Raw genomic sequence first — 55,633 nt, forward strand, 5'->3', positions numbered from 1 at the left:
CGACTCACCGTACGTACGCGGCGCGGCGGGGCGCTCTTGCCGAGATTCGTGACCGCGGGGTGCGTCCCCCCAACGTCGGGGCGAATCCTCGCTGCGACGCGGCGCCGGAGTGCGCGGACCGGAGGGTTTGCCGCCACGCGACCCCTCGAAGCCCCCACGCCCTGCGCCGGCCGGACGGCGCGGTGCGCGCGGTTCCAACCCCTCGATCACGTGCTCGGCCAGACGCCGACCGGTGAAGCGCTCGATCGCACCGATGGTGCGCATCTCGTTGGGGTGCGTGAGCGTGATCGCCACGCCGCTGCGCCCGGCACGGCCGGTACGGCCGATGCGGTGTACATAATCTTCGGCCTGACGGGGCGGATCGAAGTTGATCACATGCGAGATGCCTGCCACGTCGATGCCGCGCGCGGCCACGTCGGTGGCCACCAGCACTTGCACCTCGCCACGGCGCAGCCGGTCGAGCGTGCGCGTGCGTGCGCGCTGGGTCATGTCGCCGTGCAAGGCCGCGGCGCGCATCCCCCAGCCGACCATACGCTCGGTGAGCTCCTCGGCGCTGCGTTTCGTCGCCGTGAAGACCACCGCCTGCTGCACGCCCTCATCGGAGATCAGTTTTTCCAGCAGGCGATGCTTGTGCTCGAAACCGTCGATGAGCATGAGCCGCTCTTCGATCTTGGCCTCCTGCACCGGAGTACTCGTGATCTCGATGCGCTGCGGCTCATGGGTGAGTGACAGCGCCAAGCGCCCCACCACGCCGTCGAGCGTGGCGGAAAAAAGCAGCGTCTGACGCGCAGCGGGCAAGGATTCGGCAATGGCACGGATGTCGTCGATGAAGCCCATGTCGAGCATGCGGTCGGCCTCGTCGAGCACCAAGGATTCGATCCCGTCGAGCGACACGGTTCTCTGCTGCATGTGATCCATCAGGCGGCCGGGCGTGGCCACGATCACGTCCACCGGGCCGGAGAGGTCACGGCGCTGCGGGCCGAAAGGCATGCCCCCCACCAGCACCACGGTCTTGAGGCGGCGAAGGCCGCGGCCATAAGTGCGGAAGGATTTTTCCACCTGCTGCGCGAGCTCGCGCGTGGGAGTGAGCACCAGCACGCGGGCCGAGCGGCCGGCGTGGCGCCGCGGCAGGGCAAGGCGCGCCAGAAGGGGCAGCGCGAAGGCCGCGGTCTTGCCGCTACCGGTGTGCGAGGAGACGAGCAGATCGGCCCCGGCGAGCACGGCCGGGATGGCACGCGCCTGTACCTCGGTGGGCGTCGTGTAGCCGCTTTGCGCCACGGCGGCGACGAGCGCCTCCGGCAGGCCCAGGTCGGCGAAGGAAAGGGAAGGAGTCGTTGCGGTATTTTCGGTCATCATGAGTCCAGTTTCGGAGTCGGAAAAGCCGCCTCCGCCGCCGGATGGCAGCGGCACGGCGAGTTACCGTCGAATGCGCGGGCGCTCGCCCGAAACCCGGAAACGAAGACCGAGGCTGCCGTGGAATACGGCGTCAGGAGCAGCGCGACGAAGATTCACGCAAGCGCGACGGGGCTGTGGCGACAGTCCCCAGGAGAAGTGGATCGTACGATCCAGAGAGATTCCATCGACTGTGTGGCACAACTTTCGCAATCATAGCACGGGCTACTTCCGTGATGCAAGAAAAATTTCGTCCTTCGCTGATCCAACGCCGAGGCGACGATCCAGGGAATGATGCGGGCAGTGCGCGGATCGAGCGTGGCCGTCAAGGCAACCCCCCAAAAAGAACGGCCCGCGGTGGTGCGCACCGCAGGCCTTCGCGCGCGGGTGAACCGCGCAGCGGGCATCACTTACCGGCGATGCGTTTCTTCAGCGCTGCGCCGGGCGAAAACTTCGGCACCTTGGTAGCCGGGATTTGGATGGTGGCACCGGTTTGCGGGTTGCGGCCGGTGCGAGCTCCGCGCTCGGCCACCTCGAAGGAGCCAAAACCGGTAAACACCACCTTCTCCCCCTGCTCCAAGCGCTCGGCGATCAACTCTAGCACCGCGCCGAGCGCCCGCTCGGCTTCGGCACGGCTCGATCCCAGCGCATCGGCCAACGCTTCGACGAATTCACCTTTGTTCATCGCATACCTCGCTATTTTGGTTGGAATGAAAAAATGGATGAGCCGCTGCTCAGCCAACTCTACCGTGTCGTGCCCCCACCTTTCGCACGTACGCGCTATTCTGCCGCAAAATCGAGCCTCTGCGTCAAATGATGCTGGATCCCACGAAACATTTCATGACGAATCGGGGGCGATCTCAGCGAAACACGATGGTTTTGTTGCCATGGACCAACACCCGGTCCTCGATGTGGTAGCGCAATCCGCGCGAGAGCACCGTCTTCTCGATGTCCTTGCCGTAGCGCACCATGTCGTCCACCGTGTCCGAATGATCGACGCGAATGACGTCCTGCTCGATAATCGGTCCCTGGTCGAGCTCCTCGGTGACGTAATGACAGGTGGCGCCGATGAGTTTCACCCCCCGCTCCCAGGCCTGGTGGTAGGGCCGCGCGCCGACGAAGCTGGGCAGAAAGCTGTGGTGGATGTTGATGATGCGTGCCGGGTAGGCACGGCACAGTTCCGGTGGCAAGATCTGCATGTAGCGCGCGAGCACCATCACGTCGCCGCCCACTTCCTCGAAGATGCGCCGAACCTCTGCGAAAGCCGCCGGCTTGTTGTCCGGCGTCACCGGCACGTGCAGGAAGGGAATACCGTGCCACTCGACGAAACCGCGCAAATCCTCGTGATTCGAGATCACGCAGGGAATTTCCACATCGAGCTCGCGGCTGTGCCAGCGAGACAGCAGATCGTAGAGACAATGCTCCTGGCGTGAGACGAGGATGACGACGCGTTTCTTCACCGCCGAGTCGCTGATGTGCCAGTCCATCTCCAGCGATTCGGCCAGAGGGGTGAATCGCTCGCGCAATTCGGCCAACAAGAGCGGCATGCTGTCGGCACGGATCTCGAAACGCATGAAGAAACGGCCGCTCGGTGCCAATGGCCCCGGTGGCTCCGCGTGCAGGTTGGTCTCGAGGATCCAGCCGCCGTGCTCGGCGATGAAACCGGCCACCTTGGCCACCAATCCGACCCGGTCGGGGCAGGAGGCGGTGAGCGTATAGCGCCGCTCCTTGCTCATCGCGCCGACTCCCGCAGCCGGGCGAAGGATTCGTCGATCAGGGTGCGCAGCGCGGCATAATCGGTGACGTGGGGAAATTGGGGAAATTCGCGCACGACGTTTTCCGGGGCGCGAAAGAGGATGCCGGCGTGCGCTTCGCCGAGCATGGTCGTGTCGTTGTAGGAATCCCCGGCGGCCACGACGCGGAAATTGAGCGCCTTGAGGTGGTGGACCGCCTCCTGTTTTTGATTGGGCAGGCGCAGGCGGTAATTCACCACGCGGCCGGCTTCGTCCACTTCCAGCGAATGGCAGAACAAGGTGGGCCAGCCGAGCTGGCGCATCAAGGGGCGCGCGAATTCCTGGAAGGTATCGGAGAGCAGGATCACCTGGTAGCGCTCGCGCAGCGCGTCCAGGAAGGCTTTGGCGCCGGGTAGGGGCGTCATCGAAGCGATCACCGCCTCGATGTCCGGCAGACGCAGGCCGTGGCGCTCCAGGAGCGCCAGACGATAGTGCATGAGTTTGTCATAATCTGGCTCGTCGCGCGTGGTGCGCCGGAATTCGGCGATCCCCGTGCGCTCGGCGAACGCGATCCAGATTTCGGGGATCAGCACCCCTTCGACATCGAGGCAGACGAGTTCCATGTGACGACTCCCGGATACCAAAAACGTACGAGACAACGGGGCATTCTACCCGATTCACCCTCCCCCCGAGCGCAGCAGGGTCAAACCGAGGGCGCAGGCCGCCACGCCGGCGAGAATGGGCGCGACGAAGCCGCCGAAGCGGCGCTGCACCGCCAGCGCCGCGCCCAAACCGAGCAGTTCGGGTAGCCAGCCGCCCGCTCCGTAACCGCGCACGTCGCCGATCACCGACACCCCCAGCAAGGCGGCGATCAACATCGGCCCGAGGCGTTGTAGGGCGCGAAACACCTTGCCCGCCGGGTCGAGCCGGCGCGCCCCGATGAGGGGCAAGGCGCGCAGGGCATAGGTCCCCAGGCCGACCGCCAAGAGCATCAAGAAGATTTCCGTGCGCATCGCACCTCCCCGATTCCTGCCAGGAGCGCCCCGAGCACCGCCGCGAGCAGTAGCCCCAGCGCCGCGTGCTGCGCCCAGGCGAAGGCAGCGGCCAAAGTCACCGTCACCAGGATCGCCCCGCGCCGCGGCGCCTGGGCATGGGGCAGCAGCAGGACGAGGAAGAGCGCCGACAGGGCGATCGGCAAAGATTCGGCGAGCAGCGGCAAATGAGCGCGGATCCAGTCGCCCGCGAGCGCCCCGGCCGCGCTCGCGCCCACCCACGACCCATAGGCCATGACCTCTACCCCGGCGAGCCAGAGGGGACGCTGGGCGGCCGGCTGTTGCGGCAATCGTCCCAGGGCCACGGCGAACACCTCGTCGGTGAGCCCGAAAGCCAGACCGGCCAAACGCGACGGAGCCGCCGGCAGATAGGCGGCGATCGCCGGACCGTAGAGTGCATGGCGGGCATTGAGCAGCAGGCAGAGACCGACGGTCAGCACCATCGGCGTGCCTGCCGCGAGCAGCCCCACCAGCATGAATTGCGCTGCTCCCGAATAGACGATGAGCGAGGTGAGCGTGGCCTCCGCCGCGCTCATCCCCTGCTGCGTCGCCACCACCCCGAAGGTCACGCCCACCGGCAGATAACCCAGGGCGATGGGAATTCCATCTCGCAGACCTCGTCGCCAAGGTGCTTGCATACCATTCCCCTTTTCCTCCGAAGGAGTAAAATATTTCACTTCTCCATCGTTCATCTCTTCCATGAGCCGCTCTCTCGCGTTCATCGGCCTGTTCATCCTCGGCTTGTCCGCCGTCGCCGCCACCGTCGCCACGACCGACGACGAGGTCAAGCGCATGCGCGAAGAAGCGCGGCAGCTACGTCGGGAAGCCGACGAGGTCGTCAACCGCGCCCGCATCGAATGCCAGAAGCGCTTCCTCGTCAACGCCTGCATCGACGAAGCCCACGACAAGCGCCTCGAGATGCTGCAAAAGGCCCGCCAGCTCGAAATCCAGGCGCGTCAGCTCGAGATCGAGCGCAAGAAAGAAGCCAAAGAGGCGCGCGAACGCGAACAGGCGGAAAAACAGGGAACCTCTACTGAACCGGCGCCGAACGCCCCGACGCCGGAATCCGCCCCTCCGGCAGATCCAGGGGTTCCGGCCTCACTACAGTGATCACCCACCGCGCTTGAGCGCGCGCAGCTTCGCCCGATCCACCGCGTCCCCGCGCACGCGCGGCTCGCGCCGCTCCCGCTTGCGCGCCACCGCCTCCTGCCGCCGCGCGAGGCTTGCCGGATCCTCCTCGTAGAGGAGCCGCGCCTCGCTCGCTGGACCGCGCCGCGCCGACAGCGCGCTCACCGTGATCTCCCAGACGTATTCGCCGATGGTGATCGTGAGCCGCTCGCCCGGCTTCACCTCGTGCGAGGGCTTGGTCCGCGCCCCCTGCACCTTGACGTGACCGCCCTCGATCGCCTCCTGCGCGAGCGTACGCGTCTTGAAGAAGCGCGCGGCCCACAGCCACTTGTCCAAGCGCACCCGCTCCCCAGTGTCCTCGGTCTCTTCCCGCCTGCTCATCGGCTCACCCCAGCCACGGCAACAGCACCGCCGTCACTACCCCGTTCAGCCCCATGCCCAGGGCGGCGAACGCGCCGGCCACGGGATCGATCTGCATGGCCCGGGCCGTGCCGATACCGTGCGTGACCACCCCCAGCGCCAGACCCTTGGCCGCCGAAGAGCGCACCCGCATCACCGCGAAGAGCAGCGGGCCGAGCAGCGCGCCGAGGATGCCGGTGAGGATGACGAACACCGCCGCGAGCGCCGGGATGCCGCCCATCTGCTCGCTCACCGCCATGGCGATCGGGCTCGTCACCGATTTGGGCGCGAGCGTGCGCAGCATCGTCGCGTCCAGCCCTAGCGCCGCCCCGAGGAGCACGGCGCTGCCGGCAGCCGTCACCGAACCGGCCAGAAGCGCCACCGCCACCGCCTTGGCGTGCGCCGCCACGCGGCGGCGCTGGTAAAAGAGGGGAATCGCCAGAGCCACCGTGGCCGGCCCCAGCAGGAAGTGGATGAACTGCGCCCCGGCGAAATAGGCCGGATAGGGCAAGCCGGACCACAAGAGCAGCGCCCCGAGGGTGGCGATGCTCCAGGCAACGGGGTTGAGCAGCGGATGCAGGCGGCTGCGGCGATGCACCCATTCCCAGACGAGATACACCGCCAGGGTAACCGTCAGGCTGAAGAGCGGCGTGGCCGACAGATACACCCACAGCTCGCGCCAAGGTGCGATCGCCTCAACGGGCATCTTCCCCTCCCGCCAGGCGCTCGAACACCCAGGCCGACACCGCCAGCCCCAGGAGCGTGCTCACGAGCAGCACCACGCCGAGCACCAGCCAGGACTGCTGCAGGCGCTCCCAGTGCGCCACCACCCCCACCCCCGCCGGCACGAAGAGCAGCGAGAGGTGGCGCAGCAGCGTCCCGCCTGCCTCTTCTACCAGTTTGGGTACCCGCCCCAACGGCAAGAGGAGCGCGAGCGCGAACACCAGCCCCATCACCGGCCCCGGTACCGGCCAATGGAAGAAGCGCACCACCACTTCCCCGGCCAGCTGCAGCGCCAGTAAGGCCGTCAGACCCCAGAGCATGATCGATCCCATGAACGCGGCACCTCGAGCCGCAACCTTTTCATTTTAGCGAAAAGGCACCTCTGCGAAACGCAAACATTTATAATTAACCATCGTCCCACGCGGAAACCCTGTGCCCATGGAAGCCCTGCTCGACCCCGGCTTGTGGATTGCCTTCCTCACCCTCACGGCGCTCGAGATCGTGCTCGGCGTCGACAACATCATCATGATCGCCATCCTCGTCGACCGCCTGCCGCCGGAACGACGAGCCTCGGCGCGTTTCATCGGGCTGGCGCTGGCCATGGGCACCCGCATTGCGCTGCTGCTCACGCTCTCCTGGATGATGCGGCTCACCGAGCCGCTCTTCACCGTGCTGGGCAACGGCTTCTCCGGACGCGACCTGATCCTTCTGGGCGGCGGCCTCTTCCTGCTGTGGAAGAGCACGATGGAGATCCACGCTGCGCTGGAAGGCAGCGACGAGCACGGCGTGGCGCGGGTACATGCCAATTTCGCCGCCATCGTCACCCAGATCGCCCTCATCGACATCGTCTTCTCGCTCGACTCGGTCATCACCGCCGTGGGGCTCGTCAACCAGATCCCGGTGATGATCGCCGCGATCATCGTGGCCGTGGGGGTGATGATGTTCACCGCCGGCGCGATCAGCGCCTTCATCGAGCGTCACCCCACCATCAAGATGCTGGCGCTGAGCTTTCTCGTGGTGATCGGCGTATTGCTGATTGCCGAGGGCTTCGGCCTGCACGTGCCCAAGGGCTACGTCTACTTCGCCATGGCCTTCTCGGCCGGCGTCGAAATGCTCAACATCCGCCTGCGGCAGAAGATGACCCAGCGGCCGGTGAAGCTACACCCGCCGCTCGAAGCCGCCCTCGCCCAAGAGCAAGGAGAAGACGAAACGGCGACAGCAGAACAAGCAGCCAGGAACCGTTCCGGTACCCCTGGCTGACGGAATCAGCGCGCGAGCGTCGGGCTGCGCGGCAGAGCGCAGGCGGTCTCGTATTCGCGCGCGGCTCGAAGACGTCTTCGAGGCGTAGAAGGCTTGCGGCATCGAGACAACGCTGACGCTCGCTTCACGCTGGGTCCCGAAGGCAGGAAAAATAAATTGGTTATCCTTTCATGATTAAAATCATTAAGCTGCGTTACTCATAGCAACTTTGTACCCAAAGGAACGGGACGGTCCGGCACGCACAAGACAACCTCTCCTTTGTCATTGTGAAAGCCTGTTACCAAGCATTCGGACATCAAGGGGCCAATCTGCTTCTTCGGGAAATTGACCACTGCGACGACGAGCTTTCCCACCAACTCTTCTGGCGTGTAGAGATGCGTTATCTGGGCGCTAGACTTCTTGATACCGAACTCTTCACCGAAGTCTACATGCAGTACGTAAGCGGGCTTTCTAGCCTCGGCAAATGGTGCGGCATTTATGATGCGGCCAACGCGGAGTTCCACTTTCGTAAAGTCATCCCACGAGATTGTCTGCATTGCAGTCTCCTAACAGCTGAATTAAGTCTCGATCAAGGGCAGAGGCAATCTTTCCGCCTTGAATGACCGCTGAGCCAATACCCAAAGAGCAAAACCCGTTTGCTCCGCGCTTCCCAGGATTCAGAACGGCCAGACCCACAACAACATCGGCAGGCTGACCGCCATCACCAGCAGTTCGAGCGGTAGCCCCAGCCGCCAGTAGTCGCCGAAACGAAATCCGCCCGGCCCAAGAATGAGGGTGTTGTTCTGATGGCCGATGGGGGTAAGAAAGGCGCAGGAGGCGCCGATCGCCACCGCCATCAGGAAGCCATCGGGATTCACCCCGAGCTGTGCGGCCGTGCCAAGCGCGATCGGGCACATCACGGCAGCCGTTGCGGCATTGTTCATCAGATCGGAAAGCGTCATCGTGACGACCAGAATCAGGCTCAGCGCGATCACCGCGTTGCCCTGGGCAATACCATCGAGCAGGAAGCGGGCGATCAGGTCGGCAGCGCCGGTGTCCTCCATGGCGCCGGCCACCGGGATGAGGGCCGCCAACAGCACGATCACCGGCCAGTCTACGGCCTCGAACACCTGGCGCGCCGGCACCGTACGCAGCACCATCGACGCGAGTACGCCCCCGGCAAAGCTGACCGCAGCGGGCAGCAGACCGAATGCCGCAACTGCGATCGCCAGCGCCATGATGGTGCTCGCAATGATGGCCTTGCGCCGACTCGGAATGCGCAGCGCGCGCTCGGCCAGCGGCACGCAGCCCGCCCAGCTCGCAAACTGCGCCAGCGACTCGGCCGGGCCCTGCATCAGCAAGACATCGCCTGCGCGCAGCGGCATCGTGCGCAGCCGCGCCGTGGAACGGCGCCCCTGACGCGACACCGCAAGCAGATTGATGCCGTGACGCGTACGCAACTCGATATCACTCGCCGAGCGCCCGGCCAGTGCGGAGCCCGGCAAGACCGCCAGTTCCACCAATTCGATCTCTTCGCGCTGGGCCGGCTGCGCAGCGTCATTTCCGTCTGCGGCGCTGTTCGGGCCGGCTTCGCCCTGGGCGTCGGCCTTTCCGCTGCCCGCCCCCTTACCGTTGGCCGTGCCGTCCTGGTTGGCATCCTCCTTCCCGGTCTCCGAGGGCGTCCGCCCCGCGGTGCCCGACCGAACATCTCCAGCCGCCGCATCGGATGCTTCCGATTCGCTTGCATCCTCCTTCTTCGGCCGCTTCGACTCCTCCAGCCTGAGTCCAAGCCCGGTCAGCGCTTCGGCGAGTGCCTCGACATCGGCCTCGATGATGAGGATGTCGCCCGCATGCACCCGCTGGTTTGCCCTGGGCGCGGTGAGACGCACCTCGTTGCGCACCAGACCCACCACCTGCGCGCCCGCCTGCTCGAGTGCCGCTTCGATCTCGTACAGCGTCTTCCCGTCGGCCTTGCTGTTCTCGGGCACTCTCGCTTCGGTGAGGTAGGCGGCGGTCTCGAAACTGTCGGCGCCGGCACGCTCGCGTGCCGGCACGATGCGCCAGCCAATGGCCGCTACGAACAACACACCTACCGCCGCCGCTGCGAGGCCGACAGGCGTGAAGTCGAACATGCCGAAGGCTTCGCGGCTAGCGCGCTCGCGAAAACCGGCAACGATCAGGTTGGACGGCGTACCCACCAGCGTGGTCATGCCTCCGAGTATCGATCCGAAGGCAAGCGGCATCAGCACCTTGCCGGGCGGCAGCGACTGGCGCGCGGCAACCTGCATGGCCACCGGCATCAGCAAGGCGAGCGCACCGACGTTGTTCATGATGCTCGACAGCAGCGCTGCGAGCCCGGTGAGCACTCCGATCGTGAGCGTTGGCCCAGCTTTGGTCGGCATGACCGAGCGGGTAAGGACATCGACCGCGCCCGAGGTGTAGAGGCCCTGACTGAGTACGAGCACACATGCCACCGTGACCACTGCCGGATGGCCAAAACCCGCGAACGCGGATTCGGCCGGAACCAGGCCCGCGATCACGCACGCCAGCAAGGCCGCCATGGCAACCATGTCGTGCCGCCAGCGCCCCCAAAGGAACATGGCAACCGTCGCCATGAGGACGGCCAGAATCAGCCACTGATCGAGCGTCAAGTGCATCTCCGAAATTCTGCCAAATCAGCCCGCAAGCGCCGGGCTGCGCGGCAGAGCGCAGGCGGCCTCGTATTCTCGCGCGAGCTGCTCGACGAGCGTGGCAGCGGGCAGCACTTCGTGGATGAGCGACACGCCGTGCCCCGCGCTCCAGACGTCGCGCCAGGCGCGCACCTCCGAGCCAATGTCGTGCAGTTTCCCCTTGCCCGAGAGCTGCTGCAACTTCTCCGGCGTGAGCCCCGCCGCTTCCAGGCTGGGCCAGAGGAAGTTGGCATTGACTCCCGAGATCGCGTCGGTGTAGACCACGTCGTCGGCGCGCGAGCGCAGCAGCATCTCCTTGTACGCATGGGGGGCCATCGACTCCTCGGTGGCGATGAAGCGCGTGCCGAGATAGGCGAAATCGGCCCCGAGCACCTCGGCCGCGCGCACGCCGTAGCCATCGGAAATCGCCCCGGCCAGGATCAAGGTCCCTTCCCAGAACTCCCGAATCTCGCGCACCAGGCTGAAAGGGCTCTGCGTGCCGGCGTGCCCTCCCGCACCTGCGCACACGGCGATGATGCCATCGACGCCGGCCTCGATCGCCTTGCGCGCGTGCCGCGCCCGGATCACGTCGTGGAAGACGAGCCCGCCGTAGCCGTGCACCGCCTCCACGATGGCCTGCGGATTGCCCAGGCTGGTGATGACGAAGGGCACGCGATGGGCCACGATGCAGGCCAGATCCTCCTGCAGGCGGGAATTGGTGTGGTGCACGATGAGATTGACGCCGTAGGGCGCGCAGGGCCGGTCGGGATGCTCGCGCCGAAAGGCCGCCAGCGCCTCCTCGATGCGCGAAAGCCAGACTTCGAGCTCGCTCGCCGGTCGGGCGTTGAGCGAAGGAAAAGTACCGGCCACTCCGGCCTGACAGCAGGCGATCACCAGCTCGGGGCCGGAGACGAGGAACATGGGCGCGGCGATCACCGGCACACGGAAACGCCCTGTGAAGGCGGCGGGAACGGGCATGGTCTTCTCCTGAGGGATGAGGCGAATCGCCCGATTCTAACATTCGTTCGAAACAGGTTTCGAACGATCGTTCACCTCAAATACCCCCACTGCCGCAGACGCTGCCGGGCATAGGCCGCCGCCTGACCGCGTCCGCCGGTGCGCTGCAGCACGTCGGCGTAGAGGCGCGCCGCCTCCTGCCGCCGCCCCAGCCCCTCGAGCGAGACGCCGCGCAGGAAGGTGATGCCGGTATCTCCCGGCAGCAGTCGGTCGTAGGTTTCCAATGCGACCAGCGCCTCGTCGAAGCGGCGCTGCTGCAGGGCCGTCGCGGCCAACACCTTGTGCGCCTGGGCTTCCTGGGGATAGACGGAGCGGGCGTGCTCGGCATAGGCGCGCGCCTCGTCGAGCCGCCCACGCGCGAGCAGGGTCTGCGCCAGGCGCACATTGGCGGCGTAATCATCGGGCGTGAGCTTGACCGCCTCACGGAAATGCTGCTCGGCCTCGGTGAGTTTTTTCTCGCCCATCGCCTCTTCGCCGCGACCGCAACGCTCGATGGTCGGACGCAAGGTGCGCAGCGGCGCCGTCCGGTCCATGAAGCGTTCGCGCTGCACGGGAAAACGCTCGCCGTCGGCGAACTCGGTCTCGGCCAGCCATTGCGCCCGCTGTATCCGCTCCTGGGTCAGCGGATGCGTCGAAAACATCGTCTCGATCAGCCCCGGTCTGGTTTTTTCCTCCTCGAGCAAAACCTGGTGCAGCCGCACCATGGCACTGGCGGGATAGCCGGCGAGCACCATGTAGCGCTGGCCCAGGTAATCCGCCTCCCGCTCCTGCTCCCGCGAATAGGATGCGAGCAGGGCACTTGCGCCCACCGCCCCACCCTGCACCAGCCATTGCCCCCAATCGCTCCGGCTCGTGGCCGCATCGAGCGCGGTGAGCGCCACCTGCGCCAGCATCGCCTTGGCCTGCTGTTGCGCCGAATGGCGCGCATTGACGTGGCCGATCTCGTGGCCGAGCACTGCCGCGAGCTGTGCCTCGTCGTCGAGCCGCACCAGCAGGGCCCGCGTCACTCCGACCGATCCGGCGGGAAAGGTGTAGGCGTTGAGATAATTCGCGTTGAGTCCACGATACGAATATGGCAGAGACGGACGATGACTCACCGCATGCACCCGAGCACCCACCTCGCTCACATAGGCATTGACCGAAGCCTGCGGGATCGGCCCCAAGTCTTGAGAGAACTGTTGCGGGGCGAGCTGGCGATCGAGGCTGATTTCCTGCGCCTCGCTCATGCCGACGAAGATGGTCTCACCGGTGACCGGCGAAGTGGCGCACCCGGAAAAGAGCGGTGCAGTCAGACTTGCCCCCAACAGTGCGAGCGCCTGCCGTCGTGTCATCGGCCGGCGGCCGAGCACATCAAGCGTCATCCAAGCGGTCTCGTGCATCTTGTCCTCCTGCGGCAGCAGCACGGAATCGGCTATCATCCCGCTCCATGATAGAAGAAATTCCGCCGGACGCGCTGGGGCAGGTGTTCACGCCCGAGCCCGTGGTACGCGCCATGCTGCGCCTGCGCCGCCGCCACGGCCGCATCCTCGAGCCCGCCTGCGGTGACGGGGCCTTCCTGCGCCACCTCGAAGCCGACGCCCTCGCCTGCGAGCTCGACCCCCGCGTCTGTCCGCCGCGGGCGCGCTGCCTCGACTTCTTCGCCCTGCCCGAGCACGAAACCTTCGCCACGATCATCGGCAACCCCCCCTACGTGCGCCGTCGCGACGTACTGCCAGAGACCGCCGCGCGGCTCGAAAGCCGCCTGCTCGACGGCCACGCCAATCTCTACCTGCATTTCATCGAGAAGGCCGTGCGCCACCTCGAACCCGGCGGCGAGCTCATCTTCATTACCCCGCGCGATTTCCTCAAGGCGACCGCCGCCCGGCGGCTCAACCGCTGGCTGCTCGCGGAAGGCCGTTTCACCGAAGTGATCGACACGGGCGATGCGCGCCTCTTTGCCGGCGCCGTGCCCAATTGCCTCATCTGGCGCTTCGAGCGCGGCCGGCGCGCACGCACGCTGCGCTACGCCGAGCTGGGACGTGAACCCGGCTGGCAGGAACGGCTCGCCGCGCTCACCGCCGTTCTGCCTGTTACTGACGACGAGATCCCGCCACCGTGGGAAGCGCGCACCGTGCTCGAACACGACGGGCACCTCGCCTTCGTGCGCGACACGTATCCCCTGCGCCTGTCGCAGATCGCCCGAGTGTGCGTCGGTGCCGTCTCCGGGGCGGACGAGATCTACGCCGACCCCCGCTGGGCGAACCGCGAATTCGTCTGTTCCTCCACTGTGCGCGATGGCCGCACTCGACCCATGCGCTTCGTGCGTCCCGGCGAGCCGCCACCTCCGGAACTGATTCCCTTTCGCGAACGGCTGCTCGCGCGGCGCGTTCGGGATTTTGATGAGAATAACTGGTGGGAATGGGGACGCTACCATCGCGAGAGCGACGCGCCGCGGGTGTACGTAAACGGCCGCACCCGCGCTCCGCGCCCCTTCTTCGTCCACCCTTGCCGGGATTGGGACGGCAGCGTGCTGGCGATCTTTCCCCACGACCCGAACCTCGATCCTGCCGAGCTCGCCGCCGCGCTCAACGACGAAGTCCCCTGGGCCGAACTCGGCTTCGTGTGCGACGGGCGCTTCATCTTCTCGCAGCGCAGCCTGGAGCGCGCGCCGTTGCCCGCCTCCTTTGCCCGCTTCCTGCCCGGGCGGTGTGACGAGGCGGCGTAACCGGTACAATCGCGGACGAACCACCCGCAAGGATGCCCCTCATGATGGTCCCCCACCTCACGACCGCCCTCAGTGGGCCACTACTGGCCATCGAGCGCCAGTTCCTCGCAGAGCTGCCGGCGATCGAACAATGGTTCCGCGGCGGTTTCAGCGAGCATACGCCTCCTTTCTATGCCTCCACCGACCTGCGCAACGCCGGATTCAAACTCGCGCCGGTCGATCTCAATCTCTTTCCCGGCGGCTTCAACAACCTCTCCGACGACTTTCTGCCCTTGGCGGTACAGGCGACGCAAGTGGCGATCGAGCGTGTCTGTCCCGAAGCCAAGCGCCTGCTCCTCATACCCGAGAACCACACGCGCAACCGCTACTACCTGCTCAACGTCGCCCGCCTGCAGCGCATCCTGAGGCTGGCCGGCCTGGAAGTACGCATCGGCTCGCTGCTGCCCGAGATCACCGCCCCGACCGAGCTCGAAGCGGCCGAAGGCGAGCACGTGCTCGTCGAACCCTTGGTGCGCCGCGGCAACCGGCTGGGGCTCGCCGACTTCGACCCCTGCGCCATCCTGCTCAACAACGACCTCTCGGCCGGCGTGCCGCCGATTCTACGCGGCCTCAGCGAACAGAACGTGATTCCGCCCCTGGTGGCCGGCTGGCATACTCGACGCAAATCACACCACGCCGAGATCTACGCCCGCGTCGCCACCGACTTCGCCGAGGCGATCGGCCTCGATCCCTGGTACCTCGTCCCGGCGCACCGGGTCGTATCCGGTCTGGATTTCCAGAGCAAAGAGGGTGAAGACCGGCTCGCCGACACCGCCTCCGAGCTCTTCGCCGAGATCCGCACAGCCTACGCCGCCCGCGGCATCGACCAAGAGCCTTTCCTCGTGGTCAAGGCCGACGCCGGCACCTACGGCATGGGCGTGATGACGGTCAAGGATCCGGCCGAGCTGCGCGAACTCTCGCGGCGGCAGCGCAACAAGATGGCCAAAGTGAAAGAAGGGCTGGAAGTGCATCAGGTGATCGTGCAGGAAGGCGTGCCCACCTTCGAGCGGCTCGGGGACGCGGTGTGCGAACCGGTCGTCTATATGATCGATCACTACGTCGTGGGCGGTTTCTACCGTATGCACACCGAACGCGGCCCCGATGAAAATCTCAATGCGCCGGGCATGCACTTCGAGCCGCTGCGCTTCGCTTCGAGCTGCTCGCTGCCCGATTCGGGCCTCGCTCCCGACGCCGAACCCAACCGTTTCTACGCCTACGGCGTGGTGGCGCGCCTGGGCCTGCTCGCCGCCGCCATCGAGATCGAAGAGCTCGTCGCCCGTTTCGAGGAACAAGGAGAAGCGGCATGAAACTCGCGTTTCTCGTCGATCCCCTGGCCAAGCTCAAGGTGACGAAAGACTCCTCCATCGCCATGATGCGCGCCGCCAAGGCACGTGGCCACGAGATCTGGACCTGCCAGCGCGAGGGGCTCGAGTGGGCAGAAGGCGCCGTGTGGCTCACGGCCCAGCTCGTCGCGCTCACCGATGGTGGAGCCGGCGCCTGGTACGAGGTCGTCTCCGAAGCGCGCGTGCGCGCCGACCAATTCGACGCCCTCCTCATGCGCCAGGATCCGCCCTTCGACTTCGAATACCTCACCGCCACCTGGCTGCTGGAGCGCGCCGAGGCGCAAGGGGCCCGCGTCTGGAACCGGCCGCGGGCGATCCGAGACCATTCGGAGAAACTCTCCATCCTGGAATTCCCACAGTTTACGCCCGCCACGATGGTGGCGCGCGACCCCGAGCGCATCCACGCCTTCATCGACGCTCTGGGCGACGTGATCCTCAAGCCGCTCGACGGCATGGGCGGAAGCCAGATTTTCCGCGTGCATCGCGAGGACCACAACCGCTACGTGATCGTCGAGACGCTGACGCACCACGGGCACCGTACCATCATGGCCCAGGAATACCTGCCGCAGATCCGCGACGGCGACAAACGGGTGCTCGTGATCGCCGGGCAAGTGATGCCCTATGCGCTCGCCCGCATCCCCAAGCCCGGCGAGACGCGCGGCAACCTCGCCGCGGGCGGACGCGGCGTGGCCGTGCCGCTCACCGAGGCCGAGCGGGAAGTGGCCGAGGCGCTCGCGCCCATCCTGTGGCAGCGGGGGCTTTTGATCGTGGGGCTCGACCTCATCGGCGGACGGCTCACCGAGATCAACGTCACCAGCCCTACCTGCATGGTGGAAATCGCGGCCCAGACCGGCTTCAGCGTGGCCGATGAAGTGATCGCAGCGCTCGAACACCTTGCCGCCGCCTGAGCACGGCAACACGCCTCACAGCGTGACCCGCCCCGTGCGGCGCAGCATGGCCTTCTCGGCCTCGACTACGGTAAAAGCGACCAACGCCCCGACGAGCGCGTAGATCCAAGCAAAGGCATCGAGCGCTTCGGTGCGAAAGAGCATCTGGAACGGAGGGGCATAGACGAAGGCCAACTGCAGCAGCGCCAGCACCCCGATCACCGGCCACAGCGCCGGATTGCCCCGAAAAACGTCCACGCTCCAGCCGCTCGCGACGAAGCGTCGGCAGTTGAACAGATACATCACCTCGGCGCACACCAAGGTATGCGTGGCCGCCGTGCGGGCGAAGTCCTCGCCGAGCTCACGGACGAGGGAAAGGCCGTAAGCGCCATAGCTCAAGAAACAGATCAACGCGCCGATGAAGGCGATGCGCCAGGCCATCGGCCCAGTGACCAAGGGCTCGATCGGCGGGCGCGGCGGACGCTGCATCACGGCCGGCTCCGGCGATTCGAAGGCAACGGCGATCGCCAACGTCACCGCCGTCACCAGGTTCACCCACAGAATCTGCGTGGCCGAGATCGGCAGCGACCAGCCCGCCGCCAGCGCGATCGCCACGACCAACGCCTGCGCCATATTCGTCGGCAGCACGAAGAGCAGCGCCTTCTTGATGTTGTCGTAGGCCACGCGCCCCCAGCGCACGGCCTGGGCGATGGTGGCGAAGTTGTCGTCGGCGAGCACCATGGCCGAGGCCTGGCGGGCGGCGTCGGTACCGCGGCGGCCCATGGCCACGCCGATGTCGGCCGCCTGCAGCGCCGGCGCGTCGTTGGCTCCGTCTCCGGTCATGGCCACGATGTGTCCCTGCCCCTGGAGTACACGCACGAGGCGCAGCTTGTTCTCCGGCGCGGCCCTGGCGACGACGTCGGTCTCGACGATGCGCCTTCCCAGGACTGCGTCGTCGAGTTGCTCGATCTCCGTGCCAGTCAGGGCCGTGTCGGCACGCAGCCCCAGCATGCCGCCGATGGCCCGCGCCGTCACCGGATGATCGCCCGTGATCATCACGACGCGGATACCAGCCTCGTGGCACTCGCGGATCGCATCCTTCGCCTCCGGCCGCGGTGGATCCTCGAGCCCTACCACCCCCAGTAAGGCGAACCCTTCGTCGATGTCCTCGTAGCGCAGCGTTTCCTTGGGCTCAGGCAAGCGTTTCCAGGCCAGCGCGATCATCCGCCGCCCCTTGGCCGCTTCCTCCATCAAACGCTCTTCCCAACTCGCCACGTCGAGCGGCTGCCCGTCGGCATCGTGGAGACAGTGCGCCAGCACCACTTCGGGCGCGCCTTTGAGCAGGATCACGTGGTTGCCGTGATGGTCGTGATTGAGGGTGGCCATCCAACGCCGCTCGGATTCGAATGGGATCAGATCGACCCGCGGCCAGCAGCCGTGCTCACGCTCCGGATCCAAGCCGGCCTTCAGCGCCATGCTCAAGAGGGCGATCTCGAGCGGATCCCCCTCGCCATGCCAGTTCCCCTCGGCATCCGTATGCAATGTAGCGTCGTTGCACAGCAGCGCCGCCCGTGCGAGCCGCACCAACCCGCGCACGCTCTCCGGCGGACGAGGCCGTCCGCCGCGCACGAATTCCCCCACCGGCTCGTAGCCCGAACCCGTCACCTCCACGGCATCGTGTGGCAACAACACCGAGGTCACGGTGAGCTCGTTGCGCGTGAGCGTGCCGGTCTTGTCGGTACAGATCACCGTCACCGAACCGAGCGTCTCCACCGCCGGCAAGCGGCGCACGATCGCCCGGTGCTGCGCCAGCCGCTGCCCGCCGATCGCCAGGATGATGGTGACGATCGCCGGCAACCCTTCCGGAATCGCCGCCACCGCGATACCGACCACCGCGAGGAAGATCTCGTCGACCGCCTGCCCCAGCCCCCAATAAGCCCAAGCGAAAAGCAGGGCCGACAGCGCCACGATCACCACCGCCGTTGCCTGGGCAAATCGCGTCAAGCGGCGGGTGAGGGGCGTCTCCAGTCGCGTGACGGTGGCCACCAGTTCGCCGATGCGCCCGAGCTCGCTGTCCCCGCCGGTGGCCACCACCACGCCCAGACCCTGACCCCGCACCACCGTGGTGCCGCTGTAGGCCATGCATCGCCGCTCGGCGAGCGGCGTCGCCTCATCGACGAGCTCCGGGTTTTTCTCCACCGGCAAGGATTCTCCCGTGAGCGCGGCCTCGTCCACGGCCAACTGGCGCGCGGAGACGAGGCGCAGATCTGCCGGCACCACCATCCCCGATTCGAGAAAAACGAGATCGCCCGGCACCAGTTCCTCGGCAGCGATCTGATGCCGTCGCCCGTCGCGGACCACCACCGCGGTTCTGGCCAGCATCGACTTCACCGCCGCCAACGCTCGCTGCGCCTTGCCCTCCTGGATCGCGCCCAGCACCGCCGAGACGACCACCACCGCAAAAATCACCGCCGCATCGATCCAATGCTCGAGGTACGCCGTGATCACTCCAGCCACGAGCAGCACATAGATCAAAGGATTGTGAAACTGGCGCAGCAAGCGCAACCACGCCGGATCGGGTGGAGCCTCCGGCAAACGGTTCGGACCATGAACGGCCAGACGACGTTCGGCCTCGGCCCGGGCCAGGCCGCGCTGCAGATTCGTCGCCAACTGCTCGGCCACCTCCGCCGGCGACTGGGCATGAAAAGGTTTGTTCCTTCGGTTCATGGACGTCATCGCGGAACTCGACACAAAGGGACGGTGCGATGCAGCATACCATGAATGAAGGGTCGCCCAAAAACCCGCGAATCGACTGCGCAGGCGGCCTCGTTGCTAGGGCGGCGAGAAAAACCCGCGCGAGCGATTGCAGGGCGGGGCACCCGGAGCACGGGCTGCGAGACCGATCACACTTGGATGGACGAGCCTCCGAGCGCCGGAGAACGCCGCCATGAGACCACATGGTAGGTTAGCCGGGGCCCGCTACGTGCACGTACCGTGCGACCAAGCACGTGCATCATGGACGCCCGAACGGAGGACGGCTCAACCGCGTCGTCCGCCCTGCCAGGCAGCGAGCAAGAAATCGCGATAAGGGGCGAGCAGGTGGATGGGGACTTCCACCACCGGGCCACCCAAGGTGGTACCGAGATAGCGCCCCTGCACGGCGGCATCGACCCCTGGCAAGAGCACTTCCACCGGAGCGTTGGCTTTGAGCCGCAAATTGCGCTGCGACTCGTCGAAAAAAACCGAGCCATGGGTGAAATTGAGCTGTGCCTCGGTCTCGAGCGGCTCATCGTTGGGCCGCACGCCGCGCACCACGACAGGGGCCAGGCGCACGTCGTTGCATACCTTGAGCGCCTGGGTGCGGATGCGCTTCTCCAGCTCGTCTTCGGAGAGAAAAGGCGCATTGCCCACGCGCGCCTCCACTTCGGCAAGCTCCTCGTCGGTGAGGTGCGGCGCGGCGCGCACGAGGAGTTCCTTGGGCAGCATTTTGCCCGGCTCGCGCCGAGGACGCTCGACATCCACCCGATGCTGCAGCTTGTGGACCATGATGCCACCGCCCTGCAAACGCTTGCTGGCCACCGCCTTCAATCCCTGATGCACGACGTCTCCCAGCAACCCATCGACGACGCGTGCGAGGTCGGCACGAGGCATCTTTTGCAAGGGCTCGGGCAAAGACACTTCCAACGTATACGTGAGGATGAGGCGACTCGTATCTTTCATGGGCAAGGTAGGCGATCCAATGATCGCATGCTAGCACGACTGCGGCCCACCGACCAAGAAAAAGCCCCCGGCTCACCACCGGGGGCAACGACGTAATGCCGTCGGAGAGGAGATTTTTACAGGCGATACGCCGTCTCACCGTGTGCGGTCACGTCCAGACCCTCGCGCTCCTCTTCCTCGCTCACGCGCAAGCCTCCGGTGAGCGCTCCGGCCACTTTGAAGGCGAGGAAGGCCACCACGGCGCTCAGGACGAGCGTGACGACCACGCCATAAAACTGAACCCACACTTGATGGACGATGGAAAAATCCGCATCGCCCGTTCCGCCGAGCAGGGGTGAGGTAAAAACCCCGGTGAGCAGCGCCCCGACGATACCGCACACTGCATGGACGCCGAAGACGTCGAGCGAATCGTCGATGCCATGCCAGCGCTTGAGGGCGCTCACGCCCCACAGACCGGCCACGCCGCCAACGAGCCCCATGACGATGGCACCAATCGGACCCACCGTACCACAGGCCGGCGTGATCACCACGAGCCCGGCCACCGCGCCCGAAGCCGCTCCGAGCATGGACGGCTTGCCTTTGACGAGCGCCTCGGTTGCACTCCAGGAGAGCACCGCCGCCGCCGTGGCAAACAGCGTGTTGAGAAAGGCGATCGCCGCACCCGAGGTCGCCTCGAGGTTGGAGCCGGCGTTGAAGCCGAACCAGCCCACCCACAGGAGCGAAGCGCCCACCATGGTCAATGGCAGGGAGTGCGGTGCGAGCGCTTCACGGCCATAGCCGAGGCGCTTGCCCACGAGCATCGCCCCCACGAGCCCCGCCACGCCGGCGTTGATGTGCACCACCGTGCCGCCGGCGAAGTCGATCGCTCCCTCCTCGAGCAGCCAGCCGCCCGGCCCCCAGACCATGTGGGCGATCGGCAGGTAGGAGAAGGTGAACCACAGCACCGTGAAGACCATCACCGAGGCGAACTTGATGCGCTCGGCAAATGCTCCGACGATGAGCGAACACGTGATGGCAGCGAACGTCCCCTGAAACGCGATGAAGACGTACTCCGGCAGTTTCACTTCGTCGGTGAAGGTGTCGGCGAGGCTCTCGGGCGTCACGCCACTGAGGAACACCTTGGCAAACGACCCCAGCCAGGGCATCGCCTCGGTGAAAGCAAGGCTGTAACCATAAAAGGCCCACAGCACCAGCACGAGCGAAGTCACCATCAACACCTGCATGAGCACCGAGAGCACATTCTTCGCCCGTACCATGCCGCCGTAGAAGAGCGCCAAGCCCGGCACGATCATCATCAGCACCAAGAGCGTGGCCGTCATCATCCAGGCGACGTCACCGCGGTGCACCACCGGTGCCGTCGCGCTCGCCGCTTCCTGCGCCCACGAAGGAAGAGAGGCCGTCGCCAGGAGCGCCACTGCGCCGAGTCGTTCGATTCCGTATTTCATGATCCGTCTCCTCGTCCTAACCGTCACAACGCCGCCGCGCCGGCCTCGCCGGTGCGGATGCGAATCGCGTTTTCGAGATCGAAGACGAAGATCTTCCCGTCGCCCACCTTACCGGTGAAAGCGGACTTCTCGATCGCCTCGAGCACCGGTTCGAGCAGCTCGTCGGCAATGGCCACTTCGAGCTTCACCTTGGGCAGGAAATCGACCACGTACTCCGCTCCGCGGTAGAGTTCCGTGTGCCCCTTCTGCCGCCCGAACCCCTTGACCTCGGTCACCGTGAGCCCTTGCACGCCGTTCTCCGAGAGTGCTTCGCGCACCTCGTCGAGCTTGAACGGCTTGATGATCGCCATGACGAATTTCATGTTCCTTCTCCGTAGCGGGTATGCCCACCCCTACGAAGCAGGAATCGTGCCAGAAGAGAGGAAGACGAAAAAAGGACGCGGCACGAACCGCGTCCCTGCGCACGGACGGCCCGGAATCGGGGCCTCCGTACCACCGATCACAGATGGGCCAGGCCGAATCGGACCGCCCCCGATGATCACTACTCGGGACGAATGCACCGTTTCGGTGCGTCAAACGGTCGATCCGTCCACTCTGGAGCGAATCGATCCGGGTCCTTCAAAACGCCGGCACCACCGCCCCCTGGTATTTCTCGAGGATGAAGCGCTTCACCGCCTCCGAGTGCAAGGCACGCACGAGCTTCTGCATGGCCTCGCCATCTTTGTTGTCCGACCGGGCGACGAGGACGTTCACGTAGGGCGAATCGGCCCCTTCGATGACGAGCGCGTCTTTCGTGGGGTTGAGTCCGGCCTCGAGTGCATAGTTGGTGTTGATGAGGGCCAGATCGACCTGGTCGAGGATGCGCGGCAGCGTGGCCGCCTCCAGTTCCTTGAACCGCAGGCGCTTGGGATTGTCGGCGATGTCGCGCGGCGTGGCGGTGATCTTCGCCGGATCCTTGAGCGTGATGAGGCCGGCGCGTTGCAGCAGCAGGAGCGCCCGCCCGCCGTTGGTCGGATCGTTGGGGATGGCCACGACGGCGCCCTCCTTGAGCTCGTCGAGCTTCTCGATACGGCGGGAATAGGCGCCGAAGGGCTCGATGTGCACCCCGGCCACCGCCACCAGATCGGTGCCGCGATCCTTGTTGAACTCGTCCAGGTAGGGTTTGTGCTGGAAGAAGTTGGCATCCATGCGCTTCTGCGCCACTTGGATGTTGGGCTGGACGTAGTCGGTGAACACCCTCACCTCCAACTCCACCCCTTCCTGGGCGAGCATGGGTTTGACGTACTCCAGGATCTCGGCATGCGGCACGGGCGTGGCCGCCACCGACAGTTTCTCGGCCCAAGCGGCCGGAACGAGACCGAGCGAAGCGCCCAGGATCAGCAGGGCGTTTTTCCATTTCATGACACGACACTCCTTCCTTGATTGAAAAATCCGCTGCCACCCTAGCGGCGGCTGAAACGCAGCACGAGCCGATCGCCCAGCATCTGCAACAATTGCACGAGCACCACCAGCAGGGCCACCGTGATGACCATCACGTCGGTCTGGAAACGCTGGTAACCGAAACGGATGGCCAGATCTCCCAGGCCGCCCCCGCCGATCACCCCCGACATGGCGGCGTACGACACCAGGGTGATGGAGGTGACGGTGACTCCGGCGAGGATCCCCGGCAAAGCCTCGGGCAGGAGCGCCCCGAAGACGATCTGCGGCACCGTCGCCCCCATGGCTTGGGTCGCCTCCACGATGCCCCGATCCACCTCCCGCAGCGCCGCCTCCACCAGACGAGCGAAGAGCGGCGCCCCGCCCACCACCAGCGGCGGAATGGCCCCCGGCACCCCCAGCGAGGTTCCCACCAGCACGACGGTGACCGGGATCATGACGATGAGCAGGATCACGAACGGCACGGAGCGCAGCAGATTGACCACGAAAGAGAGCACCGCATAGACGAGCGGCTGCTCCAGCAGCTGGCGCTTGCCCGTGAGAAAGAGCGCGACCCCCAAGGGCAAACCCAGCAGCACAACGAAAAAGAGGGACACACCGACCATGACTAGCGTATCCCAGCAGGCCCGGCCGATCTCCAGCCAATCCACATTGGTCAGCCATTGCGCCATCATCGCAGCACCTCCACATCCACCCCTGCTGCGGCGAACGCCTGCAGCGCCGCCTCCACGTCCCCCCTGACGAAGGAGAGAGTCAATTGACCGTAAGGAACGTCCTTGATGTGATCGATGCGGCCGGCGAGGATGCTGAAATCCACCCCGCAGCGCCGCACCACCTCGCCCAACAACGGCCGGTAGGTCGACTCTCCCTTGAACGTCAGCCGTACCACGCGCCCCTCCGCGTGCTGCAGGCTCTCCTGGAATTCCTCCCTATCGACGTGCTCGCTCTCGAGCACGAATTCACGCGTCGTGGGATGGCGGGGATGGAGAAAGACCTCACTCACGGGCCCGGTCTCCACCACCCGTCCACCGTCCATCACCGCCACGCGGTCGCACACCCGCCGCACCGCGTCCATCTCGTGCGTGACGAGCACGATGGTGAGCCCCAGGCGACGGTTGATGTCGGAGAGCAGCTGCAGCACCGAACGGGTGGTCTGTGGATCGAGGGCGCTGGTGGCCTCGTCCGACAGCAGGATGGAAGGACGACAGGCCAGCGCCCGGGCGATACCCACCCGCTGTTTCTGCCCGCCGGAGAGCTGGGCTGGATATTTGTCCGCGTGCTCGCTCAAGCCGACCAGGGCGAGCAGCTCCTCGACCCGCGCCGCGATGGCGGCCTTGGATTCCGTGCCGGCGATCTTCAGGGGAAAGGCTACGTTCTCCGCCACCGTCTTGGACGAGAGCAGGTTGAAATGTTGGAAGATCATGCCGATGCGCCGACGGAAGGCGCGCAGCTGCGCCGGCGCCAGGCGGGTGACGTCCTCGCCTTCCACCACGACGCGCCCCTGGCTCGGACGCTCGAGCAGATTGACGAGACGCAGCAACGTAGACTTCCCCGCGCCGGAATGCCCGACGATGCCGAACACTTCCCCTCGTTCGATCGTCAGCTGCTCGACTTCCAGCGCGAGCGTTTCCTGCCCCCGGACGAGGTACGTCTTGCGTACGCCGTCGAATTCGATCACATCCACCGTCCTTCAGTGCAAAAAGCGGATTTTCGCATGGGAAGGGCGTCATTTCGACGAATCTTCGGGAATGAAGGTATATCACCGATTGACGCCGTCTGCCGCTGCGGCGATACTTCACGCGGGATTTTTTCATGCCTTGAACGGCCGAATCCAAATCGTGCCTTTTGGCATGTCACTTACGCTCATGATAACCATCCCAGAGAGGAGACTCCGATGCAAATCCGACGCCGTTTCACCACCGCCCTGCTCGCCGGCCTGCTGGGTGCCACCCTGCTCGGTACCGGCAAGCCCGTCCTGGCCGCCGGGCCGTACAAGGAGGAGTACAAACTCTCCACCGTGCTCGGCGAAGCCTTTCCCTGGGGCTGGGGGGCCAAACGCTGGGCCGAGCTCGTCGACGAGAAAACCCAAGGACGCATCAAGATCAAGGTCTACCCGGGGGCCGCGCTCGTTTCGGGCGATCAGACGAAGGAATTCACCGCGCTACGCCAGGGCGTGATCGACATGGCCGTCGGCTCGACCATCAACTGGTCGCCGCAAGTCAAGGAGCTCAACCTCTTCGCCCTACCCTTTCTCATGCCGGATCACCGTGCACTCGAAGCGCTCACGCAAGGGCGGGTCGGCAAGAAACTCTTCGACACGCTCGCCGAGCGCGACGTGGTGCCGCTCGCTTGGGGCGAGAACGGTTTTCGCGAGCTCTCCAATTCCAAGCGCCCCGTCCGGTCTCCCCAGGATCTCGCCGGGCTGAAGATCCGCGTCGTCGGTTCGCCGCTTTTTCTCGCCACCTTCAACGCCCTGGGCGCCAACCCGACGCAGATGAGCTGGGCCGACGCCTTGCCGGCCATGGCGACCGGTGCCGTCGACGGTCAGGAGAATCCCCTGTCGGTGTTCAATGCCGCCAAGCTGCACACGGTGGGACAAAAATACCTGACCCTGTGGGGCTACGTCGCCGATCCGCTCATCTTCGCCGTCAACAAGAATGTCTGGAACAGCTGGAGCCCGGAAGACCGGCAGCTGGTGCTGGAGGCAGCGCAGCAAGCCGCGCGTGAGGAAATCGCCCGTGCCCGCGCCGGCATCACCGCCGAGGACGACAGTCTGCTCAAGGAAATCGCCGCCAACGGCGTCGAGATCGTGCGCTTGACCCCGGCCGAACGCGATGCCTTCCGTCAGGCGACCGTCGGCGTCTACAAGGAATGGGCGGACAAGATCGGAGCCGATCTCGTCAAACAAGCCGAAGAGGACATCGCTAAGCGCTGAGCACCCGAAGCGCCCCGTTGCGAACGAGATCGTCGCAACGGGGCGCCGGGGTTCGCGATCGCCGCGCTCGGCAGATCGATTCATCGGCGCAGCGCCTCTATCCGGACGAAGCCACGCTGGGGCTTCGCCCACCGAGCAATTAGAGCCGAACATGGAAATTCCCGAAGAATCCCCTGCAGCGGCGGAAAAAGGCCGGACTCATTCTTGGGAGGAGATCGTCGTCGGCCTCGTGATGGCGGCAATCGTCGTCATCACCTTCGCCAACGTCGTCGTGCGCTATTTCACCGCGCAATCGCTCGCCGCCACCGAAGAGCTGTCGATCGCGCTGCTGCCCGTGCTCGCCTTCCTCGGCTCCGTGCCGGCTTTTTTGAATGATCGCCACATCCGCGTCACCTTCTTCGTCGAGCGCCTGCCTCGACGCTGGCGCATCCTCGCGGAACGGCTCGATGCCCTCGTCACCGTCGCCCTCTACATCTTCCTCACCTGGTATGCGGCACGCCTCACCTACGACCAGTTCCGTTTCGAGGAGACTTCGCCCGCGCTGGGCGTACCGCAGTGGTGGTACACCATCTGGCTACCGCTGCTGTCGTTCGTGATCGCCGTACGCCTTGCCCTGGCGCGATTCGGGAGACGCCCATGATCGGCCTCACCCTCGTCAGCCTCTTTCTCCTCGCGCTCATTGCGGGCATGCCCCTTGCCGTCGCCCTAGGCCTGGCCAGCATCACCGTGCTCGCCCTGGCCGGGTTCGACCAGCTTGCCGTCCCCACCAACCTCTACGCCGGCATCGCCAAATATCCCCTACTGGCGATTCCGATGTTCATCCTCGCCGGCATGATTTTCGAGCGCTCCGGGGTAGCGCTGCGCCTCGTGCGCTTCATCAGCGCGCTGGTCGGTGAATGGACCGGCTCGCATGCCGTCGTCGCGGTGTTGGTCTCGATGCTGCTCGGTGGCATTTCCGGCTCCGGCCCGGCCGATGCCGCCGCCGTTGCATCGGTCATGCTCCCATCGATGGTCGCACGCGGTTACCCGAAAGGATTCTCGGCCAGTCTCATCGCCGCCGCCGGTTCCACGGCGATCATCATCCCGCCCTCGGTGGCCTTCATCGTCTACAGCGTGATGGTGCCGGCGGCGACGGTGCCGGCGCTCTTCGCCGCCGGTTTGATTCCCGGCGCCATCGCCGCCTTGTGCCTGCTCATCCCGGCGATTCTCATCAGCCGGCGCCACGGTTATGGTCGCGCCGACAGGCGAGAACCACGGCCGCCGCTGGGCAAGAGTTTCTTCGAGGCAATTTGGGGTCTGCTCGCCCCGGTCATCATTCTCGGCGGGCTACGCATGGGGCTTTTTACGCCCACCGAGGCCGCGGTGGTCGCAGTGGTCTACGGCGCCTTCGTCGGAATCGTCGTCTACCGCAGCCTCGATCTCAAAGGGCTGTTCCGCATCCTGATCGACGCGGGAGAACTCTCCGCCGTCGTGCTGATGATCATCGGCATCGCTTCGGTGTTCGCCTGGGCCGGCAACACGCTGGGGATATTCGACGCCGCCGCCTCCATGCTCGTCGGTTTCCATTCGAGCCCGGTGCTGATGCTCGTGTCGATCAACCTGCTACTGCTCGTCGCCGGCATGTTTCTCGACGCGATCTCGATTTTCCTCATCCTGCTGCCGCTGCTCGTGCCGATCGCCCAGGCGATGGGCTGGGACCTCGTCTGGTTCGGGGTGATGATGACGATCAATCTGGCGATCGGCCAATTCACGCCCCCCATGGCCCTGGCGCTGATGATCACTTCGCGCATCGCCGGTATCCGCATGGAAGAAACTTTCCGCTGGGTGTCGTGGTTCGTGCTAGCCATGGGCCTGGGCCTCGCGGCCTTGATCGTCTTCCCGGAATTGGTGCTGTGGTTGCCACGTCGGATGGGTCTTGGCTAAAAGTGCACCTTTTGAACACAAAGAGTGCATTCAGTCACCACAACGGTGCGATAATTATCGAATTTGGTGCAAGGCGAAGGGCGTGCGCCGCGCACCGACCCGTTGTTTCCACTCTGAAAGGCGCCAAGCCATGAAATACCCCACGCTGCAAAGCTTCCTCGACTACGTTGCGCAACGCAACCCCGGTCAGCCCGAATTCCTGCAGGCGGTGACCGAAGTGATGGAGAGCCTGTGGCCGTTCATCACGCAGCACCCGCGCTACGCGCAGCACGCGCTGCTCGAGCGCCTCGTCGAGCCCGAGCGCGTCATCATGTTCCGCGTCTCCTGGGTCGACGACCACGGCGAGGTCCAGGTCAATCGCGGCTACCGCATCCAGCACAACTCCGCCATCGGCCCCTACAAGGGCGGACTGCGTTTCCACCCTTCGGTGAACCTCTCCATCCTCAAGTTCCTCGCCTTCGAGCAGACCTTCAAGAACGCCCTCACGACGCTGCCCATGGGCGGCGGCAAGGGCGGCTCCGACTTCGATCCCAAGGGCAAGAGCCCCGGCGAAGTCATGCGCTTCTGCCAAGCCTTCATCACCGAGCTCTACCGCCACATCGGCGCCGACACCGACGTACCGGCTGGCGACATCGGTGTGGGCGGGCGCGAGGTCGGCTTCATGGTCGGCATGATGAAGAAACTCACCAACGATTCTTCCTGCGTCTTCACCGGCAAGGGTCTCTCTTACGGCGGTTCGCTGATCCGGCCCGAATCCACCGGCTACGGCACGGTCTACTTCGCCGAGGAGATGCTGCGCCACGCCGGCCGCAGCCTGGAAGGGATGCGCGTCGCGGTATCGGGCTCCGGCAACGTCGCCCAGTACGCCATCGAAAAACTCATGGAGATGGGGGCCAAACCCATCACCTGTTCCGATTCCAGCGGCACGGTGGTCGACGAGGAAGGATTCACGCCGGAAAAGCTCGCCATCCTCATGGAGGTGAAGAACCACCGCTATGGTCGCGTCTCGGAATACGCCCAACTCGTCGGTGCCACCTTCATTCCGGGCGCCAAGCCGTGGAACGTGCCGGTAGACGTGGCGCTGCCCTGCGCGACCCAGAACGAGCTCGACGCCGACGACGCGATGACGCTGGTGGAGAACGGCGTGGTGGCGGTGGCCGAAGGCGCGAACATGCCCTGCACACCGGAAGCGGTCAAGATCTTCGAGCATCGCGGCGTGCTCTATGCGCCGGGCAAGGCGAGCAACGCGGGCGGCGTGGCCACCTCCGGCCTGGAGATGAGCCAAAACGCCATGCGGCTTTCCTGGACGCGCGAAGAAGTCGACGCTCGGCTCAGGGAGATCATGAAAGGCATCCACGACGCCTGCCTGCAGTACGGTCTGCGCGAGGACGGCTCCGTGAGCTACAGCGACGGCGCCAACATCGCCGGTTTCGCCAAAGTGGCCGACGCCATGCTCGCCCAGGGGGTCATCTGACCGCCTGCCGCGCCCGGTGCCCTCGGCGCCGGGCGTTTTTCTTCAATGCCCCTCCACGCAGATCTCTCGCCGCGCCACGGCGATGGCGGTACGCACCAGCAGCAGCACGATGAGCAGGGTCAAGATCGCCAGCAGCACGATGCCCAGGCCGCGGTAGAAGCCCAACCCCGTCTCCTTGGCCATGATCATGGTGGCGATGGTGAGCGCCGCCAGCGGGAAAGAGTACGCCCACCACGACAGGAAGAATTTCAGCCGCACGAAGTAATTCGCCTGCACCGCGAGCAACAGGGCGAAAAAGAGCGCCACGCCGTAGAGCACGTGCGCGAAAGCGTCGACCTGCCCACCCAGGTTGTACCAGGAGATGAACCCAACGGCCGGCGGTGCGATGAAAATGAACAGCGTCGGCACGAAACGCTCGGGCAGGCTGGTGTGAAAGATGAGCCGGTAGAAGAGGATCGCCGTGAGCACCGGCCAGAAAAACAAGCCGATGCTGAAGAAGAACCACGATATCTCGACCGGCGCATGGTGCAAGCCGGCGATCGGCACCAGGATGTTTCCCACCACCGGGATGAACCACGCCGGGTTCATGTGCGTGATCTCGTACTTCGTGTGGTGCATCCACGACGACATGACGTAGAGCGTGAGTGCCAGGTGCAAGAGCGTACCGACGCTCCACAGCCAGAACGACAATCGCGGTGCATCGTGCAGCAGCACGATCGATAACAGAATCATGCCGATCGAGATGGTGGGGCCGAACGCCTGCTTGACCGGATGAGCGAACTCCTCGCGCACCGCGCCGGGATACTTCGCCGCCTTGGCCGCATACAGCACCGCCACCAAGACGAACAAGCCCAAGGCGATCCAGCGCAACACGCAGCTCGGGGCGAAGCCGACATCGTAGACCGTCTCGGCCCGCATCCAGGCGATCGAGAAGCCCGTGAAGCCCATGATCATGGAAAACCACGCCACGGGGAAATTCTTGAGGCGGGAAGAGGGGTGTTCATTCATGGTTGGTCACCGCGGGAAAAAGCATCCGTAACCGGTTCGACTATATCACGGCGGCGCCGGCAAAGCGCCACGCCAGCGCCCCGGCGAGCGCCGCGAACGCCGCCCAACCGGAGAAGATCCACCGCCAAAGCCAAAAGCGCGGGATGAACCCCACCCCGCGCACGAAACCGGCCGCCATGGCCCAGAACCACAACATCGCCAGACCATGGTTGGCCTTGCCGGATGCCTCGGCCAGCCAATCGGGGCGAAAACTGCCCACCAGCATCAAGGCGATCCCCACTCCCAGCGCCAGCGGCTGGATCGAGGCCGACCGGATCTCCTCCCTACCAGGCACTGCTTCAGGTGGCATGGGTCTCGCCCTGCGAGCGGGACCGTTTCTCCCTTGCATCCTCCTGCGCTTCCCACCACAGGCCGACCACGATGGCCAAGAGGACGGCAAAACCCACACCCAACGCCCAGGCAAAATACCACATACGAATCTCCTTCCATGCGGGGCGACGAAGCAGGGTGCTTCGCCGCGGGTTATCTCCGTTTAGTACGCCTGCTTCTCGTTTTCCAGGATGTAGGCCTTGGTCACCTTGCCGGCCATCACCTTGTAGGCCCACGACGTGTAAGCGATGATGAGCGGCATGAAGATGACGGTGGCCCAGAACATCACCGTGAGGGTGAGATGGCTCGAGACCGAATCCCACACGGTGAGCGAGGAGCGTGGATCGCTCGAGGAAGGCAGGATGAAGGGAAACATCGCCACGCCCGCCGTACCGATGATGCCGGCGATCATCAGGCCCGATGCCCAGAAGGCGAAGAAGGTGCGGCCGGCACGTACCGCCCATATCGCCGCCAACCCGCCGAGGAAGGCGAGCGCCGGCACCGCCCACAGCAGCGGCTGCTGCCGGTAGTTCGCCATCCAGGCCCCGGCCTCGCGCACCACCTCCTTGGCGAGCGGATTGGGCAAACCGGCCGGATCGGCCCCGGCGGCGATCACGTAGCCGGGAATGGCCTGCACCCACACCCCGGCGGCGGCAAAGGCCACGAGCGCGATCACGCCAAAGAGGAGCGCGGCGCGCACCGCGCGCTGCTGGATTTCCCCTTCCGTGCGGTGCGCCAGATAAACGGCGCCGTGGAAGGTGATCATGGCCGAGCTCACCACCCCGGCGAGCAACGCGAAGGGGTTGAGCAGGCCCCAGAAGGACCCTTCATAGTAGGGCACGAGGTTGGCGTCGAAATGGAACGGAACGCCTTGCAGCAGGTTGCCGAAAGCCACGCCGAAGATGAGCGGCGGCACCGCCCCGCCCACGAACAGACCCCAGTCCCAGGTCTTGCGCCACGTGGCATTGTCGATCTTGCTGCGGTAGTCGAAGCCTACCGGACGGAAAAAGAGCGCCCACAGCACGGCGAGCATCGCCCAGTAAAAGCCCGAGAAGGCCGTGGCATAGACCAAGGGCCAGGCGGCAAAGATCGCCCCGCCGCCGGTGATGAACCACACCTGGTTGCCGTCCCAATGCGGGCCGACGGTGTTGATGATGACGCGCCGCTCGGTGTCGTCCTTGCCGACGAAAGGCAGCAGCGTCCCCACCCCCATGTCGTGCCCGTCCATCACGGCAAAGCCGACGAGCAGCACGCTGACGAGCAGCCACCAGATGACCTTCAGCGTTTCATAATCCATCATGATCTTCTCCCGAGATAGGGTTGTTCAGGCAGACTGCATCGCACCTTGGCGTTCCCAGTGATAGCGCCCGGTCCCCAGCGTGGAAGGCCCTAGCCGCCCGAAGCGGAACATCAGGTAGAGCTCGACGATGAGAAGCAGCGTGTAGAAGCCCACGAACCCGGCGAGCGACCCGTAGAGGCTCTCCACCGAAAGGGTAGAGACGGAGAGGTGGGTGGGCAGCACTTCGGCGATCGTCCAAGGCTGACGGCCATACTCGGCCACGAACCACCCCATCTCGGAAGCGACCCAGGGCAAGGGCAAGAACCACAGCGCCCAGCGCAACAGCCAGCGTTTCTCGGCGAAACTGTCCTTGATGCTGTACCACAACGCAGCACCGAAGAGAGCGATGAAGGAAAAGCCCAGCAGCACCATGATGCGGAATGTCCAGAAGAGGGGCGTCACCGGCGGTACCGTCGAGGCGGCGGCCTTGTCCATGATCTCGGGCGTGACCTGCGAGATATCCGCCACGTATTTGCGCGTGAGCAGCCCGAAACCTAGATTTTCCTTGTGGGCTTCGAAGAGCGCCAAGGCCTGGGGATCGGACGCGTCGCGGCGCAGCACATCGAGCGCCTTGACCGCCTCCACCCCGGATTCGACCCGTTCGCGGTTACGCGCGATGATCTCCTTGATTCCGGGCAGGGGGGTATCGAGCGAGCGGGTGCCGATGATGCCGAGCACCCACGGAATCTCGAGCTCCCAGGTATTGCGCTGATTGGCTTCGTCGATTCCCGCGAGGAGCTTCAGGCCAGCCGGCGCCGGCTCGGTCTCCCACATCGCCTCCAGGGCGGCGAGCTTGCTCTGCTGGGTTTCGGCCATGGTGTAGCCGGATTCATCCCCGAGCACGACCACCGAACAGGCCGAGGCGAAGCCGAAGGCGGCCGCCACGCGGAAGCTGCGCTTGGCGAATTCGAGATCCCGCTTCTTGAGAAGGTAATAGGCCGAGATCGAGAGCACGAACATCGCACCGGTCACGTAGCCGGCCGAGACGGTATGCACGAACTTCGCCTGCGCCACTGGATTGAAGATCACGTCCCAGAAACTCGTCATCTCCATGCGCATCGTCTGGAAGCTGAATTCCGAGCCCACGGGATTCTGCATCCAGCCGTTGGCCACCAGGATCCACAGCGCCGAGAGGTTGGTCCCCACGGCCATGAGCACCGTCACCAGAAAGTGCTGGGCCCGGGAAAGGCGATTCCAGCCGAAGAAGAAGAGCCCGATGAAGGTCGACTCGAGGAAGAAGGCCATCAGCCCCTCGATGGCCAGTGGCGCGCCAAAGATGTCGCCCACGTAATGCGAGTAATAGGCCCAGTTGGTGCCGAACTGGAATTCGAGCGTGATGCCGGTGGTGACTCCCAACGCGAAGTTGATACCGAAGAGCTTGCCCCAGAACTTCACCATGTCCTGGTAGACCTGCTTGCCGGTCATCACGTAGAGCGCCTCCATGATCACCAGCATCCAGGTGAGCCCCAAAGTTAGGGGGACGAACAGGAAGTGATACATCGCCGTGGCGGCGAACTGCAGGCGCGAGAGATCGACGAGCGTTTCGTTCATGTTATGGCTCCTGCGAAGCGGAAAGAACCGGGGAAGACGACGAAGACGAAGGTTTGGAGAAGGAGGAAGGCGCCCCGGCGGCCTGTGCCTGCATCCGTTCCGCGCCCACTTCCACCCGGGCATCGCGAACGAAGACCCACCACAAGGCGGTGAGCAGGATCAACTTAAGCAGCAGCACCACGACGATCTCGCGACGCAATCGCCGGGCGGCCGTTTTCGCTTCCATGGAAGAAGCCCTCCTTGCGTACAACCTCGTTTAGGGTAATGAAGCGGACCGGGATCGTCAATTGACGATGGTCAAAAAATTTAAACAATTCAATGAATTACGGAAAAGGTGACCGCGTCTTTGTTATTAGCAAATTCTGTGCCACGGACTGGAGAACGGAATTTCTCCCGAAGATCCAGCACCTTACCTCTCGGCACTGTGCCATCCCCGGCGTCGAGCGCCCCCCATCCTGACAAAAATGGCAAAATAACGCCGCAAGTCTTGCCAGGAATGTCAATCATGCCGTTACCCACCGAACTGCTCCAGTTGCTCGACGCCTTACCCGAGCCGCGCATCGTCGTCGATACCGCCTACCGCATCCTCGCCGCCAACGCGGCCTACCGCCGCGAGTTCGGCCAAGACCCCTCCGTGATCGGGCAGACCTGCTACCAAGTGTCGCACCACTTCGATCGCCCCTGCGACCAGTGCGGCGAATCCTGCCCCCGGCAACAGGCCTGGCGCAGCGGCCGCGCCAGCCGGGTAATCCATCGTCACCACACGCCGCGCGGCGAGGAGTTCGTCGAGGTCGAGCTGTTCCCCTTGCGCGATGCCGGGGGCAACACGACGCTCTTCGTCGAAACGATGCGCTTTCTCGGCGGCAAGTGCCTGCCGACGCCCGTATTGGGCATGGTCGGCCGCTCGCCCTCCTTCCTGCAGATGCTGGAGCTCCTCGAACGGGCCGGACCGTCGAACACCCCCGTACTGCTGCTGGGCGAATCGGGCACGGGCAAGGAACTGGCCGCCCAAGCGCTGCACCAGCTCTCGCCGCGCCGCGACCGACCCTTCGTGCCGGTGGATTGTTCGGGGCTGCCCGAGACGCTCTTCGAGTCCGAGCTGTTCGGGCACGAGAAAGGGGCCTTCACCGGCGCCACCCAGCGCAAGACCGGCCTGGCCGAAGTAGCCGACGGCGGGACTCTCTTTCTCGACGAGATCGGCGACCTTCCGCTGACGCAGCAAGTGAAGCTGCTGCGCCTGCTGGAGACGGGCACCTACCGGCGCGTGGGCGGGGTCGAGACGCTGCGCTCGGATTTCCGCCTGGTGGCCGCCACCCACCGCGACCTGCAGCGCATGGTGGAAGAAGGCACGTTCCGCCGCGACCTCTATTACCGCATCAGCGCCTTTCCCGTGCGCCTGCCACCCCTGCGCGAACGGCGCGAGGACCTGCCGCTGCTCGTGGACTACCTGTTCAAGCGGCTCGCTCCCCAACGCACGGTACACCTGAGCCCGGAGGCCATGTCCCGCCTGATGGAACATGATTTCCCCGGCAACGTGCGCGAGCTGCGCAACCTCCTCGAACGGGCGCTCCTGCTTACCGATGGCGACACGATCGAAGCGCGGCACTTGGTGGAGAATTCCGAACAACGATCGCCCAGCGGCAGGACGAGCGAAGAGGAGATCGTCCCCCTGGACGAAGTCGAACGGCGCTACCTGCGCCGTGCGCTCGAGCGGCTCGGCGGCGACAAAAAGGCCCTGGCCGCGCGGCTGGGCATCAGCGAGCGCACGCTCTATCGCAAACTGCGCTGATGCCTTCGTTTCATTTCGTTTCCTCGCTCCGGCGTTGACGGTTTTTTCGGCGTCAAGGCAAAACAGCAATGTCCGGTAGTTGGGCCAGAACCATGTCCTTGGAAAGCTTACGGCGGTAGTACATGGCACAGCAGCGCGCCAGCTCCTCAGCCTTGCCCTCGTAGGGAAGCTCACCTAGGCCAGCCGCGCTCAGCAACACATACTGCCTACCTCGAAAAACGGAATTTACAGCAGGAACGATACACAACCACCAGGATTTCAATAGGAATTCAGGAGTAAGTCAGTTCGCGTGTCTTGCCCCAGAACACCCGGTAGACGAAGACCGTGTATGCGACGATGGCTGGCAGCACCACGACGGCACCGATGAAGATGACCCACAGCGCCTGCGGATGGGCCGCAGCCTCCCATATATCGAGCTTATCGATAATCACGTCGGGAAAGACGCTATAGGAAAGTCCATAGAAGGACAGCAGAAAAATGCCCACCGCCATGGAAAAAGGCAACCAGCACAGATGCTGATCCCCCTGCCCGAGGCGTTGGTCCAGGCGAGGCAGCATGAGCAAAAGCAACACGAAGAGCGCCAAGGTGAGCAAAGGCAACGGCAACAGCAGGAAGAATTCCGGCATTTCGAACCACTTGGCGGCAATGCGCTCGCTGACCAAGGGCGTAACGAGGGAAACCGCCGCGACGCAGAGGGCTGTACCGAAAACACCATAGCGCGCCCAGCCGATGGCCTGGCGTTGCAGCGTCCCTTCGCTTTTCATGATGAGCCAGCAAGCGCCCAGAAGCACGTAAGCCGCGGACAATCCCACTCCCACGAGCAGCGCAAAGGCCCATGCCTGCCAGCCCGGTTCAAAAGCCGTCAGGTAACGACCCAGCATCACCCCTTGCGCCATCGAGGCAATCAGGGAACCAGCCGCAAAAACCCGATTCCATAGCCCTTTGTAGCGCACTCCCGCCTTGACTCGGAAGTCGAAGGCAACGCCACGCAAAATGAGGCCGATCAACATCACTGTCACGGGGAGGTACAGCGCTTGCAGGATGATGCCATGGGCTTTGGGGAAGGCGACCAACAAAAGACCGACCCCCAGCACCAGCCAAGTTTCGTTTGCATCCCAAAACGGGCCAATGGAGCTGACCATCGTGTCCTTGTCGTCATCCTTCGCGAATGGAAGCAGGATGCCCACCCCCAGATCGTAGCCGTCGAGCACGACGTACATCAGCAGGGATAACGCCATCAGCCCCGCAAAGGCCATCGGAAGCCAGATCTCCGCATTCATCGGGCCACTCCTTTTCCAGGCTCGCCCATAGACGCGGGCCCATTTGAGCCCGCCTTGCGCGCCATGTAGAACAATACCGAGATGTACGCAAAAAGCATAACAACATACACCCCGAGATACATCGTCAGCGAAACGGCCACCATTGCGGCGGGAACGTCGCCCACGGCATCCTTGGTAGCGAGAACACCGTGCACCAGCCAAGGCTGACGGCCGATTTCGGTGACATACCAGCCGGCGACGGTGGCGATCCACCCGGAAAAAGTCATGCCCACCAGCGCCTTGGCCACCCAAGGCGAGAGCATTTTCCGGCGCACCAATTGCCAGGCTGCAACCCAGGATACGGCCAGCATGATCAAGCCCACACCGACCATGATGCGGAAGCTCCAAAACACCTTGGCCACGGGCGGATACATGCCCTCGAATTCGTTCAAGCCTTTGATCTCGCCATCCAGCGAATGCGTCAAAATCAGACTGGCACCCCGAGGAATACGAATTTCATAATCGTTTCGCCGCTCGGCCTCGTTGGGTAGTGCAAAAAGCAGTAAAGGCACACCACGCTGGGTTTCCCACACGCCTTCCATGGCCGCAATCTTCGCCGGTTGATGCTCGAACGTATTGAGACCATGCAAGTCTCCTACGAAAATCTGGAGCGGAATCAGTGCAGCCGCGCTCAACACACCGGTGCGCAGCGCCTTCATGACGCCACTGCTGCGGTCACCACGCAGCCAACGATAGGCCGACAGTCCAGCCACCAAGAATGCGGCCGTCAATCCCGACGCCATTAGCATGTGTGTCAATCGGTAGGGCAAGGAGGGATTGAACAAGGCGGCGAGCCAGTCGGTGATGACGATCTGGCCTTCCACCATTTCATAGCCGGCTGGCGTCTGCATCCAGGAATTGAGGGTAAGTATCCAGAACGCCGAAGCAGTGGTACCCAAGGCCACCAAGAAAGTAGCGATGTTGTGGGTGCGCTCGGAGACGAAGCGGCGGCCAAACAGCATGATGGCGAGGAATGTTGCCTCCAGGAAGAAGGCCGTCAGCACCTCGTAGGCCAACAGAGGCCCGGCGATATTGCCCACCGTATTCATGAAACCCGGCCAGTTGGTACCAAATTGAAAGCTCATGGTCACGCCACTGACCACGCCCAGGGCAAAGCTCAGGCCAAATACCTTGACCCAGAATCCATAAGCATCCAGCCAAGCCGTATCGCCGGTTTTCGTGTAACGGATCTTGAAGAACAACAGTATCCACGCCAACGCAATGGTGATCGAGGGAAACAAAATGTGGAACGTAATGTTGGCAGCGAACTGAATCCTCGCCAGAATCAACGCATCGAGTTCCATCATCACGCCTCGCATTCGTTTCCCTCGAAGCCGGTCACGTCGACTCGGCCGCCGGATGACCGGCCGGTTGTCATCCGTCAGCCAGCGGATATGCGCATCAACGGGTCGCTCACGCCGATCACGTAGAAGCCAATCAGCGCAATGGTGCCAGCGACGACCAGGTAGTAGAGGGTCGGCAGGATGGTTATGCGTAGGGTGATCCCCTCCCGTCCGAGCAATCCCACCGTGGCCGAAGCGGCAACCACGTTGTGAATGGCGATCATGTTACCCGCCGCGGCCCCCACCGATTGCAACGCCACCATGAACGCCGAGGACAAACCGAGCTGCTGGGCCACGTTGAACTGGAAATCGGACAGCATCAGGTTGGAGACGGTATTGGAACCGGCGATGAAGGCACCGAGCGCTCCGACGGCAGGGGCGAAGAATGGGTAGATTTCACCCACGCTGTCGGCCACGAACTGAGCCATCGCCACGGGCATGGAGACCAGATCGGCAGCGTTTACGCCGGAGTTGATCAGGATCCGCACCATCGGGATGGTAAAGATCAGCACGAAGCCGGCGCCGAGAATGGTGCGCGACGATTCGCTGAACGCAGCTTTGAGCTCACCGAATCGCATACGGTGCAACAGGGCGGTGAGCAGCGCCACGAACAACAGGATACCGCCGGGCAGGTAGAGTGGGGCGATGCTTCCTGTTACGCCGGCTTCGCCCAAGATGTTGCTCCAGCCGAAGGAAAGCGCAGTGAGCGTCTCGCGCAAGGGGTCGATGGTACGCGTAGCCACCAGAAAAGCCGCAAGCAATACGTAAGGGACCCAGCCCATGAAAGTGGAAATGGGGGTCTTGCCGACGATATCGTCGAGCTTGATATCGAACTTGCCTAGCCACTCGTCAGGCCAGGACTTTCGCTCGGGGAAGTCCCAAGTATCCTTGGGAATCAGGAAGCCTCGACGAGCGGCTGGCACGACGATGGCCAGTCCAATCAAAGCGCCGATCATGGAAGGAAACTCCGGCCCGAGGAGCACCCCGGCCAGCACGTAGGGCACCACGAAGGAAATCCCGGTAAAGAGGGCGAAGGGAGTGATGGACAGCCCTTCCTTCCAGGATTTGTTGGCGCCAAAGAATCGCACCATGATCACCACCAAGACGAGCGGCATCAGGATGCCGACGAGGCCGTGGACGATGGCCACTTCGGCAGTGATCAGACGAAAGTACTCGAGCCAGCCATAACCACCGGCCTCCAGCTGAGCAACGATGACATCTCGGTTTAGGCCGCCGGAGACGCCCACCACGATGGGCGTACCCACGGCGCCGAAGGAGACCGGCGTGGACTGGATCATCATACCCACCACTACGGCAGCCAACGCCGGGAAGCCAAGTGCCACCATCAGCGGAGCGGCTACCGCGGCGGGAGTACCAAAACCCGAAGCACCCTCGATGAAGCAGCCGAACAACCATCCAACGATCAACGCCTGGACACGGCGGTCGGGGCTGATGCCGGAAAAACCTTTACGGATGGCGGCAATGCCTCCGGAGTGTTTGAGGGTGTTGAGCAACAAGATGGCACCGAAGATGATCCAAAGGATCGATACGGTGAGTATCAACCCCTGCAGGGTGGAAGCGAGCACACGGTTGAAGCTCACCTCCCAAGCAAAGAGTGCGATCAGCGCCGTGACCACATAGACGAGCGGCATGGCGGTGCGGGCCGGCATACGTAGGCCGACCAACAACACGCCGGCAAGTACCAACGGCAAAAAGGCAAGCAAAGCAAGGGTGACGTCGTTCATCGCGCGAAACTCCTAAGTCGTCGTTCTGCGAAGTTGCGAACGAACCGCCGTTAGCGGATGCAGGTCGAGGCGCTCGTAACCCGGAGGGTAGGGCATGTCCCCCATACAAGCAAACAACCGACTACAGGAGCGCGTCGCTGCACGCCCATACGACGAATCGTTCTCAGTCTGTTCTCTAGTCGACATGGGCTTGACAAGGGTGCCCCCAGGCCATCGAATGCCTGAGCAATGGCACATCCGGGGTGCAGTCCGATTTCTAGATCCGTTGAAACGCAGCGTGCTCGACCCATCCTAGATCAGGGTCCATGAAACGCGGGACCTCGGCTGCACAGGGGGGCACCACGTTGCCGCTCAGGGGCTACTCGTAAGGCTCATGATTGGTCTCCTCCGTGGGTTGAGCGCGCTGGAATGCGTCCGGTTAGAATCGTTTTGTTTGCAAGGCAAAGGACGTGCCTGATGTTATCCCGACTCTCGCTTGGGTACAATCCGCGAATTGTATGAGATAATGCTGCCCCTTGAAGCGCCCGTAGCTCAGGGGATAGAGCGTTGGCCTCCGAAGCCAAAGGTCGCAGGTTCGATTCCTGCCGGGCGCGCCAGAATTTTACCTCCTACCACCCTCGGTGGGCAGCCAACCACAAAACATTCGTTTTACCCGACCAACAGCACGAATATCGTTGCAGACCTCACCAAAAATTTGTTGAGCGCGCGCAACGATCATCCACGCTCTTCTTTCCTGTTTCAGGGCAAGGCGCTCCGAGCAAACGATCCGAGCAACATCATCCAAGTAGACGAGCATCAGCGCCTGCCGTAGTACACCCCTTTCGGCCGTGCGGAAAGTCGTTCGAGGGTGCGCACACGTTTTTCCGTGTCGTTCCGGGAAACGTGGGGTGACGGAGAGCGCACGAAGATCCCCTTTCTTGTGGGGTCTGACGAACTGATACCCCGCCTCTTCCATGAACGCCTCTCCATCGCTCATCGGCTCCGCCCTTTTGCCGTCTCCGCCAGCATTGGTCTGATCCGGCAAATCGCCGACGAACGCGGCGCCACCACCCTCGATCGTGCCGACGCCACACTCCTGCTCGCCAAACGCGATGGGCATTTAACTCCCCGTTAAGGCCCCTGTGCTCCAATGAGCACGTGCGCATCACGACGAAGAGGTCGCCATGAAATCCCCGATCTTCCGCAAGCGAGCCACCTGGCTCTTTTCCATCCTGCTCTCCGGCTTTTCTCTCTGCGCCGTGGCCGAAACGCCGGCGACGATGGCCGAGCGCTATGCGCAGCGCGCCGCCCAGGAACAGCCGGGTTTCACCCCCGACCCCGGCCGCGGCGAAGCCTTCTATCGCCAGAATCACGGTGTGTCGGCCGACATGCCCGGCTGCCATGCCTGCCATGGCCACGATCCCCGGCAAGCGGGCAAACACGTGGTCACCGGCAAGACGATCGCGCCGCTCGCGGTGAGCGCCAATCCCGAGCGGTTCACCGACGAGGCCAAGATCGAAAAATGGTTCCGCCGCAACTGCAAGGAAGTGGTGGGACGCGAATGCACGGCGGCGGAGAAAGCCGATTTTCTCGCCTGGCTCGTGCGCCAATGACCGAAGGAGACCCGACATGAATGCGATCGAACGACTTTACCGTCGCTACGGACATCTTTTCACCACCGCCCTGTGCGCCGCCCTCATCGCTGCGCCGATCGTGGTCTCGGCCGAAGAGCGGCACGAACGCGCCGAACAGGAGAAGCACGAGACCCGCTATAAAGACAAGAGCAAAGGGGCGCCGCTCTCGCCGCTCTACCGTCAGGAATGCGGCAGCTGCCACGTTCCCTTCCCGCCGTCCTTGCTCTCGGCCGAGGATTGGCGCAAAGTGATGGCCGACCTCGCGCACCACTACGGGGACGACGCCTCACTGTCCCCGCAGACGGCGCAGGAGCTCACCGACTTTCTCGTGCGCAATGCGGGCGATGGCCGTCGCACGCAAGGTGCGGGAGATCCGCCGCGCATCACGCGAACGCGCTGGTTCGAAAAAGAGCACGACGAAGTTCCCGCCGCGGCCTGGCGCGACCCTCGGGTGAAATCCCCGGCCAACTGCGGCGCCTGCCACAAGCGGGCCGAAGAAGGCTCGTACCGCGAGCGCGAGATCGACATCCCCGGCTATGGTCCCTACAAGGACTAACGGAGCCTCGTCATGGAGCCGAACGAAAACAAGGTATTGATCTGGGACGCCGTCGTGCGGCTCGGGCACTGGCTGATGGCCGTAGGGTTCATCGTCGCCTGGCTCACCGGCGAATCCGAGCGCCTGCGCCTGGTGCACGTCGCCGCCGGCGGCACGGTGGCGGCGGTGGCCCTCTTTCGCGTGGTCTGGGGTTTCGTCGGCCCGTGGTCGGCGCGATTCTCCTCTTTCGTGCGTCCCTGGCGCGAGACGTGGGATTATCTCGTCGGCTTGATACGCTTGCAGCCGCCCCATTACACCGGGCACAATCCGGCCGGTGGCATCGCCATCCTCGCCCTGCTCGCCCTCGGGGTCCTCACGCCCCTCGTCGGATGGTGCGCCTACGAAGAGATCGGCGGCAAGTTCGTCGAAAAGGCGCACGAGGCGCTGGCGAACCTCATGCTCGCCGTGGTGCTGGTGCATCTGGCCGGGGTGTTCGTCGGCAGTCTCGCCCATCGCGAGAATCTCGTCCGCGCGATGGTGCTGGGGGTGAAACGCGGCGCACCGCAGGAAGCGATCGCGCGGCCCTACACCGCCGCGGCCGTCGTGTTGCTCGTCTGGGTGGCCGTGGCGGTGTACTGGCTGCTGCGCAGCTGAAGGAGGGAAGATGCGGGTCTTGCTCGTCGAGGACGATGCGCTGCTCGGTGCGGGCCTCGAACGGGGGCTGGAAGCCCTGGGCATGAACGTGGCGTGGGCGCGGGAGGCGGCTGCCGCCTCGCGCCTGCTGCGGTCCGAACCGTTCGACGCCGTGGTGCTCGACCTGGGCTTGCCTAACGAGGACGGCATGCACGCGCTCGGGCGCTGGCGCGCCGAGGGGCTTACCACGCCGGTGCTGATCCTGACGGCGCGCGACGCGCTCTCCGACCGCATCGCCGGTCTCGACGAAGGAGCGGACGACTACGTGGTCAAACCCGCACCGCTCGAAGAAATCGCCGCCCGTCTGCGGGCGCTGGTGCGCCGCGGCGAAGGGCGGTCACGCTCGCTCATCGACTTGGGGCGCCTGCGCCTGGATACGGCGGGGCATGCCGTGTGGTTCGACGGTTCGCCGGTCGAACTCTCGGCGATGGAATACCGCCTGCTCGAGCGCCTCGCGCGCAGCCCGGGCCGGGTCTTCACCAAGATCCAGCTCGAGCAGGCGCTCTACGAGGCGGACGAAGCTCCCGACAGCAACGTGCTGCAGGTGCTCATCCATCATCTGCGTCGCAAGATCGATCCGGACATCATCGACACGGTGCGCGGTCTGGGTTATCGCCTGGGTCCGGCGGCGCAAGGAGCCGCACGATGACCCTCTGGCGCCGGCTCGGCCATTCGCTGCGCCTGCGCCTCACGCTCTGGCTACTTGCCGGGGTGGCGCTCTTCTGGCTCGTCTCACTCGCCTACGTCGTGAGGGAAAGCAGCAAGGAGGCAAGGGAGCTGCTGGATGCGCGGCTCGTGGCAAGCGTCGAGGCGATTTCCGCGGTCCCGCTGGGCCGAGGAGAAGCGGCGTACCCCGAACCGCCGGACAAACGAGCGCGAAAGGCTGGCAAGCACGCCGGCGTGCTGGTGCTCGATCCCGGTGGTGGGGAGATCGTGCGCTTTGGCTCGCTGCCGCCGGGCGCCGATTTTTCCCGGCTCGAGGACGGCTTTCATCGTCTTCCCGGCAAACCGGGCTGGCGCGTCTATGCCAGCACCCGCCCCGACGGGGCGCGGGTGTTCGCCGCGCATCCGCTGGATCTACACGGCGAACTCACCGAAGAGCTGGTAGAACACTCGGTGGAAACCCTCAGCGTGGGGGCCGGTGCGCTCGCACTTTTTTCCTGGTGGGCGATCGGGCGAGGATTACGCCCGCTCATGGCGCTGTCGCAAGCCCTGCGGCGCCGTCGCCCGGACGCGCTCGAGCCGGTCGACTTGCCCGATGCGCCGCAGGAACTCGAACCCGTGGTAGGGGCGGTCAATGAGCTACTCGCCCGCTTGTCCCAAGCCTTCGAGCGCGAGCGGCGCTTCACCGCCGACGTCGCCCACGAACTGCGCACGCCGATCGCCGCGATCGCGGCGCATCTGGACGCCGCCCTCGTCGAAGGCGACGAGGCGCGCCGCCGGGAAGCGCTGCAAGCCGCGCGCGAAGGCACGACCCGCGCCGCCCAGCTCATCGAGCAATTGCTCACGCTCGCGCGCCTGGGACACGACGCGCGCCGGCCACGACGCACCATCGACGCCGCCGAAGTCGTTCGTCAGGAATTGGCCCTCCTCTGGCCGCAGGCCCAGGCGCACGGTCACACGCTGGAGGTGGACTTGCCCGAGGCTCTGCCCGCCCTGCTCGCACCGGAGCCGCTCGCCCTCATCGTGCGCAACCTCGTCGGCAATGCGCTGCGTCACACGCCGCCGGGCAGTACCGTGCGGGTCTCGCTGCGCCGAGAGGGGAACCTCGTGCGGCTCGACGTCGAGGACGACGGCCCCGGCATTGCCCCGGAGCGACGGGAAAAGCTGTTCGCACCCTTTGCGCGCGACTCCGCCGCGCCGGGCACGGGTCTGGGCCTGACGCTGGTGCGCGAAGCGGCGGAACTCCTCGGCGCCCGCGTCGAGCCCGGTGAGAGCCGCCTGGGCGGGGCACGATTCGCCCTCATCCTTCCCATACCGCCGGAAGGAACCGACCGATGAGCGAATCACTCCCGTCCGACGCCGAGGAGACGTCGCGCGGACTCTCGAGCGAGGAGGCCCGGCGGCGCTTGGCCGACGAAGGGCCGAACGAATTGCCGCAGGAGCGCCGGCGCACGCCGTGGCGCATCGTGCGTGAAGTATTGCGCGAACCGATGCTCCTCTTGCTGCTCGCCGGCGCGGGGATCTACCTGCTCGTGGGCGACCTGACCGAAGGGCTGGTGCTGCTCGTCTTCGCCGTCTTCTCCGTGCTCATCACCACGATCCAGGAGAGCCGCACCGAACGGGTGCTCGCCGCGCTGCGCGAACTCTCCAGCCCACGGGCGCTGGTCATCCGCGACGGGCAGCGGCAGCGCATCCCGGGGCGGGAAGTGGTACGCGGAGACCTGATCGTGCTCGCCGAGGGCGACCGTGTCCCGGCCGACGCGATACTCCTCGAGGCCCAGGATCTGCTGGTCGACGAATCCTTGCTCACCGGCGAATCGGTCCCCGTGCGCAAAACCGCTCCGCACCCCGGAACCTCTCTGCCGCCGCCCTCGCCCGGCGGGGACGATCTGCCCTACGTCTTCTCCGGCACGCTCGTGGTGCGCGGCCGCGGGCTCGCGCGCGTCCTCGCCACGGGTGCGCGCAGCGAATTCGGCAAGATCGGCACGGCGCTGGCGCACATCGACACCGAACCACCGCGCCTGCAGCGCCAGACACGGCAAATCGTGCGGCTCTTCGCCACCCTCGGCACGGCCACGGCGCTCGCCGCGACGCTACTCTACGGCAGTCTGCGCGGCAACTGGACCGAAGCCTTCCTCGCCGGCATCGCGCTGGGCATGTCGATGCTGCCGGAGGAATTTCCCGTCGTGCTCGCCGTGTTCATGGCGATGGGCGCCTGGCGCATCTCGCGCGCCCGGGTACTGACGCGGCGCGCCGCCGCCATCGAGACGCTCGGTTCGGCCACGGTACTGTGCACCGACAAGACCGGGACCCTGACCGAGAACCGCATGCGCGTGGTCGCCCTGCGTCGGCCCGACGGATCGGCCTGGACGAGAGAAGACGACGCCTCCCTGCTGCCCGAACCCTTCCGGGTGCTGGCCGAGTGTGCCCGGCTCGCGAGCGCCGACGATCCCTTCGATCCGATGGAACTCGCTTTCCACGAGCTGGAACAGCGCTGCCCGCAGCCGGTCACCACCGATCTCACCCCCGTAAAGGAATACGGCCTGCGGCCCGAGCTGCTCGCGGTGACGCGGGTGTGGCGCTCGGCTCGAGGCGAGATCCTCGTCGCCAGCAAAGGGGCACCCGAGACGATCGCGACCCTGTGCCGCATGGACGAGGCGGCGCGCGCGGCATTGCTCGCGCAAGTGGAAGCGATGGCGAGTGAAGGTTTACGAGTGCTGGCGCTCGCCCGCGCCCAGGGTGCCGAGGATCCTTTGCCGGAAGATCCTCGCGCCTTCGCCTTTTCCTTCGTCGGCCTGGCCGGACTCGCCGACCCCTTGCGCCCCGGCGTGCCGGAAGCGGTGGCGCAGTGCCATTCGGCGGGCGTGCGTGTGGTGATGATCACCGGCGACTATCCGGCCACCGCCCGGGCGATCGCCCGAGCCGCCGGCATCGCCGCCGACGAGGTGATGACCGGCGACGAGCTCGCGCGGCTCGACGAGACCGAACTACGCCGACGGGCGTCGCAGGTGACGGTCTTCGCCCGCATCGCCCCCACGCAGAAACTGCGCCTCGTCGAAGCCCTGAAAGCGGCCGGAGAGGTCGTCGCCATGACCGGCGACGGCGTGAACGACGCCCCGGCGCTCAAGGCCGCGCACATCGGCATCGCCATGGGCGGGCGCGGTACCGACGTCGCCCGCGAAGCGGCCGCACTCGTGCTGCTCGACGACGATTTCGGCGCCATCGTGCAGGCGATCCGCCTGGGACGGCGCATCTACGACAACCTCATCAAGGCGATGCTCTTCATCCTCGCGGTCCATCTGCCGATCGCCGGGTTGGCGCTGTTGCCCCTGCTGCTCGGCCTGCCGCTGGTGCTCGGTCCGATCCACATCGCCTTGCTGGAGATGGTGATCGACCCCGTCTGCTCCCTCGTCTTCGAAGCCGAACCCGAAGAGGACGACGTGATGCGCCGCCCGCCGCGGCCACCGCAGGAACCGCTCTTCTCCTGGCCGCTGCTCACCTGGGGTGTGGCCCAAGGGGCGCTCGCCCTGGCGCTCGTGACCGGCGTGCTGCTGGGCGCAGTGGCGCGCGGCCTGTCGGACGAAGAAGTGCGCGCCCTCACCTTTTTCTCCCTGGTGACGAGCCTGCTGGGGCTCGTGCTTATCGACCGCTCGTTCTCGGCCTCGTTGCGGGAAGCGTTCCGGCGCCCGAACCCGATGCTGGCGGCGATCGCCGGCCTCGTCGCCGCCTTCTCCGCCGTCGTCCTGCTGTGGCCGCCGGCGCGCGACCTGCTGCATTTCGGCCCTTTGCACCCCGATGACGTGGCGCTCACGCTCGCCGTCGGTGCCGGTGTGCTGCTGCTCCTGGAAGCCGCCAAGAGTTGGCTGCGGCGCCATTTGCGCGCATTTCGCCGAGGAGACGGCATTTAAGCTTTCCTTAAGTTCGCCGCCGTATCGTATCTCCCATCGCGACGAAACGAGGAGATCCCGATGGCGACGATCAGCTGTACCGCTCGGCCGAAAAAGGAAACTTCCGGCAGACTCATGGAAGCGGCCTGGGTGGCCGACAACGAAACATCGAGCGAGGAGATCGCCCGATTCGTACAGGACATCTATCTGGCCCGGTACGGGGCGCACATCGCGCAGCCGCGCGGGCCCTTCCTCGCCCTGCGCGATGCCACCGGCCAGGTGCGGGCGGCGCTCGCGCTGCGCCGGGGCGAGACGCCGTTCTTCCTCGAGCACTATCTCGACGCCCCGGTGCAGACCCTCCTTCCCGGAGGGGTACGTGAGGGTATCGTCGAAGTCGGCAGCCCCAGCGGCGGCGCCGGACTGGGACTCGCCATCGTGCAGCGCATCGTGGCCTTCCATGGTGGCCGCGTCGGCGCCGAGGAAGGGGCGGACGGTCGCGGCACGACGATGCGAGTGGTCTTGCCGCGCCTGGATATGCCTCCCCCTGAGTCCCTCCCTGCCATGAGCGTATTTTCGTAGGGATACTGAGGTAAGCTTACGGAAAAAACCTTCCGTGAGAGAACGCCATGTCGACCGAGGCCAATTTTCCTACGCCTCCCATCCGCGTGGAGGATCGCTTCGATGTGCTGCACAAAATCAGCCAGCACCTGCCCGGAGTCATCTACGTTTTTCGCCGTACACCGCAGGGGCACATGTCCTTTCCCTATGCGAGCGAGGGGATGAAACGCCTGTGTGGCGTGGATCCGGAACTCCTGCGTGAAGACGCCTCGGCCTTTTTCGCCACGGTCCATCCCGACGATCGCGCGGCGATGATGGCCTCTTCCGACCGGTCGATGGCCACGCTCGAACCCTGGCGCCTTCTCTATCGGCACGTACTGCCCGACGGGCGCATCGTCTGGGCCGAGGGCGAAGCGAGTACCGAGCGCCAACCCGACGGGTCGGTGCTGTGGTACGGATTCATCGCCAACGTCACCGAACGCATCCTCACCGAGGAACGCCTCGCGCGCAGCGAGCGGCTCTTTCGCTCCATGGTCGAGCACTTGGAAGAGCTCATGTTCCTGGTGGCGGTAGAGCCCGACGGCACATTTCGCTATCTCGCCGGCAATCGCGCCCTGTGCGAACTCCTGCGCGTCCCCCCGAAGTCTGGGAAGGCGCGCGCCCTCGCGAACTCTTCGCCCCGGAGCAGGCGGCGCACTTCGAAGCGATGTACCGGCGCTGCCTCCAGGAAGGCAAGACACTGCGCTACGAGGAGCGCCTGGAGATTCCCAACGTCGGCTGCCGTCAATTCCAGACCACCCTCACGCCCATCGATGGCGAGGCGGGCCGCATCGAACTCATCGTCGGCGTGGCCGTCGACGTCACCGAACGCAACCGGCTGCTGCGCGCAGCCGAGGAACAATGGCAGCTCGCCGAGCAACGCGCCCGCACCATCGAAGTGCTGCTCGAATCGGCCGGCGAAGGCATCTTCGCCGTCGATCCCCAAGAAAACGTCGTGCTGTGGAACCCCGCCGCCGAACGCATCCTCGGCTATACGGCCGAAGAGATGCGTGGCCGCTGCGCCTATGAAGTGCTGCATGCCCGTTATCCCGACGGCACGGTCATGCCCCGCGAGGCCTGCCTCATCCATCAGTCCGTTCACGAACGGCGCTCCTTTCCCCCCGGAGAAGACTACTTCCTGCACCGCGACGGGCACGCCGTGCCGATACGGCTGACCGTCTCGCCCCTGCCCGACGGCGGCGCGGTGGTGATCTTCACCGACATCACCACCCTCAAGCAGATGGAAGCCGAGCTGCGCCGCCAGGCCGGCACCGATTCCTTGACGGGCCTGGCGAACCGGCGCGCCTTCTTCACTGCCGGGGAACGCCTGCTCGCCGAACGCGATCCCGCATGGCCGATCGCGGTGCTCATGTTCGACCTCGATCACTTCAAGCAGGTGAATGATCGCTATGGTCACGCCGCCGGCGACCAGGTCCTACGCTCCGTTGCCGCGATCCTGAGCGAGACGCTACGCGAGCAGGATCTCGCCGGACGTCTCGGCGGCGAAGAATTCGCCGTCGTCCTCCCCCATACCACCGTGGCCGGGGCACGGCAGCTCGCCGAGCGCTTGCGCCAGAGCGCGGCCGAGCGCGTGCGTATCCCCGGCAGCGGCGGCGAGACGGTGACGATCAGCGTGGGCGTGGCCGCCGTCGCCCCCGGAGAGACGACGCTCGATCCGGCGCTTTCTCGAGCCGATGCCGCGCTCTACGCAGCGAAAGAGGGGGGAAGAAATCGGGTCGTGGTCGCGCCCGAAGCCCGTCGCGAGTGAGCCTCAAGTCTCCAGCGGATCCACCTCCAGGCGCCAGCGCAACGAACGGGGATGAGGCAACTCACGCAATGCCCCGGCCCAACGCTCGAGGAAAGCGTGCAGCGCAGGACGGTGATCCCCCTCGACGAGCAGCTGGGCCCGTTCGCGACGCGCGAGGCGCACGAGACGCATCGGGACCGGATCGAACACCCGGATAGGCCGAGCTTCGCTTGCCGCAAGGCTACGGGCGGCGCTTCGCGCTTCCTCGAGGAACGCGAGCGCCGGTTCCAATGCCTCGTCGTCGGCGCGCAGCAGCGCCTGAAAAGCAAAAGGCGGCAGACGCAGCGCCCGACGCTCGGCGAGCGTCCTTCCGGCAAACGCCGCATAGTCGTGCGCCGCGAGTTCGCGAAAGAGTGGATGCTGTGAAAATTCGGTCTGTATCAACACCCGACCCGGCGCGCCCGCCCGACCGGCCCGGCCGGCCACCTGCATCAACTGCTGGAACATCCGTTCCGTCGCCCGAACTTCGGCAGCATAGAGCCCGGCATCGGCCCCGATCACGCCGACGAGCGTGAGCGACGGAAAATCGTGCCCCTTGGCCATCATCTGCGTACCTACGAGCAGGTCGTATTGCCCCGCGCGCACCTCCTCGAGCAAGGTTTCCCATTGGGGCAAGGTCTTCACCGCGTCGCGGTCGATGCGAGCGATCCGCGCCTGGGGAAACAACGCCTGCAGCCGCTCCTCCAGCCGCTGCGTGCCCCGGCCGATGGGCCGCAAGTCGAGCGCGCCGCACTCGGGACAGGCTCGCGGCGGGGCCTCGCGATGACCGCAGTGGTGGCAGTGCATCCGGCCATCGTCGCGGTGGAAGACGAGATTGACCGAACAATTGGGGCAGCGGCTCACCCAGCCGCAATGGCCGCAGCACACCACCGGCGCATAGCCGCGGCGATTGAGGAAAACGAGGGCCTGCTCACCGCGCTTGAGCGTCTCTTCGATCGCCCGCGCAAGGGGCTCGCTCACCCCCTCCTCGGCGCTCGTCTGCGTCGTATCGATGAGCTCTATCGTCGGCAGCGGTTGGCCGCTCGCCCGGGCGGACAAAGCCACGCGCCGGTAGCGGCCCGCCTCGCAGGCCGCCCAGCTCTCGAGCGAGGGCGTGGCCGAGCCGAGCACGATCGGCACGTTCCACCGGCGCGCGCGCCAGACCGCCAGATCGCGCGCCGAGTAGGGTACCCCTTCGAACTGTTTGTAGGAAGGATCGTGCTCCTCGTCCACCACCACCAGCCCCAGCCGCACGAAAGGCGCGAACACCGCGAGCCGCGTGCCGAGCACGATATCGACCTCGCCGCGCAGCGCCGCCACGAAGGCCGCCGAACGCTCGCTGGCAGGCGCATCCGAATGCAGGCAGACGATGCGCGCCGAAGAGAAACGGGCGCGTACCCGCTCGGTGAGCTGCGGCGTGAGGCCGATCTCGGGCACCAGGAGTAGCGCCTGCCGCCCTCGGGCGAGACAGTCGGCGATCAGGCGCAGGTAGACTTCCGTTTTGCCGCTGCCGGTGATCCCGTGCAACAGCGTCACCGAGAACCCTTCCCGCGGAACGGCCTCGAGCGCCGCTCTTTGCCCTGGCGTGAGCTCGGGCAGTAGCCCGGCCGGCATCGCGCTTCCACCCGTGTCCGGTTTCGCCGTACGGGGTTCGCGCTTGCGCCGGCGCAGGGCAGGAGGCAGCATCGCCGCCACGACCTCGCCGAGCGGTGCCAGGTAGTAGCGGGCGGTGAATTCGAGCAATTCGCGATCGGCCGAGACAAGCGGCGGCAACCCCTGCCAGACCGCCTCCACCGCTTTGATCCGCTCGTCAGGAACGGACGGATCCGCCTCGAGCGACCACACGATGCCCAGCTTCGCGCCGCGGCCGAAAGGCACGCGCACGATCTGCCCCGGCACGACCGCTTCGGGAACCCGGTAGTCGAACAACCCCTCGCCGGGAAACGGCAGCAGCACCTGGACCCGGCGCATCCCCTCGTTCATGCCTTGTGGTGATATTTCACGCTCTCGGTCTGGACGGCGTGGACCAGCGCCGCCACGTGCTCCGGCGGCGTGTGCTGCGAGATGCCGTGCCCCAAATTGAAAACGTGCCCCGAACCGTACCCGAAGGCTTCGAGCACCTTGCAGGCTTCGCGTACCACCACGTCGGGCGGCGCGAAGAGGATCGCCGGATCGAGATTGCCCTGCAGCGCCACCTTGTCCCCGACCAGAGCCCGAGCCCGGCCGATGTCCATCGTCCAGTCCAGACCCACGGCATCGGCGCCGATACCGGCCAAATCTTCCAGCCACACGCCGCCCCCCTTGGTGAAGACGATGGAGGGAACGATGCGGCCTTCCGCCTCACGGCGCAAACCCGCGACGATGCGCGCCAGATACGGCAAGGAAAACGTCTTGAACGCCTCTTCGGCGAGTACCCCGCCCCAGGAATCGAAGAGCATCACCGCCTGCGCTCCCGCTTCGATCTGGGCGTTGAGATAATCGGTCACCGCCTGCGTCGTCACCTCGAGGATGCGGTGCATCAGATCGGGGCGGGAGTAGAGCAACGTCTTGACCGTACGATAATCCTCGCTCGCTCCCCCTTCGACCATGTAGCACGCGAGCGTCCAGGGGCTGCCGGAGAAACCGATCAGGGGCACAGAGCCGTCGAGGGCATGCCGGATATGCCGCACCGCCTCGAGCACGTAGGCGAGTTCCACCGTGGGATCCGGGGCAGCAAGGTTGCGGATCTCCCATTCGCTGCGCAGCGGCCGCTCGAACTTCGGCCCTTCGCCTTCGACGAAATACAGCCCCAGCCCCATCGCATCGGGCACCGTCAGGATGTCGGAAAAGAGGATCGCCGCATCGAGCCCGAAACGCGCAAGCGGCTGGAGCGTCACTTCGGTGGCCAAGGCAGGATCCTTGCACAAGGCGAGGAAACTGCCGGCCCGTCGACGCGTCTCGCGGTATTCGGGTAAATAGCGCCCGGCCTGCCGCATCAACCAGATCGGCGTGCGATCTACGGGCTGGCGCAGCAGCGCCCGCAGGAGACGGTCGTTTTTCAGAGAAGGCATGGGGTAGCGGCTCCGTGGCGCACAGGACAGCCCGCATTATACGAAAAGCGGACACCGTCCCCGGCGGGCACTCTGGAAAATACCTGGGCACCTCGAATAACCTGCTGCGCGGCTTCATGGCGGCGTTGCGCGGTGCTCGGATGCTCGCCTATCTGGGTGATATGTCTCGCATCCTGCGCTCCGGGCGCCTTGCCCTGCAGCCGCTCGCGACGGTTCTTCGAGCCGCCCGCCCGTCACTGCGAGCGACGGTTTCTCACTCGACTTCCTGCCCTCGTTTGATCGTGAGTCCAAGCTGCTTGATTTTGCGGTATAGGTGCGTGCGCTCCAAACCGGCGAGCTCGGCCACCCGGCTCATGGGCAAGGCCTCTCGTTCGAGGAGTCGCTCGAAGTACATCCGTTCGAAGGCCTCGCGCGCCTCACGCAAGGGTAAAGTAAGCAAGCGCTCCAGCGTCGGTTGGTCAGGAAGCCCGAAAATCCGCTCGATCGCCTCCTGCAACACGACGCCCCCCTCATCGGCATCGAGCAGGGCCTCGGCCAACCCCAGCAAGTCCATCTCTTGGGGCAGCATCCCTTTTGGCATGCGTGTCATGCTACCGGGAGGCAATCGGGGTACGGTATCGCTCCCGCGCCGTTTGGCAACTTCCGACAGAGCCAAGGGCATCAGGGTGTCGAGGACGCGCAATGCCTCCTCCCGCCTCGGCACTGGGACACAGCACCGCGCAAAGACCCTACTCAGGAGCTCGGGCCACCCTTCCTTGGCCAATGCCTCGGCCGGCGTGTGACCAAAGACGACCACCTTGGCCTGATATTCGTCGCGTCGCTCGAGCGCGAAACAGAGATTTTTCTGTTGTAGTCGCGTGAGATCCTGGGCTCGCAGGACGAACCAATGCCCCCCTCGAGCGCGCTGAAGTTTCTCGCGTGACAGTGGTTGGGTCTCGCTACCGAGATCGAGCCAAGGACCTTCGCGTAACTTGAGCGCCAGCGCCAACGCTTCGATGAGGAATGAATCGGCCACTTGCAGATAAAGCACCCGCTCGCGCTGCAAAGATTCCCTCGCTTTTTCGAGCACGGAGGTCAACAGCGGATGTTCGCCCAGTCGCCCGATCACCACCTCGTTGGGAATTTTTGCCTGACGAGAGCGCGCCACCGCCTCCTTGATCGCCGGCAGCAGTTTCTGCATCGAGATCGGTTTCTCGAGAAAATCGATCGCTCCGATCCGGGTTGCCTCGACCGCCGTGTCGATCGTGGCGTGACCCGACATCATGATCACCGGCGGCGCTGGCGGCTGCCGTCCCATCCACTGTCGCAGGAGCGTGATGCCGTCGACGTCGGGCATCCAGATGTCGAGCAGGATCACGTCGGGCCGCTCCGTCTCCAGGCGCTCGTTCGCTTGCAGCCCGTTCTCGGCCGTCTCGACGGCATAACCCTCGTCTTCGAGGATCTCACGCAGCAACTCGCGGATACCGACTTCATCGTCGACGATGAGCACTCTAGCCATCGCGACCTCCTTCACGTACGTCGTCGCCGAGCGGGAATTCGATCTCCACCATCGCCCCTCCTTCCGCCCGGTTGACCAGACGGACCCTCGCGCCATGATCATCGAGGATCTTCTTGATCACCGCCAGACCCAGCCCCGTCCCCTTGGGCTTGGTCGTGAAATAGGGCTCGAACGCGTGGCGTAGGAGTTCCGAAGGGAATCCGGGGCCATTGTCGAGCACCCGGAGGGTGAGGGTATCCGCCTTGCGCCCAAGCTCGATGCGGATCAGGCCGTCCTGACGTCCCTCCAGCGCATCCTGCGCATTCTGGATGAGATTATGCAACACTTGACGCAATTGGGAAGCATCGGCCCGCAGCGCCGGCAAAGCCTCCTGAGGCAAGTCGAGCTCCAGGCGCGCCGGTGAGGATTCGTACAGGACGAGGACGCTGCGCAACAAGGATTCCACGTCGAGCCAGTCCTTTTTCGGCGCGGGAAGACGAGCATAATCGCGGAAGGCGTTGACCAGGTTTTTCATCGCCTCCACCTGATCGATGATCGTTTGCGTGGCGCGCTCGAGCATCTGCCGCGCCTCGGGATCGAGACGATCGGCGAGCTTGTAGCGCAAGCGCTCGGCCGAGAGCTGGATCGGGGTGAGCGGATTCTTGATCTCGTGCGCGAGGCGCCGCGCCACCTCGCCCCAAGCGGCGGTGCGCTGCGCCTGCACGAGGTCGGTGACGTCGTCGAACACGACCAGGCGACCGCTGCCGTGGCGGGTCGGCAGAGAGGCCACGTGCAGCAGCAAGATCTGCGTGTGCCCGTCGGCGCAGCGACGGCGCCATTCGATGGGACCTGCCGGCTCACGACCGATGAGCTCGGCGATCAAGGTGGAAAACTCCGGCTCGATCGTCCAGCAGGAGGGCGCAATCCCCGTGCACCCCTGCAGATCGACTTCGAGGATACGAGAAGCCGCGGCATTGGCGATGGTCAACTTCCCTTCCACATCGAACGCCAGCACGCCCGTGCTGAGGTTGGCGAGGATCGTCTCCAGGTAAGCGCGCGCCGCCTCGATCTGGGCGCGCGATTCTTCCGCTGCCTGCCGAGCCTGTGCGAGTTGCTGCGTCATCGCATCGAACGAGCGCGTCAGCACTCCCAGCTCGTCGCGCGCCGCGATCGGGGCAAGCGGCCGGTAGTCGCCCGATGCCACCGCCCTCGTTCCTTCCGCCAACACCATCAGCGGCGCGATGAACTTACGCGACAGATACATTGCCAGTGCGAGTGCCGCAAGCAGTGACAGCAGCACCGTGATCGTGAGCGTGAGCGCATAAATGCGCTGTAGCCCCTCCTTTCCGACCACGATCTGCTGATAGTCTTGGTACGCAGTTTGTACGGCATCGATCTGTTCGCTGATGTTCCACGGCACCCGCTGCACCATCTGAACGAAAGCGGCCTCGAACGTCGCACCCGGCGTGCGCGCCTCCAGCGCCGCCACCACCCGGATCACGGGAACACCGTCCGGGGGAGTATCCACACGGTGGAAAATCCCCGTACTCCTCGCCACTTGAAGTTCGACCGAAGACGGCAACACCGAGCTCAGCCATCGATCGTCGGGG

52 protein-coding genes, 1 tRNA gene and 1 pseudogene (2 of these 54 cut by a window edge) are annotated in these 55,633 nt (G+C 65.1%); 20 read left to right on the top strand and 34 right to left on the bottom strand.

Annotated elements, in window-relative coordinates:
• The 6 genes from EPD80_RS04200 to EPD80_RS04225 all read right to left on the bottom strand — a co-directional run.
• On the bottom strand, positions 1-1,353 hold the 5' portion of the coding sequence (locus EPD80_RS04200) for a DEAD/DEAH box helicase (protein ID WP_142809873.1). Its footprint begins 162 nt before the window's first position; 1,353 of the gene's 1,515 nt are visible here — the first part of the coding sequence; the start codon lies at positions 1,351-1,353; its stop codon lies off the left edge, out of view.
• 445 nt (positions 1,354-1,798) lie between these two features.
• Positions 1,799-2,077, bottom strand: a complete 279-nt coding sequence (locus EPD80_RS04205) for an HU family DNA-binding protein (RefSeq protein ID WP_142803997.1) — start codon at positions 2,075-2,077, stop codon at positions 1,799-1,801.
• 175 nt (positions 2,078-2,252) lie between these two features.
• Entirely contained in the window at positions 2,253-3,128 is an 876-nt protein-coding gene (gene purU, locus EPD80_RS04210) for a formyltetrahydrofolate deformylase (protein WP_142809672.1), read from the bottom strand.
• A complete protein-coding gene (gene thrH / locus EPD80_RS04215) occupies positions 3,125-3,748 on the bottom strand; it encodes a bifunctional phosphoserine phosphatase/homoserine phosphotransferase ThrH (protein ID WP_142809674.1) in 624 nt (207 codons plus the stop codon). The genes purU and thrH overlap by 4 nt, the downstream gene beginning before the upstream one ends.
• 54 nt (positions 3,749-3,802) lie before the next feature.
• On the bottom strand, positions 3,803-4,138 hold the full coding sequence (locus EPD80_RS04220; protein WP_142809675.1) for an AzlD domain-containing protein: 336 nt from the start codon (positions 4,136-4,138) through the stop codon (positions 3,803-3,805).
• A complete protein-coding gene (locus EPD80_RS04225; RefSeq protein ID WP_185955333.1) occupies positions 4,117-4,815 on the bottom strand; it encodes an AzlC family ABC transporter permease in 699 nt (232 codons plus the stop codon). The genes EPD80_RS04220 and EPD80_RS04225 overlap by 22 nt, the downstream gene beginning before the upstream one ends.
• Before the next feature lie 61 nt (positions 4,816-4,876).
• Between EPD80_RS04225 and EPD80_RS11320 the strand changes: the two genes are divergently transcribed.
• Positions 4,877-5,287 carry a hypothetical protein gene (locus tag EPD80_RS11320; protein WP_185957701.1) on the top strand — a complete coding sequence of 137 codons (411 nt, stop codon included), beginning with the start codon at positions 4,877-4,879 and terminating at the stop codon, positions 5,285-5,287.
• Here the strand turns inward: EPD80_RS11320 and EPD80_RS04235 are convergent, their stop codons facing one another.
• The 3 genes from EPD80_RS04235 to EPD80_RS04245 are packed head-to-tail and all read right to left on the bottom strand — an operon-like array spanning position 5,288 to position 6,759.
• Complete coding sequence (locus EPD80_RS04235; protein WP_142809682.1) at positions 5,288-5,686, bottom strand: RNA-binding S4 domain-containing protein; 399 nt, start codon at positions 5,684-5,686, stop codon at positions 5,288-5,290. It lies immediately after the preceding gene.
• A gap of 4 nt (positions 5,687-5,690) precedes the next feature.
• Positions 5,691-6,410 (bottom strand): LrgB family protein, encoded by a 720-nt coding sequence (locus EPD80_RS04240; RefSeq protein WP_185957702.1) that lies wholly within the window; start codon positions 6,408-6,410, stop codon positions 5,691-5,693.
• Positions 6,400-6,759 carry a CidA/LrgA family protein gene (locus tag EPD80_RS04245; protein WP_221928838.1) on the bottom strand — a complete coding sequence of 120 codons (360 nt, stop codon included), beginning with the start codon at positions 6,757-6,759 and terminating at the stop codon, positions 6,400-6,402. The genes EPD80_RS04240 and EPD80_RS04245 overlap by 11 nt, the downstream gene beginning before the upstream one ends.
• 106 nt (positions 6,760-6,865) lie before the next feature.
• Here EPD80_RS04245 and EPD80_RS04250 point away from each other — a divergent pair, with 106 nt between their 5' ends.
• The gene (locus EPD80_RS04250) at positions 6,866-7,687 is read left to right on the top strand and encodes a TerC family protein (protein ID WP_142809684.1); all 822 of its coding nucleotides are present in this window, start codon (positions 6,866-6,868) and stop codon (positions 7,685-7,687) included.
• Positions 7,688-7,884: 197 nt separating this feature from the next.
• Here the strand turns inward: EPD80_RS04250 and EPD80_RS04255 are convergent, their stop codons facing one another.
• From EPD80_RS04255 to EPD80_RS04270, 4 genes are all read right to left on the bottom strand, one after another.
• Positions 7,885-8,223, bottom strand: coding sequence for a tRNA-binding protein (locus EPD80_RS04255; protein WP_142809686.1), 339 nt, complete (start codon positions 8,221-8,223; stop codon positions 7,885-7,887).
• A gap of 120 nt (positions 8,224-8,343) precedes the next feature.
• On the bottom strand, positions 8,344-10,317 hold the full coding sequence (locus EPD80_RS04260; protein ID WP_185957703.1) for an SLC13 family permease: 1,974 nt from the start codon (positions 10,315-10,317) through the stop codon (positions 8,344-8,346).
• Positions 10,318-10,341: 24 nt separating this feature from the next.
• Positions 10,342-11,313 carry an NAD(P)H-dependent flavin oxidoreductase gene (locus tag EPD80_RS04265; protein ID WP_142809690.1) on the bottom strand — a complete coding sequence of 324 codons (972 nt, stop codon included), beginning with the start codon at positions 11,311-11,313 and terminating at the stop codon, positions 10,342-10,344.
• A 71-nt stretch (positions 11,314-11,384) separates the two neighbouring features.
• A complete protein-coding gene (locus EPD80_RS04270) occupies positions 11,385-12,770 on the bottom strand; it encodes a M48 family metalloprotease (protein ID WP_221928839.1) in 1,386 nt (461 codons plus the stop codon).
• An 8-nt stretch (positions 12,771-12,778) separates the two neighbouring features.
• On the opposite strand from EPD80_RS04270, the gene EPD80_RS04275 reads away from it, so the two are divergent.
• The 3 genes from EPD80_RS04275 to gshB are packed head-to-tail and all read left to right on the top strand — an operon-like array spanning position 12,779 to position 16,346.
• The gene (locus EPD80_RS04275; RefSeq protein ID WP_142809691.1) at positions 12,779-14,056 is read left to right on the top strand and encodes an HsdM family class I SAM-dependent methyltransferase; all 1,278 of its coding nucleotides are present in this window, start codon (positions 12,779-12,781) and stop codon (positions 14,054-14,056) included.
• A 44-nt stretch (positions 14,057-14,100) separates the two neighbouring features.
• Complete coding sequence (gene gshA / locus EPD80_RS04280; RefSeq protein WP_142809881.1) at positions 14,101-15,402, top strand: glutamate--cysteine ligase; 1,302 nt, start codon at positions 14,101-14,103, stop codon at positions 15,400-15,402.
• Positions 15,399-16,346 carry a glutathione synthase gene (gene gshB / locus EPD80_RS04285; protein ID WP_142809693.1) on the top strand — a complete coding sequence of 316 codons (948 nt, stop codon included), beginning with the start codon at positions 15,399-15,401 and terminating at the stop codon, positions 16,344-16,346. Before gshA ends, gshB begins: the two co-directional genes overlap by 4 nt.
• Before the next feature lie 15 nt (positions 16,347-16,361).
• Here gshB and EPD80_RS04290 read toward each other — a convergent pair whose 3' ends face one another.
• The 7 genes from EPD80_RS04290 to EPD80_RS04320 all read right to left on the bottom strand — a co-directional run bounded on the left by EPD80_RS04290 (position 16,362) and on the right by EPD80_RS04320 (position 24,605).
• Entirely contained in the window at positions 16,362-19,052 is a 2,691-nt protein-coding gene (locus tag EPD80_RS04290) for a cation-translocating P-type ATPase (protein ID WP_185957704.1), read from the bottom strand.
• Between the two features lie 312 nt (positions 19,053-19,364).
• Entirely contained in the window at positions 19,365-20,045 is a 681-nt protein-coding gene (locus EPD80_RS04295; protein WP_142804008.1) for a hypothetical protein, read from the bottom strand.
• Positions 20,046-20,161: 116 nt separating this feature from the next.
• Positions 20,162-21,490 carry an ammonium transporter gene (locus EPD80_RS04300; RefSeq protein WP_185955338.1) on the bottom strand — a complete coding sequence of 443 codons (1,329 nt, stop codon included), beginning with the start codon at positions 21,488-21,490 and terminating at the stop codon, positions 20,162-20,164.
• 23 nt (positions 21,491-21,513) lie between these two features.
• The gene (gene glnK / locus EPD80_RS04305; RefSeq protein WP_142804009.1) at positions 21,514-21,852 is read right to left on the bottom strand and encodes a P-II family nitrogen regulator; all 339 of its coding nucleotides are present in this window, start codon (positions 21,850-21,852) and stop codon (positions 21,514-21,516) included.
• A 256-nt stretch (positions 21,853-22,108) separates the two neighbouring features.
• Complete coding sequence (locus EPD80_RS04310; RefSeq protein WP_142804010.1) at positions 22,109-22,891, bottom strand: MetQ/NlpA family ABC transporter substrate-binding protein; 783 nt, start codon at positions 22,889-22,891, stop codon at positions 22,109-22,111.
• A gap of 41 nt (positions 22,892-22,932) precedes the next feature.
• Positions 22,933-23,598, bottom strand: a complete 666-nt coding sequence (locus EPD80_RS04315; RefSeq protein WP_142804270.1) for a methionine ABC transporter permease — start codon at positions 23,596-23,598, stop codon at positions 22,933-22,935.
• Positions 23,598-24,605 (bottom strand): methionine ABC transporter ATP-binding protein, encoded by a 1,008-nt coding sequence (locus tag EPD80_RS04320; RefSeq protein WP_142804011.1) that lies wholly within the window; start codon positions 24,603-24,605, stop codon positions 23,598-23,600. Before EPD80_RS04320 ends, EPD80_RS04315 begins: the two co-directional genes overlap by 1 nt.
• A gap of 216 nt (positions 24,606-24,821) precedes the next feature.
• Between EPD80_RS04320 and EPD80_RS04325 the strand changes: the two genes are divergently transcribed.
• The 4 genes from EPD80_RS04325 (at position 24,822) to gdhA (ending at position 29,259) form a co-directional block, all read left to right on the top strand.
• Positions 24,822-25,862 (top strand): DctP family TRAP transporter solute-binding subunit, encoded by a 1,041-nt coding sequence (locus tag EPD80_RS04325; protein ID WP_142809697.1) that lies wholly within the window; start codon positions 24,822-24,824, stop codon positions 25,860-25,862.
• Positions 25,863-26,013: 151 nt separating this feature from the next.
• Positions 26,014-26,502 carry a TRAP transporter small permease gene (locus EPD80_RS04330; RefSeq protein ID WP_142809699.1) on the top strand — a complete coding sequence of 163 codons (489 nt, stop codon included), beginning with the start codon at positions 26,014-26,016 and terminating at the stop codon, positions 26,500-26,502.
• Positions 26,499-27,785 (top strand): TRAP transporter large permease, encoded by a 1,287-nt coding sequence (locus EPD80_RS04335; RefSeq protein WP_142809702.1) that lies wholly within the window; start codon positions 26,499-26,501, stop codon positions 27,783-27,785. The genes EPD80_RS04330 and EPD80_RS04335 overlap by 4 nt, the downstream gene beginning before the upstream one ends.
• Positions 27,786-27,915: 130 nt before the next feature.
• Positions 27,916-29,259 (top strand): NADP-specific glutamate dehydrogenase, encoded by a 1,344-nt coding sequence (gene gdhA / locus EPD80_RS04340; RefSeq protein WP_142809704.1) that lies wholly within the window; start codon positions 27,916-27,918, stop codon positions 29,257-29,259.
• Positions 29,260-29,301: 42 nt separating this feature from the next.
• Here the strand turns inward: gdhA and EPD80_RS04345 are convergent, their stop codons facing one another.
• The 6 genes from EPD80_RS04345 to cydP are packed head-to-tail and all read right to left on the bottom strand — an operon-like array spanning position 29,302 to position 33,752.
• Complete coding sequence (locus EPD80_RS04345) at positions 29,302-30,267, bottom strand: SLAC1 anion channel family protein (protein ID WP_142804013.1); 966 nt, start codon at positions 30,265-30,267, stop codon at positions 29,302-29,304.
• Positions 30,268-30,307: 40 nt separating this feature from the next.
• Positions 30,308-30,616: a cyd operon YbgE family protein gene (locus EPD80_RS04350; RefSeq protein ID WP_142804014.1), complete on the bottom strand. Its 309-nt coding sequence runs from the start codon at positions 30,614-30,616 to the stop codon at positions 30,308-30,310.
• Complete coding sequence (gene cydX, locus EPD80_RS04355; protein WP_142804015.1) at positions 30,606-30,740, bottom strand: cytochrome bd-I oxidase subunit CydX; 135 nt, start codon at positions 30,738-30,740, stop codon at positions 30,606-30,608. Before cydX ends, EPD80_RS04350 begins: the two co-directional genes overlap by 11 nt.
• A 59-nt stretch (positions 30,741-30,799) precedes the next feature.
• Positions 30,800-31,936 carry a cytochrome d ubiquinol oxidase subunit II gene (gene cydB / locus EPD80_RS04360; RefSeq protein WP_185957705.1) on the bottom strand — a complete coding sequence of 379 codons (1,137 nt, stop codon included), beginning with the start codon at positions 31,934-31,936 and terminating at the stop codon, positions 30,800-30,802.
• A 24-nt stretch (positions 31,937-31,960) separates the two neighbouring features.
• Positions 31,961-33,526 (bottom strand): cytochrome ubiquinol oxidase subunit I, encoded by a 1,566-nt coding sequence (locus EPD80_RS04365; RefSeq protein ID WP_142809708.1) that lies wholly within the window; start codon positions 33,524-33,526, stop codon positions 31,961-31,963.
• Between the two features lies 1 nt (position 33,527).
• The gene (cydP, locus tag EPD80_RS04370; protein ID WP_142809710.1) at positions 33,528-33,752 is read right to left on the bottom strand and encodes a cytochrome oxidase putative small subunit CydP; all 225 of its coding nucleotides are present in this window, start codon (positions 33,750-33,752) and stop codon (positions 33,528-33,530) included.
• 279 nt (positions 33,753-34,031) lie between these two features.
• Between cydP and EPD80_RS04375 the strand changes: the two genes are divergently transcribed.
• Complete coding sequence (locus tag EPD80_RS04375) at positions 34,032-35,315, top strand: sigma-54 interaction domain-containing protein (RefSeq protein WP_260677373.1); 1,284 nt, start codon at positions 34,032-34,034, stop codon at positions 35,313-35,315.
• 269 nt (positions 35,316-35,584) lie between these two features.
• Here EPD80_RS04375 and EPD80_RS04380 read toward each other — a convergent pair whose 3' ends face one another.
• The 3 genes from EPD80_RS04380 to EPD80_RS04390 form a co-directional block, all read right to left on the bottom strand.
• The gene (locus tag EPD80_RS04380) at positions 35,585-36,595 is read right to left on the bottom strand and encodes a cytochrome d ubiquinol oxidase subunit II (protein WP_142809714.1); all 1,011 of its coding nucleotides are present in this window, start codon (positions 36,593-36,595) and stop codon (positions 35,585-35,587) included.
• On the bottom strand, positions 36,592-37,938 hold the full coding sequence (locus EPD80_RS04385; RefSeq protein WP_142809883.1) for a cytochrome ubiquinol oxidase subunit I: 1,347 nt from the start codon (positions 37,936-37,938) through the stop codon (positions 36,592-36,594). The genes EPD80_RS04380 and EPD80_RS04385 overlap by 4 nt, the downstream gene beginning before the upstream one ends.
• A gap of 77 nt (positions 37,939-38,015) precedes the next feature.
• On the bottom strand, positions 38,016-39,722 hold the full coding sequence (locus tag EPD80_RS04390; RefSeq protein WP_142809716.1) for an L-lactate permease: 1,707 nt from the start codon (positions 39,720-39,722) through the stop codon (positions 38,016-38,018).
• Between the two features lie 520 nt (positions 39,723-40,242).
• Here EPD80_RS04390 and EPD80_RS04395 point away from each other — a divergent pair.
• Positions 40,243-40,318 (top strand) — tRNA-Arg (locus EPD80_RS04395).
• A gap of 5 nt (positions 40,319-40,323) precedes the next feature.
• On the opposite strand, the gene EPD80_RS04400 is transcribed toward EPD80_RS04395, so the two are convergent.
• Positions 40,324-40,821 (bottom strand): hypothetical protein, encoded by a 498-nt coding sequence (locus tag EPD80_RS04400; RefSeq protein ID WP_142804022.1) that lies wholly within the window; start codon positions 40,819-40,821, stop codon positions 40,324-40,326.
• Positions 40,822-40,885: 64 nt separating this feature from the next.
• Between EPD80_RS04400 and EPD80_RS04405 the strand changes: the two genes are divergently transcribed.
• The 9 genes and pseudogenes from EPD80_RS04405 (at position 40,886) to EPD80_RS04445 (ending at position 49,478) form a co-directional block, all read left to right on the top strand.
• Entirely contained in the window at positions 40,886-41,314 is a 429-nt protein-coding gene (locus EPD80_RS04405) for a DUF1924 domain-containing protein (RefSeq protein ID WP_206673231.1), read from the top strand.
• A gap of 16 nt (positions 41,315-41,330) precedes the next feature.
• Complete coding sequence (locus EPD80_RS04410) at positions 41,331-41,891, top strand: diheme cytochrome c (RefSeq protein WP_142804023.1); 561 nt, start codon at positions 41,331-41,333, stop codon at positions 41,889-41,891.
• 12 nt (positions 41,892-41,903) lie between these two features.
• Positions 41,904-42,524, top strand: a complete 621-nt coding sequence (locus EPD80_RS04415) for a cytochrome b/b6 domain-containing protein (protein ID WP_142809718.1) — start codon at positions 41,904-41,906, stop codon at positions 42,522-42,524.
• A 10-nt stretch (positions 42,525-42,534) separates the two neighbouring features.
• Entirely contained in the window at positions 42,535-43,212 is a 678-nt protein-coding gene (locus EPD80_RS04420; protein WP_142809720.1) for a response regulator, read from the top strand.
• Positions 43,209-44,564 carry a sensor histidine kinase gene (locus EPD80_RS04425; protein ID WP_142809722.1) on the top strand — a complete coding sequence of 452 codons (1,356 nt, stop codon included), beginning with the start codon at positions 43,209-43,211 and terminating at the stop codon, positions 44,562-44,564. The genes EPD80_RS04420 and EPD80_RS04425 overlap by 4 nt, the downstream gene beginning before the upstream one ends.
• Entirely contained in the window at positions 44,561-47,134 is a 2,574-nt protein-coding gene (locus EPD80_RS04430) for a cation-translocating P-type ATPase (RefSeq protein ID WP_142809724.1), read from the top strand. The genes EPD80_RS04425 and EPD80_RS04430 overlap by 4 nt, the downstream gene beginning before the upstream one ends.
• Before the next feature lie 60 nt (positions 47,135-47,194).
• Positions 47,195-47,692, top strand: coding sequence for a thermostable hemolysin (locus EPD80_RS04435; protein ID WP_142809726.1), 498 nt, complete (start codon positions 47,195-47,197; stop codon positions 47,690-47,692).
• 173 nt (positions 47,693-47,865) lie between these two features.
• Positions 47,866-48,114, top strand: a pseudogene (locus EPD80_RS11565) (PAS domain-containing protein); the annotation flags it as partial.
• 173 nt (positions 48,115-48,287) lie between these two features.
• The gene (locus EPD80_RS04445; protein ID WP_142809728.1) at positions 48,288-49,478 is read left to right on the top strand and encodes a sensor domain-containing diguanylate cyclase; all 1,191 of its coding nucleotides are present in this window, start codon (positions 48,288-48,290) and stop codon (positions 49,476-49,478) included.
• A gap of 3 nt (positions 49,479-49,481) precedes the next feature.
• Here the strand turns inward: EPD80_RS04445 and EPD80_RS04450 are convergent, their stop codons facing one another.
• From EPD80_RS04450 to EPD80_RS04465, 4 genes are all read right to left on the bottom strand, one after another.
• Positions 49,482-51,467 carry a primosomal protein N' gene (locus EPD80_RS04450; RefSeq protein WP_142809730.1) on the bottom strand — a complete coding sequence of 662 codons (1,986 nt, stop codon included), beginning with the start codon at positions 51,465-51,467 and terminating at the stop codon, positions 49,482-49,484.
• 8 nt (positions 51,468-51,475) lie between these two features.
• Positions 51,476-52,546 carry a uroporphyrinogen decarboxylase gene (hemE, locus tag EPD80_RS04455; RefSeq protein WP_142809732.1) on the bottom strand — a complete coding sequence of 357 codons (1,071 nt, stop codon included), beginning with the start codon at positions 52,544-52,546 and terminating at the stop codon, positions 51,476-51,478.
• Between the two features lie 253 nt (positions 52,547-52,799).
• The gene (locus tag EPD80_RS11530) at positions 52,800-54,044 is read right to left on the bottom strand and encodes a sigma-54-dependent Fis family transcriptional regulator (RefSeq protein WP_185957706.1); all 1,245 of its coding nucleotides are present in this window, start codon (positions 54,042-54,044) and stop codon (positions 52,800-52,802) included.
• On the bottom strand, positions 54,037-55,633 hold the 3' portion of the coding sequence (locus tag EPD80_RS04465; RefSeq protein WP_142809736.1) for a sensor histidine kinase. It continues 542 nt past the right edge of the window; only the last 1,597 of its 2,139 coding nucleotides appear in the window; the start codon falls outside the window, past its right edge; the stop codon is at positions 54,037-54,039. Before EPD80_RS04465 ends, EPD80_RS11530 begins: the two co-directional genes overlap by 8 nt.

The sequence above is a fragment of the Tepidiphilus olei genome (genome assembly GCF_006980705.1).
Lineage (GTDB): Bacteria > Pseudomonadota > Gammaproteobacteria > Burkholderiales > Rhodocyclaceae > Tepidiphilus > Tepidiphilus olei.

What these genes read in the sequence shown, in the direction of transcription:
- EPD80_RS04310 (WP_142804010.1), bottom strand. Translation starts at nt 22,891, where the DNA reads ATGAAATGGAAAAACGCCCTGCTGATCCTGGGCGCTTCGCTCGGTCTC.
- EPD80_RS04235 (WP_142809682.1), bottom strand. Translation starts at nt 5,686, where the DNA reads ATGAGCAGGCGGGAAGAGACCGAGGACACTGGGGAGCGGGTGCGCTTG.
- gshB (WP_142809693.1), top strand. Translation starts at nt 15,399, where the DNA reads ATGAAACTCGCGTTTCTCGTCGATCCCCTGGCCAAGCTCAAGGTGACG.
- EPD80_RS04330 (WP_142809699.1), top strand. Translation starts at nt 26,014, where the DNA reads ATGGAAATTCCCGAAGAATCCCCTGCAGCGGCGGAAAAAGGCCGGACT.
- EPD80_RS04385 (WP_142809883.1), bottom strand. Translation starts at nt 37,938, where the DNA reads ATGGAACTCGATGCGTTGATTCTGGCGAGGATTCAGTTCGCTGCCAAC.
- EPD80_RS04380 (WP_142809714.1), bottom strand. Translation starts at nt 36,595, where the DNA reads ATGAATGCGGAGATCTGGCTTCCGATGGCCTTTGCGGGGCTGATGGCG.
- EPD80_RS04390 (WP_142809716.1), bottom strand. Translation starts at nt 39,722, where the DNA reads ATGAACGACGTCACCCTTGCTTTGCTTGCCTTTTTGCCGTTGGTACTT.
- EPD80_RS04250 (WP_142809684.1), top strand. Translation starts at nt 6,866, where the DNA reads ATGGAAGCCCTGCTCGACCCCGGCTTGTGGATTGCCTTCCTCACCCTC.
- EPD80_RS04400 (WP_142804022.1), bottom strand. Translation starts at nt 40,821, where the DNA reads ATGCCCATCGCGTTTGGCGAGCAGGAGTGTGGCGTCGGCACGATCGAG.
- EPD80_RS04350 (WP_142804014.1), bottom strand. Translation starts at nt 30,616, where the DNA reads ATGCCACCTGAAGCAGTGCCTGGTAGGGAGGAGATCCGGTCGGCCTCG.
- EPD80_RS04245 (WP_221928838.1), bottom strand. Translation starts at nt 6,759, where the DNA reads ATGGGATCGATCATGCTCTGGGGTCTGACGGCCTTACTGGCGCTGCAG.
- gshA (WP_142809881.1), top strand. Translation starts at nt 14,101, where the DNA reads ATGGTCCCCCACCTCACGACCGCCCTCAGTGGGCCACTACTGGCCATC.
- cydX (WP_142804015.1), bottom strand. Translation starts at nt 30,740, where the DNA reads ATGTGGTATTTTGCCTGGGCGTTGGGTGTGGGTTTTGCCGTCCTCTTG.
- EPD80_RS04450 (WP_142809730.1), bottom strand. Translation starts at nt 51,467, where the DNA reads ATGCGCCGGGTCCAGGTGCTGCTGCCGTTTCCCGGCGAGGGGTTGTTC.
- gdhA (WP_142809704.1), top strand. Translation starts at nt 27,916, where the DNA reads ATGAAATACCCCACGCTGCAAAGCTTCCTCGACTACGTTGCGCAACGC.
- EPD80_RS04255 (WP_142809686.1), bottom strand. Translation starts at nt 8,223, where the DNA reads ATGCAGACAATCTCGTGGGATGACTTTACGAAAGTGGAACTCCGCGTT.
- EPD80_RS04300 (WP_185955338.1), bottom strand. Translation starts at nt 21,490, where the DNA reads ATGAAATACGGAATCGAACGACTCGGCGCAGTGGCGCTCCTGGCGACG.
- thrH (WP_142809674.1), bottom strand. Translation starts at nt 3,748, where the DNA reads ATGGAACTCGTCTGCCTCGATGTCGAAGGGGTGCTGATCCCCGAAATC.
- EPD80_RS04410 (WP_142804023.1), top strand. Translation starts at nt 41,331, where the DNA reads ATGAATGCGATCGAACGACTTTACCGTCGCTACGGACATCTTTTCACC.
- EPD80_RS04325 (WP_142809697.1), top strand. Translation starts at nt 24,822, where the DNA reads ATGCAAATCCGACGCCGTTTCACCACCGCCCTGCTCGCCGGCCTGCTG.
- EPD80_RS04220 (WP_142809675.1), bottom strand. Translation starts at nt 4,138, where the DNA reads ATGCGCACGGAAATCTTCTTGATGCTCTTGGCGGTCGGCCTGGGGACC.
- EPD80_RS04435 (WP_142809726.1), top strand. Translation starts at nt 47,195, where the DNA reads ATGGCGACGATCAGCTGTACCGCTCGGCCGAAAAAGGAAACTTCCGGC.
- cydB (WP_185957705.1), bottom strand. Translation starts at nt 31,936, where the DNA reads ATGATGGATTATGAAACGCTGAAGGTCATCTGGTGGCTGCTCGTCAGC.
- EPD80_RS04375 (WP_260677373.1), top strand. Translation starts at nt 34,032, where the DNA reads ATGCCGTTACCCACCGAACTGCTCCAGTTGCTCGACGCCTTACCCGAG.
- EPD80_RS04275 (WP_142809691.1), top strand. Translation starts at nt 12,779, where the DNA reads ATGATAGAAGAAATTCCGCCGGACGCGCTGGGGCAGGTGTTCACGCCC.
- cydP (WP_142809710.1), bottom strand. Translation starts at nt 33,752, where the DNA reads ATGGAAGCGAAAACGGCCGCCCGGCGATTGCGTCGCGAGATCGTCGTG.
- EPD80_RS11530 (WP_185957706.1), bottom strand. Translation starts at nt 54,044, where the DNA reads ATGGCTAGAGTGCTCATCGTCGACGATGAAGTCGGTATCCGCGAGTTG.
- EPD80_RS04295 (WP_142804008.1), bottom strand. Translation starts at nt 20,045, where the DNA reads ATGAAAGATACGAGTCGCCTCATCCTCACGTATACGTTGGAAGTGTCT.
- EPD80_RS04290 (WP_185957704.1), bottom strand. Translation starts at nt 19,052, where the DNA reads ATGAACCGAAGGAACAAACCTTTTCATGCCCAGTCGCCGGCGGAGGTG.
- EPD80_RS04335 (WP_142809702.1), top strand. Translation starts at nt 26,499, where the DNA reads ATGATCGGCCTCACCCTCGTCAGCCTCTTTCTCCTCGCGCTCATTGCG.
- EPD80_RS04415 (WP_142809718.1), top strand. Translation starts at nt 41,904, where the DNA reads ATGGAGCCGAACGAAAACAAGGTATTGATCTGGGACGCCGTCGTGCGG.
- EPD80_RS04225 (WP_185955333.1), bottom strand. Translation starts at nt 4,815, where the DNA reads ATGCAAGCACCTTGGCGACGAGGTCTGCGAGATGGAATTCCCATCGCC.
- EPD80_RS04205 (WP_142803997.1), bottom strand. Translation starts at nt 2,077, where the DNA reads ATGAACAAAGGTGAATTCGTCGAAGCGTTGGCCGATGCGCTGGGATCG.
- EPD80_RS04425 (WP_142809722.1), top strand. Translation starts at nt 43,209, where the DNA reads ATGACCCTCTGGCGCCGGCTCGGCCATTCGCTGCGCCTGCGCCTCACG.
- glnK (WP_142804009.1), bottom strand. Translation starts at nt 21,852, where the DNA reads ATGAAATTCGTCATGGCGATCATCAAGCCGTTCAAGCTCGACGAGGTG.
- EPD80_RS04240 (WP_185957702.1), bottom strand. Translation starts at nt 6,410, where the DNA reads ATGCCCGTTGAGGCGATCGCACCTTGGCGCGAGCTGTGGGTGTATCTG.
- EPD80_RS04265 (WP_142809690.1), bottom strand. Translation starts at nt 11,313, where the DNA reads ATGCCCGTTCCCGCCGCCTTCACAGGGCGTTTCCGTGTGCCGGTGATC.
- purU (WP_142809672.1), bottom strand. Translation starts at nt 3,128, where the DNA reads ATGAGCAAGGAGCGGCGCTATACGCTCACCGCCTCCTGCCCCGACCGG.
- hemE (WP_142809732.1), bottom strand. Translation starts at nt 52,546, where the DNA reads ATGCCTTCTCTGAAAAACGACCGTCTCCTGCGGGCGCTGCTGCGCCAG.
- EPD80_RS04315 (WP_142804270.1), bottom strand. Translation starts at nt 23,598, where the DNA reads ATGGCGCAATGGCTGACCAATGTGGATTGGCTGGAGATCGGCCGGGCC.
- EPD80_RS04270 (WP_221928839.1), bottom strand. Translation starts at nt 12,770, where the DNA reads ATGATAGCCGATTCCGTGCTGCTGCCGCAGGAGGACAAGATGCACGAG.
- EPD80_RS04430 (WP_142809724.1), top strand. Translation starts at nt 44,561, where the DNA reads ATGAGCGAATCACTCCCGTCCGACGCCGAGGAGACGTCGCGCGGACTC.
- EPD80_RS11320 (WP_185957701.1), top strand. Translation starts at nt 4,877, where the DNA reads ATGAGCCGCTCTCTCGCGTTCATCGGCCTGTTCATCCTCGGCTTGTCC.
- EPD80_RS04420 (WP_142809720.1), top strand. Translation starts at nt 42,535, where the DNA reads ATGCGGGTCTTGCTCGTCGAGGACGATGCGCTGCTCGGTGCGGGCCTC.
- EPD80_RS04345 (WP_142804013.1), bottom strand. Translation starts at nt 30,267, where the DNA reads ATGAATGAACACCCCTCTTCCCGCCTCAAGAATTTCCCCGTGGCGTGG.
- EPD80_RS04365 (WP_142809708.1), bottom strand. Translation starts at nt 33,526, where the DNA reads ATGAACGAAACGCTCGTCGATCTCTCGCGCCTGCAGTTCGCCGCCACG.
- EPD80_RS04405 (WP_206673231.1), top strand. Translation starts at nt 40,886, where the DNA reads ATGAAATCCCCGATCTTCCGCAAGCGAGCCACCTGGCTCTTTTCCATC.